The 55,665-nt window shown below is 67.9% G+C and carries 52 protein-coding genes (2 of these 52 running past the window's edge); 22 read left to right on the plus strand and 30 right to left on the minus strand.

Annotation, left to right across the window (positions count from 1 at the left end):
• From ACSFA2_RS05305 to ACSFA2_RS05325, 5 genes are all read left to right on the plus strand, one after another.
• Positions 1-638: the 3' portion of a cell division protein FtsQ/DivIB gene (locus ACSFA2_RS05305; RefSeq protein WP_435454272.1), read on the plus strand. Its footprint begins 145 nt before the window's first position; the window shows 638 of its 783 coding nt (coding positions 146-783); its start codon lies off the left edge, out of view; it ends in the stop codon at positions 636-638.
• A 20-nt stretch (positions 639-658) separates the two neighbouring features.
• Positions 659-1,888, plus strand: a complete 1,230-nt coding sequence (ftsA, locus tag ACSFA2_RS05310) for a cell division protein FtsA (protein WP_262077509.1) — start codon at positions 659-661, stop codon at positions 1,886-1,888.
• 161 nt (positions 1,889-2,049) lie between these two features.
• Complete coding sequence (gene ftsZ / locus ACSFA2_RS05315) at positions 2,050-3,258, plus strand: cell division protein FtsZ (RefSeq protein WP_435454273.1); 1,209 nt, start codon at positions 2,050-2,052, stop codon at positions 3,256-3,258.
• 76 nt (positions 3,259-3,334) lie between these two features.
• Positions 3,335-4,258 carry a UDP-3-O-acyl-N-acetylglucosamine deacetylase gene (gene lpxC, locus ACSFA2_RS05320; RefSeq protein WP_435454274.1) on the plus strand — a complete coding sequence of 308 codons (924 nt, stop codon included), beginning with the start codon at positions 3,335-3,337 and terminating at the stop codon, positions 4,256-4,258.
• A 17-nt stretch (positions 4,259-4,275) separates the two neighbouring features.
• Positions 4,276-4,452, plus strand: coding sequence for a hypothetical protein (locus tag ACSFA2_RS05325; protein WP_435454275.1), 177 nt, complete (start codon positions 4,276-4,278; stop codon positions 4,450-4,452).
• 4 nt (positions 4,453-4,456) lie between these two features.
• On the opposite strand, the gene ruvC is transcribed toward ACSFA2_RS05325, so the two are convergent.
• Together ruvC and ACSFA2_RS05335 are read right to left on the minus strand one after the other, a co-directional pair.
• Positions 4,457-5,005 carry a crossover junction endodeoxyribonuclease RuvC gene (gene ruvC, locus ACSFA2_RS05330; protein ID WP_435454276.1) on the minus strand — a complete coding sequence of 183 codons (549 nt, stop codon included), beginning with the start codon at positions 5,003-5,005 and terminating at the stop codon, positions 4,457-4,459.
• Positions 5,006-5,096: 91 nt separating this feature from the next.
• Positions 5,097-6,185, minus strand: coding sequence for a porin (locus ACSFA2_RS05335; RefSeq protein ID WP_435454277.1), 1,089 nt, complete (start codon positions 6,183-6,185; stop codon positions 5,097-5,099).
• 433 nt (positions 6,186-6,618) lie between these two features.
• On the opposite strand from ACSFA2_RS05335, the gene ACSFA2_RS05340 reads away from it, so the two are divergent.
• Together ACSFA2_RS05340 and ACSFA2_RS05345 are read left to right on the plus strand one after the other, a co-directional pair.
• Complete coding sequence (locus ACSFA2_RS05340) at positions 6,619-7,017, plus strand: hypothetical protein (protein WP_435454278.1); 399 nt, start codon at positions 6,619-6,621, stop codon at positions 7,015-7,017.
• Between the two features lie 87 nt (positions 7,018-7,104).
• Complete coding sequence (locus tag ACSFA2_RS05345) at positions 7,105-7,374, plus strand: hypothetical protein (protein WP_435454279.1); 270 nt, start codon at positions 7,105-7,107, stop codon at positions 7,372-7,374.
• Positions 7,375-7,596: 222 nt separating this feature from the next.
• On the opposite strand, the gene ACSFA2_RS05350 is transcribed toward ACSFA2_RS05345, so the two are convergent.
• Both ACSFA2_RS05350 and ACSFA2_RS05355 read right to left on the minus strand, forming a co-directional pair.
• Positions 7,597-8,646: a phosphatidate cytidylyltransferase gene (locus ACSFA2_RS05350; RefSeq protein ID WP_435454280.1), complete on the minus strand. Its 1,050-nt coding sequence runs from the start codon at positions 8,644-8,646 to the stop codon at positions 7,597-7,599.
• Positions 8,643-9,290: a lysophospholipid acyltransferase family protein gene (locus ACSFA2_RS05355; RefSeq protein WP_435454281.1), complete on the minus strand. Its 648-nt coding sequence runs from the start codon at positions 9,288-9,290 to the stop codon at positions 8,643-8,645. The genes ACSFA2_RS05350 and ACSFA2_RS05355 overlap by 4 nt, the downstream gene beginning before the upstream one ends.
• 20 nt (positions 9,291-9,310) lie before the next feature.
• On the opposite strand from ACSFA2_RS05355, the gene ACSFA2_RS05360 reads away from it, so the two are divergent.
• The gene (locus ACSFA2_RS05360; protein ID WP_435454282.1) at positions 9,311-9,715 is read left to right on the plus strand and encodes a ribosomal maturation YjgA family protein; all 405 of its coding nucleotides are present in this window, start codon (positions 9,311-9,313) and stop codon (positions 9,713-9,715) included.
• Positions 9,712-10,239: a GNAT family N-acetyltransferase gene (locus ACSFA2_RS05365; RefSeq protein WP_435454283.1), complete on the plus strand. Its 528-nt coding sequence runs from the start codon at positions 9,712-9,714 to the stop codon at positions 10,237-10,239. The genes ACSFA2_RS05360 and ACSFA2_RS05365 overlap by 4 nt, the downstream gene beginning before the upstream one ends.
• Here ACSFA2_RS05365 and ACSFA2_RS05370 read toward each other — a convergent pair.
• The 6 genes from ACSFA2_RS05370 to ACSFA2_RS05395 all read right to left on the minus strand — a co-directional run bounded on the left by ACSFA2_RS05370 (position 10,236) and on the right by ACSFA2_RS05395 (position 17,610).
• Positions 10,236-10,997, minus strand: coding sequence for a transglycosylase domain-containing protein (locus ACSFA2_RS05370; RefSeq protein ID WP_435454284.1), 762 nt, complete (start codon positions 10,995-10,997; stop codon positions 10,236-10,238). The two genes, ACSFA2_RS05365 and ACSFA2_RS05370, sit on opposite strands and share 4 nt — an antisense overlap.
• A 4-nt stretch (positions 10,998-11,001) precedes the next feature.
• Positions 11,002-11,841, minus strand: a complete 840-nt coding sequence (aroE, locus tag ACSFA2_RS05375) for a shikimate dehydrogenase (RefSeq protein WP_435454285.1) — start codon at positions 11,839-11,841, stop codon at positions 11,002-11,004.
• Positions 11,842-11,846: 5 nt separating this feature from the next.
• Positions 11,847-12,707 carry an energy transducer TonB gene (locus ACSFA2_RS05380; RefSeq protein WP_435454286.1) on the minus strand — a complete coding sequence of 287 codons (861 nt, stop codon included), beginning with the start codon at positions 12,705-12,707 and terminating at the stop codon, positions 11,847-11,849.
• A 22-nt stretch (positions 12,708-12,729) separates the two neighbouring features.
• Positions 12,730-14,790, minus strand: a complete 2,061-nt coding sequence (locus ACSFA2_RS05385; RefSeq protein WP_435454287.1) for a ribonuclease catalytic domain-containing protein — start codon at positions 14,788-14,790, stop codon at positions 12,730-12,732.
• A 51-nt stretch (positions 14,791-14,841) separates the two neighbouring features.
• On the minus strand, positions 14,842-15,429 hold the full coding sequence (locus tag ACSFA2_RS05390) for a YqiA/YcfP family alpha/beta fold hydrolase (protein ID WP_435454288.1): 588 nt from the start codon (positions 15,427-15,429) through the stop codon (positions 14,842-14,844).
• 78 nt (positions 15,430-15,507) lie between these two features.
• Positions 15,508-17,610 carry a carboxypeptidase regulatory-like domain-containing protein gene (locus tag ACSFA2_RS05395; protein ID WP_435454289.1) on the minus strand — a complete coding sequence of 701 codons (2,103 nt, stop codon included), beginning with the start codon at positions 17,608-17,610 and terminating at the stop codon, positions 15,508-15,510.
• A 132-nt stretch (positions 17,611-17,742) separates the two neighbouring features.
• Here ACSFA2_RS05395 and ACSFA2_RS05400 point away from each other — a divergent pair, with 132 nt between their 5' ends.
• From ACSFA2_RS05400 to ACSFA2_RS05420, 5 genes are all read left to right on the plus strand, one after another.
• Positions 17,743-18,498: a response regulator gene (locus tag ACSFA2_RS05400; protein ID WP_435454290.1), complete on the plus strand. Its 756-nt coding sequence runs from the start codon at positions 17,743-17,745 to the stop codon at positions 18,496-18,498.
• A gap of 20 nt (positions 18,499-18,518) precedes the next feature.
• The gene (locus ACSFA2_RS05405; protein ID WP_435454291.1) at positions 18,519-20,342 is read left to right on the plus strand and encodes a sensor histidine kinase; all 1,824 of its coding nucleotides are present in this window, start codon (positions 18,519-18,521) and stop codon (positions 20,340-20,342) included.
• A gap of 32 nt (positions 20,343-20,374) precedes the next feature.
• A complete protein-coding gene (gene rodA / locus ACSFA2_RS05410) occupies positions 20,375-21,529 on the plus strand; it encodes a rod shape-determining protein RodA (RefSeq protein ID WP_435454292.1) in 1,155 nt (384 codons plus the stop codon).
• 77 nt (positions 21,530-21,606) lie between these two features.
• On the plus strand, positions 21,607-23,067 hold the full coding sequence (gene tldD / locus ACSFA2_RS05415; RefSeq protein ID WP_435454293.1) for a metalloprotease TldD: 1,461 nt from the start codon (positions 21,607-21,609) through the stop codon (positions 23,065-23,067).
• Positions 23,068-23,288: 221 nt separating this feature from the next.
• Positions 23,289-24,407 (plus strand): 3-deoxy-7-phosphoheptulonate synthase, encoded by a 1,119-nt coding sequence (locus ACSFA2_RS05420; RefSeq protein WP_435454294.1) that lies wholly within the window; start codon positions 23,289-23,291, stop codon positions 24,405-24,407.
• Positions 24,408-24,431: 24 nt separating this feature from the next.
• On the opposite strand, the gene ACSFA2_RS05425 is transcribed toward ACSFA2_RS05420, so the two are convergent.
• Together ACSFA2_RS05425 and mpl are read right to left on the minus strand one after the other, a co-directional pair.
• The gene (locus ACSFA2_RS05425) at positions 24,432-24,935 is read right to left on the minus strand and encodes a cupin domain-containing protein (protein WP_435454295.1); all 504 of its coding nucleotides are present in this window, start codon (positions 24,933-24,935) and stop codon (positions 24,432-24,434) included.
• Positions 24,936-24,937: 2 nt separating this feature from the next.
• On the minus strand, positions 24,938-26,344 hold the full coding sequence (gene mpl, locus ACSFA2_RS05430; RefSeq protein WP_435454296.1) for a UDP-N-acetylmuramate:L-alanyl-gamma-D-glutamyl-meso-diaminopimelate ligase: 1,407 nt from the start codon (positions 26,342-26,344) through the stop codon (positions 24,938-24,940).
• A 68-nt stretch (positions 26,345-26,412) separates the two neighbouring features.
• Here mpl and ACSFA2_RS05435 point away from each other — a divergent pair, with 68 nt between their 5' ends.
• The 7 genes from ACSFA2_RS05435 (at position 26,413) to ACSFA2_RS05465 (ending at position 32,625) form a co-directional block, all read left to right on the plus strand.
• The gene (locus ACSFA2_RS05435; protein ID WP_435454297.1) at positions 26,413-27,006 is read left to right on the plus strand and encodes a hypothetical protein; all 594 of its coding nucleotides are present in this window, start codon (positions 26,413-26,415) and stop codon (positions 27,004-27,006) included.
• Complete coding sequence (locus ACSFA2_RS05440; protein ID WP_435454298.1) at positions 27,003-27,551, plus strand: TlpA family protein disulfide reductase; 549 nt, start codon at positions 27,003-27,005, stop codon at positions 27,549-27,551. The genes ACSFA2_RS05435 and ACSFA2_RS05440 overlap by 4 nt, the downstream gene beginning before the upstream one ends.
• Before the next feature lie 104 nt (positions 27,552-27,655).
• Positions 27,656-28,111 (plus strand): acetyl-CoA carboxylase biotin carboxyl carrier protein, encoded by a 456-nt coding sequence (gene accB, locus ACSFA2_RS05445; RefSeq protein WP_435454299.1) that lies wholly within the window; start codon positions 27,656-27,658, stop codon positions 28,109-28,111.
• 2 nt (positions 28,112-28,113) lie between these two features.
• Entirely contained in the window at positions 28,114-29,463 is a 1,350-nt protein-coding gene (gene accC, locus ACSFA2_RS05450; RefSeq protein ID WP_435454300.1) for an acetyl-CoA carboxylase biotin carboxylase subunit, read from the plus strand.
• 6 nt (positions 29,464-29,469) lie between these two features.
• The gene (gene prmA, locus ACSFA2_RS05455) at positions 29,470-30,354 is read left to right on the plus strand and encodes a 50S ribosomal protein L11 methyltransferase (protein WP_435454301.1); all 885 of its coding nucleotides are present in this window, start codon (positions 29,470-29,472) and stop codon (positions 30,352-30,354) included.
• Positions 30,355-30,405: 51 nt separating this feature from the next.
• Entirely contained in the window at positions 30,406-31,665 is a 1,260-nt protein-coding gene (locus ACSFA2_RS05460) for a zinc-ribbon and DUF3426 domain-containing protein (protein WP_435454302.1), read from the plus strand.
• A gap of 57 nt (positions 31,666-31,722) precedes the next feature.
• Positions 31,723-32,625: a carbohydrate kinase family protein gene (locus ACSFA2_RS05465; RefSeq protein ID WP_435454303.1), complete on the plus strand. Its 903-nt coding sequence runs from the start codon at positions 31,723-31,725 to the stop codon at positions 32,623-32,625.
• A gap of 87 nt (positions 32,626-32,712) precedes the next feature.
• Here the strand turns inward: ACSFA2_RS05465 and ACSFA2_RS05470 are convergent, their stop codons facing one another.
• From ACSFA2_RS05470 to ACSFA2_RS05505, 8 genes are all read right to left on the minus strand, one after another.
• Positions 32,713-33,195, minus strand: coding sequence for a histone H1-like DNA-binding protein (locus tag ACSFA2_RS05470; protein WP_286648415.1), 483 nt, complete (start codon positions 33,193-33,195; stop codon positions 32,713-32,715).
• Positions 33,196-33,391: 196 nt separating this feature from the next.
• Positions 33,392-34,621, minus strand: coding sequence for a ribonucleotide-diphosphate reductase subunit beta (locus ACSFA2_RS05475; protein ID WP_435454304.1), 1,230 nt, complete (start codon positions 34,619-34,621; stop codon positions 33,392-33,394).
• A gap of 150 nt (positions 34,622-34,771) precedes the next feature.
• A complete protein-coding gene (locus tag ACSFA2_RS05480; protein WP_435454305.1) occupies positions 34,772-37,729 on the minus strand; it encodes a ribonucleoside-diphosphate reductase subunit alpha in 2,958 nt (985 codons plus the stop codon).
• Between the two features lie 354 nt (positions 37,730-38,083).
• A complete protein-coding gene (gene ampD / locus ACSFA2_RS05485; protein WP_435454306.1) occupies positions 38,084-38,683 on the minus strand; it encodes a 1,6-anhydro-N-acetylmuramyl-L-alanine amidase AmpD in 600 nt (199 codons plus the stop codon).
• Positions 38,676-40,238 carry a sigma-54-dependent transcriptional regulator gene (locus ACSFA2_RS05490; RefSeq protein ID WP_435454307.1) on the minus strand — a complete coding sequence of 521 codons (1,563 nt, stop codon included), beginning with the start codon at positions 40,236-40,238 and terminating at the stop codon, positions 38,676-38,678. The genes ampD and ACSFA2_RS05490 overlap by 8 nt, the downstream gene beginning before the upstream one ends.
• 4 nt (positions 40,239-40,242) lie before the next feature.
• Positions 40,243-41,931 carry a two-component system sensor histidine kinase NtrB gene (locus tag ACSFA2_RS05495; protein WP_435454308.1) on the minus strand — a complete coding sequence of 563 codons (1,689 nt, stop codon included), beginning with the start codon at positions 41,929-41,931 and terminating at the stop codon, positions 40,243-40,245.
• A gap of 9 nt (positions 41,932-41,940) precedes the next feature.
• Complete coding sequence (locus ACSFA2_RS05500; protein WP_435454309.1) at positions 41,941-42,186, minus strand: PP0621 family protein; 246 nt, start codon at positions 42,184-42,186, stop codon at positions 41,941-41,943.
• On the minus strand, positions 42,183-42,992 hold the full coding sequence (locus ACSFA2_RS05505; RefSeq protein ID WP_435454310.1) for a cytochrome C assembly family protein: 810 nt from the start codon (positions 42,990-42,992) through the stop codon (positions 42,183-42,185). The genes ACSFA2_RS05500 and ACSFA2_RS05505 overlap by 4 nt, the downstream gene beginning before the upstream one ends.
• Positions 42,993-43,102: 110 nt before the next feature.
• On the opposite strand from ACSFA2_RS05505, the gene ffh reads away from it, so the two are divergent.
• Positions 43,103-44,491 (plus strand): signal recognition particle protein, encoded by a 1,389-nt coding sequence (gene ffh, locus ACSFA2_RS05510; RefSeq protein WP_435454311.1) that lies wholly within the window; start codon positions 43,103-43,105, stop codon positions 44,489-44,491.
• A gap of 75 nt (positions 44,492-44,566) precedes the next feature.
• Here ffh and mdoH read toward each other — a convergent pair whose 3' ends face one another.
• The 10 genes from mdoH to ACSFA2_RS05560 form a co-directional block, all read right to left on the minus strand.
• Positions 44,567-46,579 (minus strand): glucans biosynthesis glucosyltransferase MdoH, encoded by a 2,013-nt coding sequence (mdoH, locus tag ACSFA2_RS05515; protein ID WP_435454312.1) that lies wholly within the window; start codon positions 46,577-46,579, stop codon positions 44,567-44,569.
• A 395-nt stretch (positions 46,580-46,974) separates the two neighbouring features.
• The gene (locus tag ACSFA2_RS05520; RefSeq protein WP_435454313.1) at positions 46,975-48,399 is read right to left on the minus strand and encodes a sigma 54-interacting transcriptional regulator; all 1,425 of its coding nucleotides are present in this window, start codon (positions 48,397-48,399) and stop codon (positions 46,975-46,977) included.
• Between the two features lie 21 nt (positions 48,400-48,420).
• Positions 48,421-49,083: a hypothetical protein gene (locus ACSFA2_RS05525; protein WP_435454314.1), complete on the minus strand. Its 663-nt coding sequence runs from the start codon at positions 49,081-49,083 to the stop codon at positions 48,421-48,423.
• 63 nt (positions 49,084-49,146) lie between these two features.
• A complete protein-coding gene (locus tag ACSFA2_RS05530; protein WP_435454315.1) occupies positions 49,147-50,574 on the minus strand; it encodes a sensor histidine kinase in 1,428 nt (475 codons plus the stop codon).
• Entirely contained in the window at positions 50,574-51,947 is a 1,374-nt protein-coding gene (gene miaB, locus ACSFA2_RS05535; protein ID WP_435454316.1) for a tRNA (N6-isopentenyl adenosine(37)-C2)-methylthiotransferase MiaB, read from the minus strand. The genes ACSFA2_RS05530 and miaB overlap by 1 nt, the downstream gene beginning before the upstream one ends.
• Positions 51,948-52,040: 93 nt before the next feature.
• On the minus strand, positions 52,041-52,532 hold the full coding sequence (locus ACSFA2_RS05540) for a hypothetical protein (protein WP_435454317.1): 492 nt from the start codon (positions 52,530-52,532) through the stop codon (positions 52,041-52,043).
• Positions 52,533-52,624: 92 nt separating this feature from the next.
• Entirely contained in the window at positions 52,625-53,623 is a 999-nt protein-coding gene (locus ACSFA2_RS05545) for a serine aminopeptidase domain-containing protein (RefSeq protein ID WP_435454318.1), read from the minus strand.
• On the minus strand, positions 53,616-54,425 hold the full coding sequence (locus tag ACSFA2_RS05550; protein WP_435454319.1) for an alpha/beta fold hydrolase: 810 nt from the start codon (positions 54,423-54,425) through the stop codon (positions 53,616-53,618). The genes ACSFA2_RS05545 and ACSFA2_RS05550 overlap by 8 nt, the downstream gene beginning before the upstream one ends.
• Entirely contained in the window at positions 54,422-55,156 is a 735-nt protein-coding gene (locus ACSFA2_RS05555) for a 4'-phosphopantetheinyl transferase family protein (protein ID WP_435454320.1), read from the minus strand. Before ACSFA2_RS05555 ends, ACSFA2_RS05550 begins: the two co-directional genes overlap by 4 nt.
• An 11-nt stretch (positions 55,157-55,167) precedes the next feature.
• Positions 55,168-55,665: the final stretch of an amino acid adenylation domain-containing protein gene (locus tag ACSFA2_RS05560; RefSeq protein ID WP_435454321.1), read on the minus strand. 4,506 nt of this gene lie beyond the right edge of the window; the window shows 498 of its 5,004 coding nt (coding positions 4,507-5,004); its start codon lies off the right edge, out of view; its stop codon occupies positions 55,168-55,170.

Genomic DNA, 55,665 nt, shown 5'->3' on the forward strand with positions numbered 1-55,665 from the left:
AGGTCGACGGCGAGGTGACGCACAACAACGCGGTCACGCTGCGCGCCAACGTGGCGCCGCAGCTGGCGGGCAATTTCTTCACCGTCGACCTGGCGCGTGCGCGCACGGCTTTCGAGTCGGTGCCCTGGGTGCGCAAGGCGGTGGTGCGGCGCGAGTTTCCGAACAAGCTGCGCGCCACGCTGACCGAGCACGTGCCGGTCGCGCACTGGGGCGACGAAGCGGGCTCGAAGCTGGTCAACGGTTTCGGCGAGGTCTTCGAGGCCAACGTGGCAGAGGTCGACGACCAGCTCCCGCGGCTGGACGGCCCGCTCGAGCAGGCCGGGCAGGTGCTGGGCATGTACCGCCTGCTGGCGCCGCTGTTCCAGCCCTACGAGCTCGACGTGGTCGAGCTCGGCCTGTCGAGCCGCGGCAGCTGGCACGTGCTGCTCGACAGCGGTGCGCTCGTCGAGCTGGGCCGCGGCCGCAGCGAAGAAGTCGTGGCCCGCACCGAGCGCTTCCTGCGCACCGTGTCGCAGGTGGCTGCGCAGTACGGCCGCACCGTCGCCTCCGTGGAAGGCGCCGACCTGCGGCACAACGAAGGCTATGCGCTGCGAATGCGCGGCGTCACCACGGTCGTCAACGACCCCAAGAAGAAATAAGCGAACACCGAGGACATTCCATGCCCAAAGAATACAAAGACCTGGTCGTCGGACTCGACATCGGCACCGCCAAGGTGATGGTGGTGGTGGCCGAGGTCCTGCCCAACGGCGAACTCAAGCTCGCCGGCCTCGGCGTGGCGCCGAGCAACGGCCTCAAGCGCGGCGTGGTGGTCAACATCGACGCCACGGTGCAGAGCATCCAGCAGGCACTGAAGGAGGCCGAGCTGATGGCCGACTGCAAGATCGGCCGCGTCTACACCGGCATCACCGGCAGCCACATCCGCGGCATCAACTCCAGCGGCATGGTGGCGGTGAAGGACAAGGAAGTGACGCCGGCCGACGTGGCCCGCGTGGTGGAGACGGCACGCGCCATCAACATCTCGAGCGACCAGCGGCTGCTGCTGGTGGAGCCGCAGGAGTTCGTGATCGACGGCCAGGATGTGAAGGAGCCGATCGGCATGAGCGGCATGCGGCTGGAGGCCAAGGTGCACATCGTGACGGGTGCCCAGAGCGCGGCCGAGAACATCATCAAGTGCGTGCGCCGCTGCGGCCTGGAAGTCGACCAGTTGATGCTGAACCCGCTGGCCTCGAGCCAGGCGGTGCTGACCGAGGACGAGCGCGAGCTGGGCGTGTGCCTGGTCGACATCGGCGCGGGCACGACCGACGTGGCGATCTTCACCAATGGCGCGATCCGCCACACGGCCGTGATCCCGATCGCGGGCGACCTGATCACCAGCGACATCGCGATGGCGCTGCGCACGCCGACCAAGGACGCCGAGGACATCAAGGTCGAGAACGGCTACGCCAAGCAGCTGCTGGCCGACCCTGACACGCAGGTCGAGGTGCCGGGCCTGGGCGACCGCGGCCCGCGCATGTTGAGCAAGCAGGCGCTGGCCGGCGTGATCGAGCCGCGCGTCGAGGAGATCTTCTCGCTGGTGCAGCAGGTGGTGCGCGAGTCAGGCTACGAGGAAGTGCTGTCGTCCGGCATCGTGCTGACCGGCGGCAGCGCGGTGATGCCGGGCATGGTCGAACTCGGCGAGGACATCTTCCTCAAGCCGGTGCGCCGCGGCATCCCGAAGTATTCGAGCGCGTTGTCCGACATGGTGGCCCAGCCCCGTGCGGCTACCGTCATGGGGCTGCTCGAAGAAGCACGTTTTGCACGCATGCGCGGCTACAAGGTCGCGCAGAAGAACGGATCGGTCAAAACCGCATTCGGACGCTTCAAGGACTTCATCGTCGGGAACTTCTGACATGAAGCACTACCCCCTCTGGCTGGCCCGCGGCAGTCCGCCCCGGCACTTCAACGAGCGATGGCGGCGGACCGGTCCGCCATCCCCACGAGCTACCGGTCCGCGCACAGAAAAATAGTTCAGAAACACACGGCAACTGCAAGCAATCTAGGAGTCACCAAATGGCCATCGAAATGATCGAAATGGAAGAGTTCAACCAAGGCACGCAAATCAAGGTGATCGGCGTGGGCGGCGGCGGCGGCAACGCGGTCGCGCACATGATCGAGCGTGGCGTGCAGGGCGTTCAGTTCTCCTGCGCGAACACCGACGCGCAAGCGCTGTCGCGCAGCAACGCACCCAAGCTGATCCAGCTGGGCAACAACGGCCTGGGCGCCGGCGGCAAGCCCGACAAGGGTCGCGAGGCGGCCGAACTGGCAGTCGACGAGATCCGCGCGGCCATCGACGGCGCGCACATGCTCTTCATCACCGCCGGCATGGGCGGCGGCACCGGCACCGGCGCGGCACCGGTGATCGCGCGCATCGCCAAGGAGATGGGCATCCTCACCGTCGGCGTGGTCACCAAGCCCTTCGACTGGGAAGGCGGCAAGCGCATGAACAACGCCGACAGCGGCCTGGCCGAACTGGAAGCCAACGTTGACTCGCTGATCGTCATCCTGAACGAGAAGCTGCTCGAAGTGCTGGGCGAGGACGTGACGCAGGCCGAGGCCTTCGCGCATGCCAACGACGTGCTGAAGAATGCCGTTGGCGGCATCTCGGAAATCATCAACGAGTACGGCGGCGTGAACGTCGACTTCGAAGACGTGCGCACCGTGATGGGCGAACCCGGCAAGGCCATGATGGGCACGGCCGCGGCCAGCGGCCCCGACCGCGCCCGCATCGCCGCCGAGCAGGCCGTGGCCTGCCCGCTGCTCGAAGGCATCGACCTGTCGGGCGCCAAGGGCGTGCTGGTGCTGGTGACGGCCTCGAAGGGCTCGCTGAAGCTGTCGGAATCGAAGCTGGCGATGAACACCATCCGTGCCTACGCATCGCCGGACGCGCACGTGATCTACGGTGCCGCCTACGACGAGAACCTCGGCGACGAGATGCGCGTGACGGTGGTCGCCACCGGCCTGTCGCGCCCCGACGCACGCCGCCAGGCCCCGACGCTGGAGGTCATCCGCACCGGCACCGACAACATCGCCTTCACCGTGCCGACCCTGGGCGGCGTGGGCCATGCCGGCGCGCACGGCCAGCCGAACTACGAAGGCATGGCCGTGCCGAGCGTGTGGCGCACCAACCGCACGATGGCGGCGGCCAAGGTCGACGCGCTGTCCTCGGGCGGCATGGACGACTTCGAGATCCCCGCCTTTTTGCGTCGGCAGGCTGATTGAGGTCGACCGTGTGACTATGGAGGCCATAGCGAGCCGTGCGTTCCGGCGCAAGACTCGCGCTCCTAAAATCACGGCCGTGCTGCAACAACGAACGCTCAAGTCCATCACCCGCGCCGTCGGCGTGGGTCTGCACAGCGGGCAGCGGGTGGAGCTCACGCTGCGCCCGGCGGCGCCGGACACGGGCATCGTGTTCCGACGCGTCGACCTGCCCGAGCCGGTGGACATCCCGATGACGGCCGAGGCCGTCACCGACACGCGCCTGGCGTCGACCGTCTCGAACGGCGGCGCCAAGGTGCAGACCGTCGAACACCTGATGTCGGCCTGTGCCGGCCTGGGCATCGACAACCTGGTCATCGACATCACGGCCGATGAAGTGCCGATCCTCGACGGGTCGGCATCGTCGTTCGTCTTTCTTCTCCAAAGCGCGGGCATCGTGCTGCAGCAGGCACCGCGCCGCTTCATCCGGGTGGTGAAGCCCGTCGAGGTGCGTGAGGGCGACGGTGCCAACGCCAAGTGGGCGCGGCTGGAGCCCTACCACGGCTTCAAGCTGAGCTTCGAGATCGACTTCGACCACCGCGTGGTCGATTCGACCGGCCAGCGCGTGGAGTTCGACCTGGGCAGCGGCTCGTACAGCCGCGACATCGCGCGGGCGCGCACCTTCGGCTTCACCAAGGAAGTCGAGTACATGCGCAGCAAGGGCCTGGCGCTGGGTGGCGGGCTCGACAACGCGATCGTCATGGACGACACCAAGGTGCTGAACGTCGGCGGCTTGCGCTACGACGACGAATTCGTGAAGCACAAGATCCTCGACGCAATGGGCGACCTGTACGTGATCGGCCGCCCGCTGCTGGCCGCCTACAGCGCCTTCCGTTCGGGCCACGCCATGAACAACCAGCTGCTGCGCGAACTGCTGCGGCACGAGGACGCCTACGAGATCGTCACCTTCGACGACGAGAAGCTCGCCCCTGCAGGCTTCGCCGAAGTGGCGCGCGCCTGGTAGCGCCGGCGTACCGACCGATGCTGCTGTTCCGCTGGGCCATCCTTCTGCTGCTGCTCGTGGCCGGCGTGTCGTTCGCGTTCTATGCGGGCACGGGCCAAGTGAAGTACTGGCGCTTCGGCTGGATTGTGCTCAAGTGGACGATGCTGGCGGCGTTCGGATTCTTCGCAGTGCTGATCGCCGAACGCGTGGCTTGAAGCTTCAGCGCGTGCGACCCTTGCGGTACATGCCGCTCGTGCTGCGTGACAGATCCGCCGCCTCGCCGAGGCGCGCCATCGAACTGCCGACGTGCGCATGCGTGATCGCGATGCCCAATGCGTCGGCGGCGTCGCTGCCGGGCAGGCCGGGCAGGTCGAGCAGGCGCTTGACCATCTCCTGCACCTGCGCCTTCGCGGCCTGGCCGTGGCCTGCGACCGCACGCTTCATCTGCAGCGCGGTGTACTCGGCGACCGGTAGGTTGCGCGACACCAGCGCCGTGAGGCAGGCCCCGCGCGCCTGGCCGAGCAGCAGGGTGGACTGCGGATTGACGTTGACGAAGACGATCTCGACCGCTGCCGTGTCGGGCTGGTAGCGCGCCACGATCTCGCCGATGCCGTCGAACAGCACCTTGAGCCGCTCGGGCAGGTTCCCGCGCTCGAGGTGCCTGGTGCTGATCGTGCCGCTGGCGACGTAGCGCAGCGCATGGCCGTCCAGGTCAACGACGCCGAAACCGGTGGTTTGCAGGCCGGGGTCGATACCGAGGATGCGCATGTCGAAGGCGGAACAGCGCCGACGGCGGGCCGTCGGCAGCGGGGTGATGGGCTTTCGACTGTAGCCGACCGCCCCCCGCCGTCGCGTGCGATCAGAACCGGTGGCGTACGCCGACGGTGTAGCCGTTGCGGCTCTTCGGCCCGCCCGAGGTCGTCGTGCCGTTGAGGTTGGCTTCGCCCTTCAGGCGCGTGGTGTCGAGTTCCGCATAGATGTCGGTGCGACGCGACAGTGCGTAGTCGGCCGCGAAGACGAAGAAGTCTGCCCGTGCGTCACCGGCGACCGTGGGGCCCGACTGCTTGGTGCGGTAGTAGTGCGCGCCGAGATTGAGCAGCGGCGTGATCTGGTAGCCCAGGCCGATGGTCGCGAGGTCGCGTTGGTTGGCCGCCAGGAAGGCCGGTCCGCCGAAGTTGCCGTTGGCGACCGAGGTGCCGCTCCACAGGCTCGACAGCACGGCCAGGTCGACCGGTGCGGTCAGCGGGCCGCCGTCGAGCTTGTTGCGGCCGTAGCCCAGGTTGATGTACCACTTGTCGATGCGGTAGGAACCACCCAGTGTCCAGGCGTCGAGCTTGCGGCCCGACCCGAACTCGTAGTTCTGGAAAGCGCCGCCCACGGCCAGGCCACCGGTGGCATAGCGCAGGTAGGCGCCGACCGTCCGGCCCCCGGTGGGTGCGTCTTCGTCGAAGGAGTACTGCAGGCCGCCCCGGAAGTCGCTGTACTCGGCGACGTACTTGATCATGTTGCTGGCACGCGCGCCCAGCGAAAAGCCGATCTCCGGCTTGAACGCATCGAAATACGGCGAGTAGGGAAACGACGCATAGGTGCTGGTCACCACGTCGAACAGCACGTTGTACTGGCGGCCGAGCATTACGCGGCCGAAGCTGCTGCTCTGCAGGCCGACCCAGGACTGCTGGAAGTAGTTGGTCGTCGCCTGCGTACCGGTGTCCGTGTTGAAGCGGTTTTCCAGGTTGGCCAGCGCGCGCAGCCCGCCGCCCATGTCCTCGGTCACGTTGATGCCCCAACGGCTCTGCGACATGCCGCCACCGATCATCTGCGTCAGGCGCCCGTCACCCGCCGGGCCTTCGTTGGTCGTGTGCCGGACAGCGGCGTCGACGATGCCGTAGATCTGTACGCTGGACTGGGACCAGGCCAGGGGGGCGGCGGCGAGCAGGGCACTGGCCATCGAAGCTTTCCTGAGCATTCTGCGTCTCCTCGTTGTGGTGCCCGCTACTCTAGGGTAGGACCACGCAGTTGCGACGAAGTGTTTCCTGCTCGATTTCCCCTATGGGTGAACGCGGCACAACTTGCTACCAATCGGTAGCAAGTTGAAGACAAAAGGTTTGCTGAGGAGTGGTTCGGGGCGAGCAGAGTACGGCAAGTGTTCAGGGCTCGACGACCTTCTCACGCAATGAATGAAGCACAGGCGAACAGCGGGGTGGCCCCGCCCGGTCCCGCGTGCTCGAACTGCAGCCCAGTCTGCCGCAGCGACGGCGTCCCGCCATAGAATCGCCCCAAAAAAAGGGGGGTCTCATGTTCGCATCGACGGATACGGCGTCGCCGTTGCGCCTGGGGTGCGCGCACTCCACCGACACGCGTCGCGTGCATTAGGCGGCTGCATGCTTGTCAAGATCGTGATCACGCTCGTCGGCGCGGGCCTCGGCGTGCTCTGCGGGATGTACGCCGTGCTGCTGGGCGGCGCGGGCCACGGATGGACGTCCGCCTGGCCCTATGGCGGCATGTCTCTCATCCTTTTCCCGTTGGCCTTCTACAACCTGTCGAACTACCGGAAGTCGCCGCCGGCGTTCAGCGTGGCCATGCTGGTCGTGGCGATCGTGCTCGACCTTTTCCTGTATTCGTCGACCGTGTCTCAGGGTGTCTTGCATTTCGAACGCACGGGTTCCGCTGCATGGGCCTGGATCGCGCTTTGGTCGGTTTGGCAAGTCGCTTTCGCTGCAGCCTTGTTTCTCGCGCCGACGCGCGTCGCGGAGCCCGCTTCACGCACGCCACGATCGTGAACACCGGCGAAGGGCCGAGGTGGGAAGGAAGTGACGGCGCCGCGCGCACGCCAGGTCGCTGTGGGGCTACTGCACAGGGAGATGGACATGAATGTGATCGAGTCGTCGGCACAGCAGAAGCTCGAAGAGGCCGAAGCCGTTTTGCAACGCATTGGGACTGTCAACGATCCGAGTCCCGAAGAACATCTTGGCGCCGCCTGGCTGCACAAGGCGCAGGCGCTCGCGGTGCTGGGCCGCCATGCGGAAGTCGTCGAAACCTGCGATGCCCTGGTGGCGCACTGCGCTGCCGATGCGGGCAGCGCGCCCGCTGGGTCGCGGAAGCACTCACCACGAAGGGGCTCCCCCTTCGCGTGCTGAACGACCGCGAGGCCGCACCCACCGCCTATGCCGCCGTGGGCCATCAGTTCGGCGATGCGCGTACCGCCGAGGTGCGCGAATGGGTCGCCAGAGCCGCGTTCGAATACAACGCACGGAAGGCAAGCTTGCGGTCCTCGCGCCAACGACAGGCAACGCGGCGCGAACGTTTCTCGGCCGCCTGCTGCGCGGGCGAAAGTAGCGCCCGCGTGGCACCCGGCGCTGTCAGACGCCGAAGTACCAGCGCACCGAGTGGAAGAAGATGGGCGCAGCGAAGCACAGTGCATCGACGCGGTCCAGGAGGCCGTTGGCACCGGTCACGCCGACGCCTTTCTGGCCCCAGTTCGGAATGCCCCGGTCACGCTTGAGCGCCTTCATCACCAGGTGGCCCATCGAGCCTGCGACGCAGGCGATGAGCGCCATGGCCAGCGCCTGGCCGAACTTGAAGGGCGTGATGAAGGACATCGCCGCGCCGACCACGCTGGCGATCGCCATGCCCAGGCCCCAGCTGGCCCAGTTGAAGCTGCGGCTCACGTGGGGTGCGAAAGGCTCGCGCGCCAGCCAGCGCCCGACGATGCTGCGCCGCGCGACATCGGCTTCGTCCGGCGGCAGGTAGGCGAAGCGGCGCGCGATCAGGTGCTGCACCACCATGCAGGTCTGCACCACGAAGACCAGGAAGAACACGAGGAAGGCGCTCTTGCCTTCGTAGTCGGGGAAGGACAGCAACAGCAGCGCCGGCACGTGGCTCAAGCCGTAGACGCACACCATGATGCCCCACTGCAGCTTCGCGTTGCGCTCCAGAAACTGGCTGGGGTCGTTCGCCAGTGCGCTTACCACCGGAATGGCGATGAACACGTAGACCGGGATGAAGACGGTGAAAAGGTCGAAGCGCGCGGTCCCCACCAGGATGAACTGGATCGGCAGCACCACGAAGAAGGCCAGGATCAGGCTGCGGTGGTCGCCGCGCCGCGTCGGCGACAGCGTGATGAACTCGCGCAGCGCGAAGAAGGCGATGAAGGCGAACAGCAGCGTGGCCACACCCGGCCCGAGCGCCCAGCCGATCCAGAACACCACCGCCATGAACCAGGTGGTGCGCAGCAGCGCGCGGAAATCCGCGAACTCGCGCAGCCAGGCGTCGCCATGGGCCGCGTTGCGCCGCTCGCGCAGGCTGACGAGCAGCGTGGCGATGCTCACCAACGTGAGCACGCCGAAGACGATCAGGAACAGGGCCGCGACCTGGTGGGTCGGCGAGAGGTTTCGCAGGAAGGCGTTCATACGTGTCGCAGTGCCATCACGGCATCGCGCGCGCGGTCGAGAAAGGCGCGGCGTTCTTCGCCAGGCGCCAGCACGATCGGGGCGCCGAAGGTCACCGAGCAGAGGATCGGCACCGGCACGATCTCGCCCTTGGGCATGACGCGCTGCACATTGTCGATCCAGGCCGGCACCAGCACCACGTCCGGGAACATCTGCGCCAGCGTGAAGAGGCCCGACTTGAACTTCTGCGGTTCACCGGTGTGGCCGCGCGTGCCTTCGGGAAAGATGATGATCGAGTCGCCGCTTTTCAGCGCCTCGACAAGCGGCTGCAGCGGCGCCATCGGGTCGGGCGGCGGTGCGCCTTCTTCGGCCGGGGCGGGCGTGCCGCCGCGTTCCACATAGATCGCGTTGAACACCTCGGTGGTGATCCAGCGCTTCATCGGCGTGTTGGCCCAGTAGTCGCGCGCGGCGATCGGCCGCGTGATGCTGCGCAGTTCTTCGGGCAGTGCGGCCCAGATCATCACCAGGTCGAGGTGGCTCTGGTGGTTGGCGAAGTAGATGCGTTGCTCGGCCTTCGGCGGGCAGCCCCACCATCGCGCCTGCGCGCCGGTGAGCAAACGCACCAGGCCCAGCAGCATCCACCCCAGCAACTTCGCAGCAAGCATGGCGGCGATGATACGGGGCCATGACGACACCTCCTGCCCTTGCCGGGCGCTTCGATGCGCGTGCCTTCGCCACCGCGCTGGTGCTCTTCGTCCTTCTTGTGTTGCTGGCCACCTTCGGCGCGCGCGCCGGTTGGCTGCGCGGCTTCTTCGGTGATGTGCTGGCCGTGGTCTGGCTGTACTTCGTGTTCAAGACGGTGGTGGCGGCGCGGCCGATGCTGCTCGCGCTGGCCGCCTTCGGCGTGGGCTCTGCGCTGGAACTCGGCCAGTATCTCGCTCAGCTGGGGCATTGGCAGATCGCGAACCCGCTGTTGCGCGTCGTCATCGGCAGCACGCCGGACTGGCTGGACGTGCTGGCCTACGCCATCGGTGCCGTGGCGGTCGTCTCGGTCGAGCAGCGCGGGAAGCACCGTAGAGTCGCAGCATGACGACGCAACGATTGCTGCCTGCCCGCGCCGAGGACATCCTGGCGCTCATCGACCTGATCCTCACGCATGGTCCCAACCCGTGGAACTGGCTGCCGCCCGATGACGTGGCGCGGCATGTGGCACAGATCGCGACAGGGGAGGTCGGCGCGGTGGTCGCTTGGGAAGGCGATGCCGTGCAAGGCGTCGTCACCTTTTGCCAGACGCAGCACTTCGCGCGCTACCAGCCGGCCGGGCACACCGCACAGCCGCAGGGCTATGTGTGCGAAGCGGTCGTGCACCGTGATGCCGTCGGGCAAGGGCTGGGCGCCCGCCTGTTGCGAGCGGCGCTCGATGCGTTGAAGGCGCAGGGCCTGAACGCGGTCTACATCGACCGCCATGAAGAGAACGCCGCCTCGGCCGGGATGATGCGCAAGGCCGGGTTCACGGTGATCGATACCTTCGACGAGCCTGCGAAGCGACCGAACGGCTCGGGCCGCACCACCGTCTGCCGCATCGTTTTCGATGACGGCACTCCGTCTGTCTAGGGCAACTCGGCCGCCGACATCCGCGCCATGATGGTCGACGCGCGTCCGCTCACGTAGGGCGAGCCAGGGCGCTTCTCGAAGAACTTGGGGCTCGGCAGCATCACGGCGAGGCGCGCCGCCTCGTTGGCGTTCAGGCGCGCCGCCGGCTTGTTGAAGTAGTGCTGCGCCGCGGCCTCGGCGCCGAACACGCCTTCGCCCCACTCGACGTTGTTGAGGTAGATCTCGAGGATGCGGCGCTTGCTCAGCAGCAGCTCGAGCGCGGTCGCGAGCACCAGCTCCTGGCCCTTGCGCAGCAGCGTGCGTTCGCCTGACAGCAGCAGGTTCTTCGCCAGTTGCTGCGTGATGGTCGAGCCGCCGCGGATCTTCGCGGGCGCCGGCTCCTTGCCGCGGGCGCGGGCCTGCGCGGCACGACGCGCCGCGATCTCCTCGGCCTTGGCGTTGCGCTGGCGGGCCCGCTCGATGGCCTCCCATTCGATGCCGCCGTGGTAGATGAACTCGGCGTCCTCGCTGGCGATCACCGCGCGTTTGAGCGTGTCGGCGATGCGCTCGTAGGGCACCCATTCCTGCTGCCAGCCGGGCGACTCGCCGCGCTTCGCGTTCGCCCGCCCGTTCGTCGCGATCTGCCACGCCTCCGATCGCTGGAAGGCGGTCGATTCCGGTGCGACCACCGCCATGAACGCGATGCGCCCGAGGAAGAAAAGTTGAAGGGCCAGGCCCGCCACCACCAGGCAGAACAGCCAGCGCGCGATCTGTCGCATGCGCCTAGCCGTCGACCCGGGCGCGCAGCTCGGCCAGCACCTGCGCCGCCGGCGGGCGAACGCCGCGCCAGATCGCGAAGGCTTCCGCCGCCTGCTCGACCAGCATGCCAAGGCCGTCGCGCGGCACCGCGCGATGCGTGCGGGCCCAGTCGAGGAAGCCCGCGGCGGCCGGCCCGTACATCATGTCGATCGCCAGCGTGCCGGGCTTGAGCACCGACGCTGCGACCGGCACCGCGCCGCCCGACAGGCTCGACGCGCTGGCGTTGACCAGGATGTCGAAGTTGCCGTCCACGGTGTGCAGTTCCTGCGCCTCGATGCTGGCGTGGTGTTCCAGCGCCAGCGCGGCGTGGCGCTGCACCAGCGTGATGGCCTTCGCCAGCGTCCGGTTGGCGACCACCACGCGCCGCGCGCCGGACGCCAGCAGCGGGCCGAGCACGCCCGAGGCCCCGCCGCCGGCACCGATCAGCAGCACGTCGCGCCCGGCGATCGGCACGCCGGCGTTGCGCTGGATGTCGTTGACCAGGCCCACGCCGTCGGTGTTGTCGCCGTGCACGCCATCGTCGCGAAAGCTCAGCGTGTTCACGGCCTCGGCCAGTGCGGCGCGTTCGCTCAGGTGCTGGGCGACGGCGCGTGCATCGAACTTGAAGGGCACGGTGACGTTGCAGCCACGTGCGGTGCCGGCCGGGTCGGCGCGAAAAGCAGCCAGGCCTTCGGCGAAACCACCGAGTTCGATGCGGCGCCGGCCGTAGTCCAGGGCCTCGCCGGTCAGTTCGGCGAAGCGGGCGTGGATCCAGGGCGAGCGGCTGTGCTCGACCGGGTTTCCCATGACACAGTACAGGTCCATGGTGCTCAGTTCGGCCGTGACGACAGCTGCGTTTCGAGCGTCTCGTCGCGCGTGAAGCGAAAGCGCGAGGGCAGCACGATCTGGTCGGCCTGGCGCCGCATCGCGTCGCTGAAGCGGCCGAAGTTGCCGATGCTGCGCACGATCGCCTGCGCCCGGCGGTCGAGCGCGAGGTTGCCGGACGTTTCGACCACTTCGGTGGCCAGCAGGCTGCCGTCGAAGTTGACGGTGACCAGCATGGTGAGCTCGCCATACAGCTTCTTGCCCGCGACTTCGGGGAAGTTCTCGGTGCCGCGCGATTCGATGCGTCGGCGCAGCGCGTCGACGTACACCGCATAGGCGGCCTCGCGCGTCGAGGGGCTGATGTAGCGCTTCTTGGGGCGGGCGTTCTCTTCGTTGACCCGGCGCTCGATCTCAGCCAGCAGGTTGATCAATTGCCGGCGCTTTTCCTCTTGCGCCTTGGCCTCGCTCGGGTTGCCCTGCTGGCGCGGGTCCGGCATCGGCATCGCGGCGAGCTGCTGCTTGATCTGGGCCAGCAGCAACTGCTGCTGCGCCTGCATCGCCTCGACCTTGCGTTCGGCTTCCTCCATCGAATCGCCGATGGTGGTGAAGGTGGAGGGCGGCAGCGGGCTGGTGGCACGGCCGCGGTCGAGGTCGCCGCCGCCGGCCATCGACTTCTGCGCGATCGCCATCGCCTTGTCGGGCACCTCGTTGGTCGACGCGTTGACCAGGATGATCTCGAGCGGCGTGTCCTGGAACACGCGGTTGAACGTCTGCGGATCAACGAAGCGCACCGCCAGCAGCGCGGCGTGCACCACCACCGACAGGCCGAGGGCGATCTGCAGGGTGCTCAGGTCTTTGAGGTTCATGGCGCTCTCGGCGGGCCGGTGCTCAGGCCGGCGTGTTCTCCGCGGGCGTCTCGCTGTCGTTGAGGTCCACGGCGATGGCGATCGGGCCGGCCACTTCTTCCTCTTCGTCGGCACCGCCCTCGTCGAGCGCGGCCGCATCGGCCGGTGCGTCGAGGCGTTCGAGCACCGTGCCGTGCACGTCGAGCGCGATCTCGTCGATCTCGCCCAGCTTCACGCGCACGTGGGCGCCACGTTCCTGCTGGCCGGCCACCGGGAACACCAGCGGCAGCGTGTCGGCGCGCACCAGCGCACCGTTCGGGATGTCCTTGATCACCGTCGCGGTCAGTTCGCCGATGCCCTCCTGCTGCAGGTACTTCAGCGTCCAGAAGCGCTCCATGCCGCCCTGGTAGGCGTTGTAGGTCGCATAGGCCGCGTCGAAGCCCGAGAGGATGGAGAACAGGTCGGCGTCCTTCGGCTTGAAGGGCGCGGCCAGCGCGGCGGTCTTGCCGTGGCGGGCTGCCGCGATGATCTGCCACTGGTTCACCAGGTCGGTGTAGCGGCGCAGCGGCGAGGTGCTCCAGGCGTAGCTCTTCACGCCCAGGCCGGCGTGCGGCAGCGCGCGGGTGCCCATGCGCACCTTGATGCCGGGCGCCAGGCTGGCCTGGCTGCGGTAGAGGCCCGGCACGCCGAGCTCGCCCAGCCAGCCGCCCCAGCCACTGTTGGCCAGGATCATCGCTTCGGAGACGATCAGGTCGAGCGGTGCGCCACGCTGGCGCGTGCTGATCTGCACCTGCTCGTGGCCTTCGGGTTCACCGTCGTTGCCGACCAGACGGAAGTTGTAGTCGGGCCGGTTGAAGTTCTCCGGCTTGCCGCGCACGACTTCGCGCTGCGCCTTCAACTGCTTGGCCAGGCGAAACAGGAAGCTCAGCGGCGCGCGCAGCGTGCTCACGATGTCAGGCGTGTCGGCGCTGATCACTGCAGCGTCTTCCAGCCAGGCCTGCGTGATGACACCGTCGAGCCGGTCGTGCCGCAGGTTGGCGACGATCGGCACCCGCTCGATCTTCGTCTCGGTGCCCTGCAGTTCCAGCGTGGCTTCGTCGAAGCGCGCGTAGAGCGACACGGCCGGGCGGTCTCCGCCTTCGAGCAGCGTGTAGCTCTGCACCACCGCGTCGGGCAGCATGGTGATCTTGTAGCCCGGCATGTAGACGGTGGACATGCGCGCACGCGCCACCTGGTCGAGCGGGCTGCCGGGTGCGAAGGCCAGGCCGGGTGCGGCGATGTGCACGCCGACCGTGACTGTGCCCGTGCCCAGGCCCTGCACCGACAGCGCATCGTCGATCTCGGTGGTCTGCGAATCGTCGATCGAGAAGGCCTCGACGCCGTCGGCGCGCGGCAGGTCGTCCGCAATGGCCGGCGCGCTGAGCGCAGGCGGGAAGGCCGTGCCCTTGGGGAAGTTCTCGAACAGGAAGCGCTTCCAGTGGAACTGGTAGGCCGAATCGATGGCGCCGGCGCGCTCCAGCAGGTCGAGCGGCGCGCGCTGTGCGGTGCGCGAGGCCTCGACCACCGCCTTGTACTCCGGCGCGTTCTTGTCGGGCTTGAAGAGGATCTTGTAGAGCTGCTCGCGCACGGGGGCCGGGCATTCGCCCGCCACCAGCTGTGCCGCCCAGTCGGCAATCTGCGCCAGCACCTGCTTCTTCTTCTCGATCGCGACCAGCGCCTGCTGGATGATCTCGGCCGGGGCTTTCTTGAACCGGCCCTTGCCGGCGCGGCGGAAGTAGTGCGGCGCCTCGAACAGCGCATACAGCGCTGCGGCCTGCTGCACCAGCGAGGGGTTGGCCTGGAAATACTCGGTCGCCAGGTCGGCGAAGGCGAATTCGCCCTCGGGCGCGAATTCCCAGGCCAGGTCGAGGTCCATGCCGGCGGCGAGCGCGCGGGCTTGGGCGATCAGCTCGGCCGGGGCCGGCTTCTCGAAGCGCAGCACGATGTGCGCACTTTTGACCTTGACCCGCTTCCCGGTGTCGAGCTCGACCTGCGCCGATGCTTCGGCCTCCGACAACACGCGGCCGCCGAGGTACTTGCCGGCTTCTTCGAACAATACAAACATGGGCGCGATTGTCCCATGGGCCACCCGGCACCGGCGCCGGCGGCCCCGGCGTCAGACCGGATCGATGAAGCGCAGGACGGCGTCGAGGTGCTTCGACTCGAAGTCGGACAGCGCATGGTCGCCGCCCTCCAGGAGCCGTACCCGGCTGCCCGGGTAGCGGGCCGACATCTCGCGCCAGTCCAGCACCTCGTCGCCCTTGGCGACGATGGCGAAGATGCGCTCGGGCCGGGTGACCGTGCCGACTTCCAGCGTACGAAGCTCTTCGATGAACTCGGGCCGGAAGTAGAAGTGTTGCGCGGGGTCGTGCCAGGCGGTCTGGTCGCCGATGTAGCGGGCCAGGTCGCGCGCCGGGTCGACGGCCGGGTTGAGCAGCACCGCCGGGCAGCGCGTCATGGCCGCAACGTAGGTCGCGTAGAAGCCACCCAGCGACGAGCCGATGACGGCCATGCTGTCGCGTGGCCAGGGGTCGATGCCGCGCATGACCATGTCCATCGCTTCGCGCGGCGAGGGCGGCAACGGCGGGCACCACCAGTGCACGCCCGGGTGGTGCCGCGCCACGCGTTCGGCCACCAGACGGGCCTTCATCGACCGCGGCGACGAGCGGAAGCCGTGCAGATAGAGGAGATGGGTGGTGGGCATCGGACGCTTGTGGTGATGGCTGGTGGATTCTGGCAATAAAAAAGCCCCGCGGGTGCGGGGCTGCTGTGGCATCGAATGCTACTGGAGTTTGTAGAGCGCGAGTTTCTTGCTCACCTCGACCTGCCGCGAATTGCGCGCCCACAGTTCAAGCAGGTTGAACGAGCTGCCCTCCGCATACTGGCTGGTGAGGGTGGGGTCGCAATGCACATCGGAGCCGCCCTGCTTGGAGCAATAGATGATGCCCTTGCGCTGTGTGCTCGTGAGGCTCGTGCTGTCGTTGAACGACGCGTTGGTGGGGCCCCGGCCGATCACGCTGAACGATGTGGGCGCCAGCGCACCTGCCGGCAGCAACCACGCGTCGAGGTCGCCTTCACTGCTGAAGTCGATGATGTTCGGGTCGCCCACGCTCGGAACGCCGAAGGTATAGCGTCCCGTAGCGCTCGTTCCTGCGATCAGTTCCGCCTTCTGCACGGGCGTGGCCTGAACGAAGGCGAGCTGCCGGATCTCGCCGATCGTCTGCGCCCGCGAGACGGTGCGGTAGGTCTGGACCACGGAAGGGCCGCTCGTCGGGAAAAATTCCAGCTGCCAGACGCTTTGGTTCTGTATCGCGCTGAGCTGTGCCTCGGTGTAGTTGGGCGACACGAAATAGATGCCGGTCTCTGCGGCGCTCACCGAACCCGTGTTGGCCTTGTCCTGGAACTCGCCAGCCAGGCGGACGATGCTGGTCGAGAGGAGCTGGCCCGATGCGTTCGTGCCGTCCTTGCTCAAGGCCAGGAAGGAAAGTCCCGACTGCGGATAAAAGACCATCTTCGTTGCGCTGAACGGCGAGGTGACTTCGACCTTCGTGAAGACCGATGCGTTGGACACCGTCTTGTTGTCGATGGAGATGTTGTAGCCCGTCGTGTACGAGCTGAAGTTGGGCGCGTTGACCAGTTCACGGTCTTCCGAGTAAGGCCGTACCGAGGCGCGGTAGTCGTAGTTGTTGCCGACCAGCTTGAGCACGCCATCCACGTTGCGCGCGATGATCGTGTCGTTGTCGGTGCCGCCGAAGCGGTCGGTCGTACGGTAGCTCAGCACGAAGTCGCCTGAGCTGCGCACGAACTCGAAATTGCCGCGGTCGAACTTCACGCCGGTCGCGCCCTGGCGGAAGACGCCTGCGAACGAGCCGTTGTTGTTCGCGTCGCGGCCGACGTAGTAGCCGTTGCTGTAGAACGTGGCCGGGTCATCGCCGAGGAACAGTGTCTTGCAGGCCGGCGCGATCACGTTGACCGCGGTCCCGATCGCGTTGGTCGTGTCGTTGACCGCACCGCCCCCCTGCGCGGTGGCACCGGAGCCGCCCACGCGCTGCGACAGCGGCAGGGCGTAGCAGGCGGTCAGCCGATCGAACAGCGCAGCGACCACGGCCGGCGTCGGCGTACGCGCGACGGCCGCTGTAGTGATGGGAGGCAAGGTCGGCGTGGTGGCGTCGGCGGTGTTGAATGCGATGGATATCGGCGCGGCGCCGTCGCTGGCCGGAATCGTCTTGACGGTGATTTCGATGTTGGCCGACGTGCCGTTCGGCAGCACGCTCACCGAGATGGTGTCGAGCAGCTTGTCCTGACCGGTGCCGTCGGCGACGAAGGCGCCGGACATCGGATCGATCGTCATGTTCAGCGCGGTCAACAGCGGCTGCAGCGCGGCGATGAGTTCGCTCACCTGGGCCTGGATCGTCGTGGAAGTGACGGTTTCCGGTTGGGTGGTGATCGCGCCGGCCAGGCTGGCCGGATTGCCGTCGGGCGACAGTTGCGAGACGACGATGGTCGTCAGCGGCGTGACGTTGGCCGTGCCACTGCCGGCGCTGGCCGTCGTGCTGTAGAAGCTCAGCTCGTCGCGGCTGGCCTTGATGACCAGCGGCGCCTTGGTGCTGAGGGGAAGGGTGCAGCTGTAGGCGCCCTTGTCGTCGGTCTGGGTCGCGCAGACCGTGGCGCCGGTCTGGTCCGTGACGGTGACGGTGGCGCCCGCGAAGGCCGCGCCGGTGGCGGCCACGCCGCCCAGCGTGGCCTGGGTCGCGACCGGCTCGGTCACCGGGGGCGTGGTCCCCGTGCCGGGTCCGGCACTGGATCCGCCATCTCCTCCTCCACCGCATGCGGCCAGTGACAGCAGCAGCGCGGCTGCCAGACCCGCACGGGTTCTCGTGTTCATTGTCATGTCGATCCTCAGATTGATTTGTTGCAGGGCTGTTACATGCAGCCGGCGCCAGTGTCTGTGCCATGAGCCGATGGCACATCCCATGAATCAGTGAGTAACGAAAGATTTCCAAGTGTTTCGCGACCTATGCTCTCGCCGATGAATACCGCGGTATCAACGGGCCTGGGGAGGCCGTTCCAAGTGCTGGTCGTGGAGGACGACATGCGGGCGCGCGGCTTTTTCGAGCAGAGCGTGCGCGCGAGCGACCGTCTTCGGTGGATGGCCGGCCTCGGCACAGTGCGCGAGGCGCTGGAATGGCTGGCCGCGTCGGTCGAAGCGCCGGATGTTCTGCTGGCTGATCTGGGACTGCCCGACGGCAGCGGGCTTGAGGTGATCCGTGCGACGGTGGCCCGCTTCCCCCAGTGCGAGCCGCTCGTGATCTCGGTTTTCGGCGACGAGGACAACGTGCTGGCGAGCATCGAGGCCGGCGCCGTCGGCTACCTGCACAAGGACGCACCGCCCGAGGACATCGCCCAGACCATCCTCGACATGAAGGCCGGTGCGTCGCCCATCTCGCCCATGATCGCGCGCCGTGTGCTGGCCAAGTACCGCCTTCTGCATTCGGCGGCCAGCGCCGGGGCACAGGCCGAGGTGGCGGCGGCCGTCGCCCCGCCGGCCGTGCCGAGGGCCGACGCACCGGCGCTGCTGTCGACACGCGAACAGGAGGTGTTGACCCTCATCGCCCGCGGTTTCTCCTACGCGGAAATCGCGCGGCTCAAGTCGCTGAGCGTGCACACGGTGCAGACGCACATCAAGAACCTCTACGGAAAGCTGGCGGTGCATTCGAAGAACGAGGCGGTGTTCGAAGCGACGCGGCTCGGGTTGCTGCGCCACCCGGGCTGAGCGTGGGCCGGATGCGGGCGATGTGGCGTTTCGTCCTGCTGGTGCTCGCCGCCGTTGGGGCCAGCGCTGCCGCCGCGGACGGGTCGAGCGCGCCGTTGCACACGCTGCGCAGCGGCACCGTCGTGAGCAGCGTCGATGGCCGCACGCAAGAAGCCGCGGTCACGCTGCCCTACCACTGGGACCGCATGCACCAGGGCCGGCCGGGCGAGGCGCGCTTCACGCTGCCCTTCCGTGTGGCGGAGACACCGGCCGAGCCGTGGGGCCTGTTCATTCCGCGCGTGGGCAGCGCCTTCGACGTCGCGTTGAACGGCCACGTGCTGCAAACCTACGGCGACCTCGCGCGTCCGCACGGCGCCGACTACGCCAAGGCGCCGATCTACCTGCCAATACCGGCCCACCTGCTTCTGCCGGGCGACAACGTGCTGCAGATCCATATCCGCGCCGACTCCGGCCGCCGCGCCGGGCTGTCGGTGCCCACGATCGGGCCGGCCGTGCCGATCCGCGGTACCTTGTTCGCATCCGCGTACGCGTGGCGCTTCACGGGCTCCGTGCTGTTGTCGGCATTCAGCGTCGTGGTCGGCGCCATTTCGCTGGCGCTGTGGTTCACGCAGGCCGATACGACCGGCACAGGCCGGCCGCGACGCGAGCCCTTGTACCTGTGGGCGGCGCTGGCGGAATTCTGCTGGGCGCTGCGGGTGGCCGACGGCGCCATCCGCGAGCCACCCCTGCCGTGGGTCGCCTGGGGCGTGCTGATGACGGCGTGCTATTCCGGCTGGGCCGGTTCCTGCGTCATGTTCTGCCAGCATCTCGCCGGCTGGCAGGACCGGCCCGGCATGCAGTGGCTGCGACGCGCGGTGGCTGTCGTCTTCACCGTTCCCGTTCTTGCCTGCTATGTGGCCCTGACACGGGCCGAGCCCTTCTGGCTGACCGGCTGGCTGGCGCTGGAGATCGCCGCGGTCACGGCCTACGTCCTCTTCTTCCTGGGGGCGACCGTCAGGCGGCCGACGGCCGCACGGGTGCTGGTGGCGTCGGCGCTGGCCCTCACCCTGGTGGTGGCGGTGCGCGACTGGGTCGTCATCCGCGTCAGCGACGCCTATGGCGACACGACCTGGGTGCGCTACACCTCGCTGTTCTTCGGCATGGCGTTGCTGGGCGTGGTGCTGATGCGCTTTCGCGACGCCAGCGCCCAGTCGCGCGACCTGTTGCGCACGCTCGCCGTTCGCGTGGCCGACCGCGAGCGCGAACTGGCGTCGGTCTATGGCCACCTGGAACGCGCCGCGCGCGAACAGGAGCGCACACGCGAGCGCGAGCGCATCCTGCGCGACATGCACGACGGCGTCGGCTCGCACATCAGCTCGGCGATTCGCCAGCTGCAGTCCGGCCATGCCAGTCATCCCGAGGTGCTGCGCACGCTGCGCGATTCGCTGGACCAGTTGAAGCTGTCCATCGACTCGATCCAGTTGCCGCCGGGCGATGTGCAGGCACTGCTGGCCGGCCTGCGCTACCGGCTCGAGCCCCGCTTCGCCAGTTCGGGCATCGCGCTCGAATGGGCCGTGGATGAACTGCCGTTGCTGCCGCGCCTGGACGCGCCCTTGATGCGGCAGCTGCAATTCCTGCTCTTCGAAGCCGTGTCGAACGTGCTGCAGCACGCGCAGGCCGGCGTGCTGCGGATCGAGGCGGCGACGGCTGATGCCGCGGTGCGCATCCGCGTCATCGACGACGGCGTCGGCTTCGACGCGACGAAGGTTCCGCGCGCGCTCGCCCAACGGGCCGCGGCGATCGGCGCGACGATCGCCGTGCAAAGCCGACCCGGCCGCACGGTCGTCCAGGTCGATTTCGCCTGAGAAAGCGGCGCGGGCGTCGATAATTCGCGCCCATGTCGGCCGTCTTCAACCAACCCTCGTTCGCGCGCCGCATCGCGCCCATCTTCCAGGGCTTCGACGGTTTCCTCGCGTTCGCGGTGTTCCTGCTGGCCTGTGCCGGGCTGCTGACCATGTATTCGTCGGGCTACGACCACGGTTCGCGCTTCATGGACCACGGCCGCAACATGCTGCTGGCGGGCTTCATCATGTTCGTGGTGGCGCAGGTGCCGCCGCAGCGGCTGATGCATTTCGCGGTGCCGCTCTACACCGTGGGCGTGGCGTTGCTGATCGCGGTGGCGATCTTCGGCATCACCAAAAAAGGCGCCAGGCGCTGGATCAACGTCGGCATGGTGATCCAGCCGAGCGAGATCCTCAAAATCGCCATGCCGCTGATGCTGGCCTGGTGGTTCCAGCGGCGCGAGGGCCAGTTGCGGCCGCTCGACTTCGTGGTGGCGACGGTGCTCCTGGCGGTGCCGATCGGCCTCATCATGAAACAGCCCGACCTCGGTACCTCGCTGCTGGTGCTGGCGGCTGGGCTGTCGGTGATCTTCTTCGCCGGCCTGAGCTGGAAGCTGATCGTGCCGCCGGTGCTGATCGGCGTGCTGGCGGTCACCCTGATCGTCGGCTTCGAGTCGAAGCTGTGCGCCGACGGCGTCGACTGGCGGGTGCTGCACGACTACCAGAAACAGCGCGTGTGCACGCTGCTCGACCCCACCAAGGACCCGCTGGGCAAGGGCTTCCACATCATCCAGGGGATGATCGCCATCGGCTCCGGTGGCGTGGGCGGCAAGGGCTTCATGCAGGGCACGCAGACGCACCTGGAATTCATCCCGGAGCGCACCACCGACTTCATCTTCGCGGCCTATTCCGAGGAGTTCGGCCTGGCGGGCAACCTGTTCCTGATCAGCGCCTTCATCTTCCTGATCTTCCGTGGCCTGGCGATTGCCATGGACGCGCCCACGCTGTTTTCGCGCCTGCTGGCCGGGGCGGTGACCATGATCTTCTTCACCTACGCCTTCGTGAACATGGGCATGGTCAGCGGCATCCTGCCGGTGGTGGGCGTGCCGCTGCCCTTCATCAGCTACGGCGGCACGGCGATGGTCACGCTGGGGCTGGCGCTGGGCATCCTGATGTCGATCTCGCGCGCCAGGAAGCTGGCGCAGAGCTGAGGCCATTGCCCCGGCGAGGGGCAGGCGAAGCAGGCGTGTCCCTGCCGCGCAGCCTGGGGGCGAGCAATAATGCTTTCATGATCTCCCGCGAACCCACCATCGAACGCCTCGCCATTGCGCAGCAGCTGCTGCTCACGCCCTTCGGGCTCGACGAGTCCCACCTCGGGAAGGCGCTCGCCGAGATCAAGGCGCATCAGGTCGACGACGCCGACCTCTACTTCCAGTACACCCGCAGCGAAGGCTGGAGCCTGGAAGAAGGCATCGTCAAGACCGGCAGCTTCAGCATCGACCAGGGCGTCGGCGTGCGGGCGGTGAGCGGCGAGAAGACGGCCTTCGCCTATTCCGACGACATCTCCGAGGCGTCGCTGCTCGACGCGGCGCGCACGGTGCGCGCCATCTCGTCGGCCACGCGCAGCGGCCGGGCCAAGGTGCCGACGCGCAAGATCGCGGGCAGCCGCTCGCTCTACAACGGGGTCGACCCGATCTCCACGCTCGACAGCACCGCCAAGGTGAAGCTGCTCGAAAAGGTGGAGCAGCTGGCCCGCAGCCGCGATCCGCGCGTCGCGCAGGTCATGGCCGGCCTCGCCAGCGAATACGACGTGGTGCTGGTGGCGCGCGCCGACGGGACGCTGGCTGCCGACGTGCGTCCGCTGGTGCGCCTGTCCGTGACGGTGATCGCGGAGCAGAACGGCCGTCGCGAGATCGGCTCCGGTGGCGGTGGTGGCCGATTCGGCCTGGCCTACTTTGACGATGAGCACATCGCCGAGTATGTCGACCACGCGGTCAAGGCCGCGCTGACCAACCTCGAGGCGCGTCCTGCACCCGCCGGCGAGATGACCGTCGTGCTCGGTTCCGGCTGGCCCGGCATCCTGCTGCACGAAGCCATCGGCCATGGGTTGGAGGGCGACTTCAACCGCAAGGGTTCCAGCGCCTTCTCGGGCCGCATCGGCCAGCGCGTGGCGGCCAAGGGCGTGACCGTGCTCGACGACGGCACCATCGCCGACCGCCGCGGCTCGCTCAACGTCGACGACGAAGGCAACGCCAGCCAGCGCAACGTGCTGATCGAGGACGGCATCCTCAAGGGCTACATCCAGGATTCGATGAACGCCCGCCTGATGGGCGTGAAGCCCACCGGCAATGGCCGCCGCGAAAGCTACGCCCACGTGCCGATGCCCCGCATGACCAACACCTACATGCTGGGCGGCGACAAGGACCCGAAGGAAATCGTCGCCAGCATCAAGAAGGGCCTGTACGCCACCAACTTCGGCGGCGGCCAGGTCGACATCACCAGCGGCAAGTTCGTCTTCTCGGCGAGCGAGGCCTACTGGGTCGAGAACGGCAAGATCCAGTACCCGGTGAAGGGCGCGACCATCGTCGGCAACGGCCCCGATGCGCTCACGCGCGTGACCATGATCGGCAACGACATGGCGCTGGATTCGGGCGTCGGCACCTGCGGCAAGGAAGGCCAGAGCGTGCCGGTGGGCGTCGGCCAGCCGACGCTGCGCATCGACGGCCTCACGGTCGGCGGCACTGCTTGACGCCCCGACACAACGCGCATTCTCTGAAACCCGTGCTACATTCGCGCCCTATGTCGCAACGCGCCGCTTTCTATTTTTCGTACTTTTGGTTCCGGATCTCCGGCGGCCTAGAGGCGAGCGCGTAAGACAAACGTACACCCTCCAAAGACCGCCGGCGCTCACGCCCCGGCGGTTTTTTTATGCCCTTTTGATCCCCGAACCCTAGACCCAGGAGCCGCACGATGACCCATCCCTCCGCACCCACCAGCGACAGCTGGTATGCGCGCGTCGAAAAAACCAGCGAAACCGACGACGAACGCATCAAGGACATCAACGTGCTCCCCCCTCCTGAACATCTGATCCGCTTCTTCCCGATCCGCGGTACCGCGGTGGAAACGCTGATCACCGGCACCCGTCGCAACATCCACAACATCATGGCTGGCAGCGACGACCGGCTGCTGGTGGTGATGGGGCCGTGTTCGATCCACGACCCGGCCGCAGCGCTGGAGTACGCACGCCGCCTCAAGGTGCAGCGCGACAAGTACGCCGATTCACTGGAGATCGTGATGCGCGTGTACTTCGAGAAGCCGCGCACCACCGTCGGCTGGAAGGGGCTGATCAACGACCCGTACCTGGACGAGAGCTTCCGCATCGACGAAGGGCTGCGCATCGCGCGCCAGTTGCTCATCGACATCAACCGGATCGGCCTGCCGGCCGGCAGCGAGTTCCTGGACGTGATCTCGCCGCAGTACATCGGCGACCTGATCAGCTGGGGCGCGATCGGCGCGCGTACCACCGAAAGCCAGGTGCACCGCGAACTGGCGTCGGGCATCTCTGCACCCATCGGCTTCAAGAACGGCACCGACGGCAACATCCGCATCGCGACCGATGCCATCCAGGCGGCGGCGCGCGGCCACCATTTCCTGTCGGTCCACAAGAACGGCCAGGTCGCGATCGTGCAGACCAACGGCAACAAGGACTGCCACGTGATTCTGCGCGGCGGCAAGGCGCCCAACTACGACGCCGAGAGCGTCGCCGCCGCCTGCCGTGACCTCGCGGCGGCCCAGCTGCCGCCGACGCTGATGGTGGACTGCAGCCACGCCAACAGCTCCAAGCAGCACCAGAAGCAGATCGAGGTGGCGCAGGACATCGCGGATCAGATTGCCAGCGGCAGCCGCAACGTGTTCGGCGTGATGGTCGAAAGCCACCTGAGCGCCGGTGCCCAGAAGTTCACGCCGGGCAAGGATTCGATCGGCGGCCTGGCCTACGGCCAGAGCATCACCGACGCCTGCCTGGGCTGGGACGATTCGACCGCCGTGCTCGACACGCTGTCGCAAGCGGTGAAGCGCCGCCGCGGCTGATCGCGCTCTTGGCGCGACGCTCGCTCAGATCAGCCGGGCGAGTTCGGGCCAGTGGTGCTGCATGAGGGCGGCTTCCTCGCTGCCCTCGGGCATCAGCGAGAAGTCGGCGAAGTCGAAGCCCGGCCCGACCATGCAGGCCACGAGCACATAGTCGCCGGCGGTGTGGGTGGCGATCGGCTCGGCGGCCTGCCACTGGCCGGCGGGCACCACGTGCTGCGGACGCGTGCCGTGCGCATCGACCGGCCCGAGCCGCGTGTGTGCCGGCGCGGTGCGCAGCGCCGCATCGGCGGTCCACAGGGCGAGCGGCGCGCCTTCCAGATGCACCCACACCTCGTCGGACGTCACGCGGTGCCAGCGCGAATGCTGACCGGCCTCGAGCAGGAAATAGATGCTCGTCAAGGCCGACCGCGGCGGTCGCCCGTCAAACGGCGTCACGCTGGCCGCTGAACGAAAGACCTCGGCGTACCAGCCGCCTTCCGGATGCGGCTGCAGTTCGAGGGTCTCGATGAGTTGCCGTACCCGCGTCATGGTCAGTCCCGGGGGCGCAGCGCGGCCAGCAGCTTGTCGTGCACGCCGCCGAAGCCGCCGTTGCTCATGCAGACGATGTGATCGCCTGCCCGCGCTGCGGTCGCGACCTGCACCACCAGCGGCTCGATGGCGTCGACCACGCGCGCCCGGTCGCCCATCGGCGCGAGAGCCGATGCCGCATCCCAGCCCAGACCGCCGCTGTGGCAGAACGACAGGTCCGCCGCCGCCAGGCTCCACGGCAGTTGCGCGGCCATGGTGCCCAGCTTCATGGTGTTGCTGCGCGGCTCGAAGACCGCCAGGATGCGGTCGCCACGCCGTCCCTCGCCGTCCAGCTTGCGGCGCAGGCCGTCGAGCGTGGTGCGGATGGCGGTGGGGTGGTGCGCGAAGTCGTCGTACACGGTGATCGCGCCGCCGTCGCGCTCGACCGTGCCGCGCAGCTCCATGCGCCGGCGCACGTTGCGGAAGCTGCCCAGCGCGGTGGCCGCTTCGGTCGGCGACACGCCCACGTGGTCGGCGGCGGCGATGGCGGCCAGCGCGTTCATCTGGTTGTGCTCCCCCGACAGCGCCCAGTCGACCCGGCCGACCGGCTCGCCGTGGCGAAGTACGTCGAAGGCATCGTGCGCGCCACGGGCTTGCCATTCCGCGCTCGGGCCGCTCGTGCCGAAGCCGCTCACCGCGCTCCAGCAGCCCTGTGCCAACACGCGCTGCAGGCTGTCTTCGTTTGCATTCACGACCACGCGGCCGGTGCCGGGCACGGTGCGTACCAGGTGGTGGAACTGGCGTTCGATGGCCGCAAGGTCGTCGAAGATGTCCGCGTGGTCGAACTCGAGGTTGTTGAGGATGGCGGTGCGCGGCCGGTAGTGGACGAACTTGCTGCGCTTGTCGAAGAAGGCGGTGTCGTACTCGTCGGCCTCGATGACGAAGGCGGGCCCCTGGCCCAGCCGCGCCGACACGCCGAAATCGAGCGGAACGCCGCCGACCAGAAAGCCGGGCGCCCGGCCGGCGCGTTCAAGCACCCACGCCAGCATCGACGTGGTGGTCGTCTTGCCGTGCGTGCCCGCGACCGCCAGCACGTGCCGGCCCTGCAGCACATGCTCGGCCAGCCATTGCGGCCCGCTGGTGTAGGGCGCACCGGCATCGAGGATGGCTTCCATCAGCGGGAACTTCGGCGCGCCGTCGGGCAGGCGTGCGCGCGAGACGACGTTGCCGACGACGAACATGTCGGGCGCCAGCGCCATCTGGTCCGCACCGAAGCCTTCGATGAGGTCGATGCCGAGTGCGCGCAGCTGGTCGCTCATGGGCGGGTAGACGCCGGCGTCGCAGCCCGTCACCCGGTGGCCGGCTTCGCGCGCCAGTGCGGCGACGCCGCCCATGAAGGTGCCGCAGATGCCGAGGATGTGAATGTGCATCGGTCGATTCTAGGGATGCTCCCCCCGTGCACTTCCATGGAATGCTGCAGTGCGGGCAGAATGCCCGGATGGACACGTCGAAGCGCGAAATCGCTGCCACAGCCGCCCGCCTCGTGGTCGAGGAGGGGCTGGAGTACGGCCCGGCCAAGCGCCGCGCCCTGCGCGACCTGGGCCTGTCGGCGCGCACCGCGTTGCCGCACAACGACGAGGTCGAGGCGGAGGTGCGCGACTACATCGCCCTGTTCTGCGCCGACACCCAGCCCAAGGAACTGCACGCGCTGCGCCAGCTCGCGCTGGAATGGATGGAGCGCATGGCCTCCTTCCGCCCGCACGTGGGTGGCGCGGTGTGGCACGGCACCGCGACCCGGCTGTCGGACGTCTACATCCAGCTGTTCTGCGACGACTGCAAGTCGGCCGAGATCGCACTGATCGACCATCACGTCGATTACGAGCCGCGCATGGTGGTCGGCTTCCATGGTGAGCAGGTCGAGGCCTTGAGCGTCCATGCGATGAGCCGCGCGCTCGGCGAGGAAATCGGCGTGCACCTTCTGGTGTACGACCTCGACGATCTGCGCGGCGCGCTCAAGCCCGATGCACAAGGGCGCACGCCCCGTGGGGATCTGCAGGCACTGCGTCGCCTGATGGAAAAGGACCCCGCATGACGTCGTCATCGACACGGCGAAGCTGGATGTTGGGTGGCGTGGCCGCCGCGGCAGCCGTGGCGGGCGCTGGCGCAGCCTGGTGGCGCCACTCGGCGCCGACTGAAACCATGGGCGAGCAGTTGTCCGCCGGCTTCTGGGCGTCGCGCTTCGAGCAGCCCGACGGCCAGTCTCTACAGATGGCTTCGCTCAAGGGCAAGCCATTGCTGTTGAACTTCTGGGCAACCTGGTGCCCGCCCTGCATCGAGGAACTGCCGATGGTTGACCGCTTCTACCGCGATCAGCGGGCCAATGGCTGGCAAGTGGTAGGCTTGGCCATTGACCGGCCCGACGCGGTGAAGAAGTTCCTGGCGCGTACGCCCGTGTCTTTTCCCATCGGCATCACGGGGCTGGACGGCACCGAACTGGTTCGGGAACTGGGAAATACCGGCGGTGGCCTGCCTTTTACGCTGGTTTTAGCAGCCAATGGCAGCGTAGTGGCCCGCAAGATGGGCCAGTTGCTGCCTGCCGACCTGGATGCTTGGCAGCGCGCAGAACTTCACAGTTAGAATCTCGCCGATACAACCCGGCACTTGGCGTGTGAACGCCGAAATAAGCCGATTTTCAGGTGAGTTCAATCCGGAACGACCGGCACAGCCGGCAATGGAGTCCCATGGATCTGCGCAAGTTGAAGACACTGATCGATCTGGTGTCTGAGTCGAATATCTCCGAACTGGAAATCACCGAGGCCGAAGGCAAGGTCCGCATCGTCAAGGCCGGTGAAGCGGCACCGGTGCAATACGTTCAATCGGCGGCTGCGCCTGCGGTCGCCGCGCCGGCCGCAGTGGCTGCGACCGCTGCCGCGCCGGCGCCCGCCGCCGAACCGGTGCCGAGCGGCCACACGGTCAAGTCGCCGATGGTCGGCACCTTCTACCGGTCCTCCAGCCCCGGCTCGCCGGCCTTCGTGGAAATCGGCGCGCAGGTGAAAGAGGGCGACACGCTTTGCATCATCGAAGCCATGAAGATCCTCAACGAGATCGAGGCCGACAAGTCCGGCACCGTGATGCAGATCCTCGGCGAGAACGGCCAGGCGGTCGAATACGGCCAACCGCTGTTCATCATCGCGTGACCATGTTCAAGAAGATTCTGGTTGCCAATCGCGGCGAGATCGCACTTCGAATCCAACGGGCCTGCAGCGAACTCGGCATCAAGGCCGTGATGGTCTATTCGGAAGCCGACCGCGACGCCAAGTACGTCAAGCTGGCGCAGGAGGCGGTGTGCATCGGCCCGGCACCGTCAGCGCTGAGCTACCTCAACATGCCGGCGATCATCTCGGCCGCCGAGGTGACCGACGCCGAGGCGATCCATCCGGGCTACGGCTTCCTCAGCGAGAACGCGAACTTCGCCGAACGCGTCGAGCAGAGCGGGTTCCAGTTCATCGGCCCGAGCCCTGAATCGATCCGCATCATGGGCGACAAGGTGTCGGCCAAGCAGGCGATGATCAAGGCCGGTGTGCCCTGCGTCCCGGGCTCGGAAGGCGAACTGTCCGACGATGCCGCCACCAACAAGCGCATCGCGCGCGCCATCGGCTACCCGGTCATCATCAAGGCGGCGGGCGGCGGCGGTGGCCGCGGCATGCGCGTGGTCCACACCGAGGCGGCGCTGGTCAATGCGATCCAGATGACCAAGGCGGAAGCCGGTGCGGCCTTCAACAACCCGGCCGTGTACATGGAGAAGTTCCTCCAGAACCCGCGCCACATCGAGATCCAGATCCTCGCCGACAAGCACAAGAACGCGGTGTACCTGGGCGAGCGCGACTGCTCCATGCAGCGCCGCCACCAGAAGGTGATCGAGGAATCGCCGGCGCCGGGCATCGCCCGCAAGCTGATCGAGAAGATCGGCGAGCGTTGCGTCGCCGCCTGCAAGAAGATCGGCTACCGCGGTGCAGGCACCTTCGAGTTCCTCTACGAGAACGGCGAGTTCTATTTCATCGAGATGAACACCCGCGTGCAGGTCGAGCACCCGGTGACGGAATTCACCACCGGCATCGACATCGTGAAGACGCAGATCATGGTGGCCGCGGGCGAGAAGCTCCCGTTCACCCAGCGCCAGATCGAGATGCGCGGCCATTCGATCGAATGCCGCATCAACGCCGAAGACGCCTACAAGTTCACGCCGTCGCCGGGCCGCATCACGATGTGGCACCCGCCGGGCGGGCCGGGCGTGCGCGTGGATTCGCACGTGTACACCAACTACTTCGTGCCGCCGAACTACGACTCGATGATCGGCAAGATCATCGTGCACGGCGACACGCGCGAGCAGGCGATGGCGCGCATGCGCACCGCGCTCAACGAGACCGTGATCGAAGGCATCCAGACCAACATCCCGCTGCACCGCGAGCTGATGGTCGATGCGAAGTTCATGGCCGGCGGCACCAACATCCACTACCTCGAAGAGTGGCTTGCGGCGCGAGCCCGGTGACGCGCTGTGTTTGAGCTCCGCCTGCTGGCACCGGAAGAACGCGTCGAAGACCTGAGCGATGCGCTCGATGCCCTCGAGGCCTTGAGCGTGTCCGTCGAAGACGCCGACGCGCAGACCGACGCCGAGCAGGCGCTCTTCGGCGAGCCCGGCATGCCGCCGCCCAAAGACGGCTGGCAGCGTTCGCGCGTGATCGCGCTGTTCCCCGACGAAGCGGCAGCGCGCGAGGCGGCGACGCTCTTGACCGCGCAGGACTTCTTCACGGGCTGCGAAGTCATCGGCGTGGCCGACGTGCCGGAGCAGGACTGGGTGCGGCTGACGCAATCGCAGTTCGCGCCGGTCGATATCACGCCCGAGTTCTGGATCGTGCCGACCTGGCACGAGCCGCCGGCCCAGGCGCGGCAGACCATCCGCCTCGACCCGGGTCTGGCCTTCGGCACCGGCACGCATCCCACCACACGCATGTGCCTGCGCTGGATCGCGACGCGGCAGCCCGCCGCGCCGGCGCGCGTGCTCGACTACGGGTGCGGCTCGGGCATCCTGGCGATCGGCGCGGCGAAGTTCGGTGCGGTGGCGATCGATGCGGTCGACATCGACCCCGCGGCGGTCGAGGCCACGCGCCTCAATGCCGACGCCAACGCGGTCACGCTGAACGCGGGCCTGCCCGATGCGGCCCAGGGTCGCTACGACGTGGTGCTGGCCAACATCCTGGCCACACCGCTCAAGGTGCTTGCGCCGCTGCTGTGCGCGCACGTCGCGCCGGGCGGTTCGCTGGTGCTGGCCGGCATCCTCGAACGCCAGGCCGACGAGTTGAAGAGCGCTTACGCACCGTATGCCGCGCTCGAGGTGAGCGACACCGAGGACGGCTGGATCCTCATGACGGCGCGCCTGTAGCCTCACGGGCATGCGGACCGGGCCGAGGGCCGATCCTACAATCGACGCCTCATGAGTCTCGCCACCCGCTGCCCCGAATGCGGCACCACGTTCAAGGTGGTGCGGGATCAGCTTCGCATCTCCGACGGTTGGGTGCGCTGCGGTCGTTGCAGCCATGTGTTCGACGGCACAGAACATCTGCACGACACCGAGGCTGTGGCAACGGATGTGGTGCCGCCCGAGACGCCACCCGAGACGCCGCCCCCCGTGGCGGCGCCGACCCTGGCCGACATCGACTTCTTCAACGACACCCTGTTGCGCCTGCAGAGCGGCGCGCCGTCGTCCGACGAAGACGCACCGGCTCGGACATCGATGCCGACCGTCATCACCGACCACATTCCGCAACCGCCACGCACGCAGCCCGTGACGCTCGAGGCGCCCACGCTCGGCTGGCCGTCGTTCAGCGGCTACGCGTCGACCACCACCGTGCCGGTCATCGAGTTTCCCGCCGATGACGGGCCGACGTCGTGGCCTGTCGCGCCCCAAGCGATCGATACCTGGTCGCGACTGCCGTCCCTGCACCTGGGCGACGTGCCGCAGCGCGCAGAGGCCTCGGTGCCAGCGGCCGTGCCCGACACCGACGACGCCCAGTTTCAGAAGGCGTTGCGCCGTGCGCGCGTCAAGTCCGCCAAGATCGCCAGGTCGCGCGCCAAGGCCAAGGACAGCGAAGCGGCCGCCGTCGTGATGACGGCGAGCGAACCGGTGGAGCCATCGCCGGCTGCGCCGGAGACGCCGGTCGCTGCTGCGAGGCGACGTGTCTCGCGCGCGGGCGATGCGCCACGCCGCCGTGGTTTCCGTCCGGGCTGGCCTTGGCGCACGCTGTCGGTCGTTGCGCTGCTGTGCCTGGTGGCGCAGATGGTCTACCAGGAACGCAGTGCCATCGTGGCCCGCCAGCCGTCGTGGCGCCCCGCCTTCGCCAGCGCCTGTGAAGTGCTGGGTTGCCAGCTGGCGGCGCTGCAGCGCATCGCGGACATCACCATCGACGGGGCCTCCTTCGCGCGCGAGAAGGGCGGCGAGGGCTATCAACTGAGCTTCACGCTGCGCAATCGCGCCGATCTGCCGCTGGCCATGCCGGCGGTCGAGCTGTCGCTGATCGACCTGCAGGAGCGCACCGTCGTGCGCCGCGTGCTGAGGCCTGCCGACTACGGCGCGCCGGCGGTGATCGCCGCACGCGGAGAGCGCACCGCGCTGTTGCCGATGGCGCTCGTGGGCGGCGACGCTGCCGCGTTGCCGCGCGTGGCCGGTTTCCATCTCGATGCCTTCTACCCCTAGGCGCGTTCCGGCGCGTCTTCATCCCTTCTTCTCTTTCTCCCCAACAACGGTCCATCCATGGCAGCCCTGATTTGCGGTTCTCTCGCGTTCGACACCATCATGAATTTCGAAGGACGGTTCGCCGACCAGATTCTTCCGGACCAGGTGCACATCCTGAACGTGTCATTCCTCGTGCCCGGCCTGCGCCGTGACTTCGGCGGGTGCGCCGGCAACATCGCGTTCAGCCTGAACGCGCTGGGCGGCACGGCGCTGCCGATGGCCGCCGTCGGCAGCGACGGTGCCGACTACGTCGCGCGCCTGCAGGGCCTGGGCATCGGCACCGAATTCATCCGCGAAATCGATGACACCTACACGGCACAGTGCTTCATCACCACCGACCTGGCCAACAACCAGATCACGGCCTTTCACCCGGGTGCGATGCAGCAGGCGCACGTCACGCGCATCGCGGCGCGCGATGACATCCAGCTCGGGATCATCTCGCCAGACGGGCGCGACGCCATGCTGCAGCATGCCGAGCAGTTCAAACTGGCCGGCATCCCCTTCGTGTTCGACCCGGGCCAGGGTCTGCCGATGTTCAACGGCGACGAACTCGCGCGCTTCATCGAGCAGGCGGACTGGGTCACGGTCAACGACTACGAGGGCAAGATGCTCAGCGACCGCACGGGCTGGGACAACGCCGAGATCTCGCGCCGCGTGCGCGGACTGGTGGTGACACTGGGTGCCGACGGTTGCGATGTCTGGGTCGATGGCCAGTGCACGCATGTGCCGGCCGTCACACCGGAAGCCGTGGTCGACCCGACCGGCTGCGGCGACGCATGGCGCGGCGCGCTGCTCTTCGGTCTGGAGAAGGGCTGGTCGCTGGTGGATTGTGCGGCTCTGGGCAACCGCGTCGGCGCGATCAAGATCGCACAGCGCGGACCGCAAAACTACCAGCTCGATCGTCAGACGCTGGGCGTTTGAGTATCTTCTTCGCCTCTGGCCTGACGGCATGAAAAAAGCCCGGCACCTTGCGGTACCGGGCTTTTGCCTTCAAGGCCGCTGAGAAACTCAGGGCTTGCTGGCCGTCGGAAACGGCCAGGCTGCCTGGGGGTTCAGCGTCGTTTGCGCCGCAGGGGCAGGCGCTACGGCGGCAGCCTTGGCGGGCGCTTTCGCAGCCTTCTTGGCAGCGGGCTTCTTCGCAGCTTTCTTGGCAGCGGGCTTCTTGGCCGCCGCCTTTTTCGCGGGGGCCTTCTTCGCAGGCGCCTTCTTGGCAGCGGCCTTCTTGGCCGGCGCCTTCTTGGCTGCAGCCTTCTTCGCAGGCGCCTTCTTGGCGGCTACCTTCTTGGCAGCAACCTTCTTGGCCGGAGCCTTCTTGGCAGCGACCTTCTTCGCAGGCGCCTTCTTGGCGGCTACCTTCTTGGCAGCAACCTTCTTAGCCGGAGCCTTCTTCGCTGCGACCTTCTTTGCCGGTGCCTTCTTGGCCGCGACCTTCTTTGCCGGAGCCTTCTTTGCTGCGGCTTTCTTCGCCGGCGCTTTCTTTGCAGTTGCCATTTCTTTCTCCTTGGTCAAGTTGAAAAATCAACCTTTTGAAGCACTTCGCGCGCGCTGTTGCGCTTGAAGCGATCCATGGCGTTGGACATCAAATCCCAGCACCATGAACACCTGAGCCCTCTGCACCCCCGCGCTCTATGGCGCGGTCGATGTGGAGGGCAATTCCTGAATCCATCGATTGTTGTCGTTAAAAAGCTCAATCCCAGGAGAGCGCACCACCCGACTGGTATTCGATCACGCGGGTTTCGAAGAAATTGCGCTCTTTCTTCAGGTCAATCATTTCGCTCATCCACGGGAACGGGTTTTCTTCGTTCGGGAAGAGCGTCTCGAGGCCGATCTGCTGTGCACGCCGGTTGGCGATGTAGCGCAGGTAGCCCTTGAACATGGAGGCGTTCATGCCGAGCACACCGCGGGGCATGGTGTCTTCGGCGTATTGGTATTCGAGCTCGACGGCCTTCAGGAAGAGGGCCTTGATCTCCGCCTTGAACTCGGTGGTCCAAAGGTTGGGATTCTCGAGCTTGAGCTGGTTGATCAGGTCGATGCCGAAATTGCAGTGCATCGACTCGTCGCGCAGGATGTACTGGTACTGCTCGGCCGCGCCGGTCATCTTGTTCTGGCGGCCGAGCGCCAGGATCTGCGTGAAGCCGACGTAGAAGAACAGGCCTTCCATCAGGCAGGCGAACACGATCAGCGACTTGAGCAGAGTCTGGTCGGTTTCGTGCGTGCCGGTCTTGAAGTTCGGGTCGCTGATCGCTTCGATGAAAGGGATCAGGAACTCGTCCTTGTTGCGAATGGAGGCGACCTCGTTGTACGCGTTGAAGATCTCGCTCTCATCCAGGCCGAGCGATTCGACGATGTACTGGTAGGCGTGCGTGTGGATCGCTTCCTCGAAGGCCTGGCGCAGCAGGAACTGGCGGCACTCGGGCGCCGTGATGTGGCGGTAGGTGCCCAGCACGATGTTGTTGGCGGCCAGCGAATCGGCGGTCACGAAGAAGCCGAGGTTGCGCTTGACGATGCGGCGCTCGTCTTCGGTCAGGCCGTTCGGGTCTTTCCACAACGCGATGTCGCGCGTCATGTTCACTTCCTGCGGCATCCAGTGGTTGGCGCAGGTGGCGAGGTACTTTTCCCAGGCCCACTTGTACTTGAACGGCACCAACTGGTTGACGTCGGTCTGGCCGTTGATGATGCGCTTGTCGGCAGCGTTCACGCGGCGCGCGACGGGTGCCGGCGCAGCTGGGCGAACCGGTGCCGATGCGCCGTCATCGAGCGTCGTGCGAGGCAGAGGCGTGGCGGCGGAGGCTGTTTGCGGCGTCGGGAATTCCATCGAGCGGGCGACCGATGCGCCGCTTTGCGATGGTGAGTGCTGCAATCCTTGTGGCATGTCCTTTGGCAAGGATGGCTTGACTTCTTCGTCCCAGGTCAACATAGAAAAATCCAATGCTCAAATTATGTGAGCAACGATGCGAGTTGCAAAGTGCAGCCTCACATCGCGCCCGAATTATCTCTTGCTTATGTTGTTCGCATGCATCGCATTTTGTCGGGCGATGCCGCGAATCACATTCGCATCACGCTGACATCACTGGCACGCTTCGCACGTCGGATCGTCGACACCGCAGAAAGCGATGTCGGTGGCAGGCATCGCATTGAGCTGCGCTTGCGCTGCAGCAGCGGCGGCTTCGATCGCGCTCATCTTCGGCGCATCGTTGCTGCCGCCCGAGGACACGGCGTTGAGCCGGCCCGATTGCACGGTCGACTTCTCGGCGTGCGTCGCGCTCTGCGTGCGCAGGTAGTAGGTGGTCTTCAGACCGCGCAGCCAGGCGAGCTTGTAGGTGTCGTCCAGCTTCTTGCCCGAGGCACCCGCCATGTAGATGTTCAGCGACTGCGCCTGGTCGATCCACTTCTGGCGACGTGCGGCGGCTTCCACCAGCCAGGTCGTCTCGACTTCGAACGCGGTGGCGTAGAGCGCCTTCACGTCCTGCGGCACGCGGTCGATGGGGCGCAGCGAACCGTCGAAGTGCTTCAGGTCCATCACCATCACGTCGTCCCACAGGCCCAGGCGCTTGAGGTCGCGCACCAGGTAGTGGTTGATGACGGTGAACTCGCCTGACAGGTTCGACTTGACCGACAGGTTGCCGAAGCAGGGTTCGATCGAGGCGTCGACGCCGATGATGTTCGAGATGGTCGCCGTTGGTGCGATCGCCACGCAGTTGGAGTTGCGCATGCCCTGGGTCTTGATCTTCTGGCGCAGTGCGTCCCAGTCGAGCGTGGACGAGCGGTCGACCTCGACGTAGCCGCCGCGTGCCTTCTCGAGCAGGTCGAGCGTGTCGATCGGCAGGATGCCCTTGTCCCACAGCGAGCCCTTGTAGCTCGAGTACTTGCCGCGCTCACGGGCCAGGTCGGCCGATGCCGAGTAGGCGTGGTAGCAGATGGCTTCCATCGACTCGTCGGCGAACTGCACGGCTTCTTGCGAGGCGTAGGGAATGCGCAGTTCGTACAGCGCGTCCTGGAAGCCCATCAGGCCCAGGCCGACCGGACGGTGGCGCAGGTTCGAGTCGCGCGCCTTCTTGACCGCGTAGTAGTTGATGTCGATCACGTTGTCGAGCATGCGCATCGCGGTCGAGATCGTCTTCTTGAGCTTTTCCTGGTCGAGCACCTTGGAGGCGACGCCGTTGGCGTCGCGTGCGCCGTCCTTCAAGTGATTGATCAGGTTGACCGAGCCCAGGTTGCACACCGCGGTCTCGGTGTCGCTGGTGTTCAGCGTGATCTCGGTGCACAGGTTCGACGAGTGGACGACGCCAGCGTGCTGCTGCGGCGAGCGCACGTTGCAGGCGTCCTTGAACGTGATCCACGGGTGGCCGGTCTCGAACAGCATCGTGAGCATCTTGCGCCACAGGTCGGCCGCAGGCAGCGTGCGCGAAGGCTTGATCTCGCCGCGCAGCGCCTTCTCTTCGTAGGCGACGTAGGCCTTTTCGAAGTCGGCGCCGAAGAGGTCGTGCAGGTCGGGCACGTTGTTGGGCGAGAACAGCGTCCAGGTGCCCTTTTCCATCACGCGGCGCATGAAGAGGTCGGGAATCCAGTTGGCGGTGTTCATGTCGTGCGTGCGGCGGCGGTCGTCGCCGGTGTTCTTGCGCAGCTCCAGGAACTCCTCGATGTCGAGGTGCCAGGTTTCCAGGTACGTGCAGACGGCGCCCTTGCGCTTGCCGCCCTGGTTCACGGCCACGGCCGTGTCGTTCACGACCTTCAGGAACGGCACGACGCCTTGCGATTCGCCGTTGGTGCCCTTGATGTGGCTGCCGAGGGCGCGCACGCGGGTCCAGTCGTTGCCCAGACCGCCGGCGAACTTCGACAGCAGCGCGTTTTCCTTGATCGACTCGTAGATGCCATCGAGGTCGTCGGGCACGGTCGTGAGGTAGCAGCTCGACAGCTGCGAGCGCAGCGTGCCGGCGTTGAACAGCGTGGGCGTGCTCGACATGAAGTCGAAGGACGAGAGCACTTCGTAGAACTCGATGGCGCGCGCTTCGCGGTCGATCTCGCCCAGCGACAGGCCCATGGCCACGCGCATGAAGAAGGCCTGCGGCAATTCGATGCGCGCCTTGCGCACATGCAGGAAGTAACGGTCGTACAGGGTCTGCAGGCCGAGGTAGTCGAACTGGTTGTCGCGTTCGGCCTTCAGGGCGGCGCCCAGACGCGGCAGGTCGAACTGCAGCAGCTTCTCGTCGAGCAGGTCGTTGTCGACGCCCTTCTTGATGAACTGCGGGAAGTAGTCGACATAGGCTTGCGAGCGCTCGGCGGGCATCACTTCGCGGCCGATGATCTCCTTGAAGATCGTGTGCAGCAGCAGGCGCGCGGTCGCGAAGGTGTAGTCCGGATCTTTTTCGATCAGCGTGCGGGCAGCCAGGATCGAGGCCTTGTACACCTCGTCGAGCGGCACGCCGTCGTACAGGTTGCGCATCGTCTCGGCCTGGATCGGCGCGGCCGTGATGCTGTCGCCCAGACCTTCGCAGGCGGATTCGATCAGGCCTTTGAGCTCGTTCAGGTCGAGTGCCACGCGTTCGCCGCGGTCGAGCACATGCAGCGTGGGTGCGACGGGCGCGTCCTGCGCGCCTTGCTTGGAACGCTCCTGCGTGCGGCGCTCGCGGTACAGCACATACGCACGGGCGATCTCGTGGTGCCCTCCGCGCATCAGGCCGAGCTCGACCTGGTCCTGCACGTCTTCGATGTGGAAGGTGCCGCCGCCCGGACGCGAACGCACCATGGCGCGCACCACGGCCTGCGTCAGCGTGTCGACCGTCTCGCGCACGCTGGCCGATGCCGCGCCTTGCGTGCCGTGCACCGCGAGGAAGGCCTTCATCATCGCGATGGCGATCTTGTTGGGCTCGAAGGGCACCACGGCGCCGTTGCGGCGGATGATCTGGTAGTGCGCGAGCGCGCTGCCGGCAGGCGAGCCGGCGCTGTCGCGGGCCGCCGCGCTGGCGGTGGGCGAGGGGGTCGTTGTGCGAGAGGTGGTGGACGGGGTGTTCAGAGCTGTTTGCATTCGGTCCTCGGTTGGCAAATTCTTGTTGGGGGCGCGTGGCGGAAGCGGCGTCCGGCGCGGTCGACCGGGGTATATCGGTCGGGCAGCACACTATATCTAGTGTGTGAGGGGGTCACAATCACTAGATGTAGTGTTTTTCACGAAGATCAAGGTCCGTGAAAAATGTCACACAGGGCCCAGAGCCCAGCGCATGCCGCATGGTGACTGCGTTAGTCTGAACGAAGCCAGCAGCGACGCACTTTTCCAGCCTGTTTGGGCTTGAAAGCCGCATGGTTGCTGGGCGGCGGCCGGTGGCGCCGCGCCGCGCGCCGGTCGACCGGCTAGCCATCGGATGCCGTGCCTCGATTGAAATTTTTAGCGGCGCGCTGTCTGCGGCGGAAACATCGTGCTTGGCCACCCGGTGTCGGCCTGCAGGCGCGCCCATCGAAAGCCTGCGCCCGGGTCGTGCTTGCGTCCTGGCGCGATGTGCTCGTGGCCGGCGACGAAGCCGATGGGATAGCGCTGCGCGATCGCCGGACAAAGCGCGGCGAGGGTGGCGTACTGCGCCGCTTCGAACGTCTGGCCTTCCAGGCCTTCGAGTTCGATGCCGACAGAGTCGTCGTTGCAGTTGCCGCGGCCACGCCAGGCCGATGCGCCGGCGTGCCAGGCGCGCGCGTCGCAGCTCACGAACTGCCAGAGCGCGCCGTCGCGCCGCACATAGAAGTGCGAAGAGACTTCGGCACCGCGGATCTGCTGGAAGTACGGATGCGCATCCCAGTCGAGCTGGTTGGTGAAGAGTCGCTGCACCTCGTCGCCGCCATACCGGCCGGGCGGCAGGCTGATGGAATGCAACACGATCAGGTCGATGTGCGCGCCCGGCGGCCGCGGGCCGAAATTCGGTGAGGGCAGAAGGTTCGCGTTGCGCAGCCAGCCATCCTGCCAGAGGCCTGACGTCGCCTTGCCGGCGTCACTCATCGCCACCGGCATCGTCGTTGCCGTTGGGCGTGCCGATGCCCAGCCGCGCGATGCGGTAGCGGATCTGCCGCAGGCTCAGGCCGAGCCGCGCGGCCGCGGCGGTGCGGTTGAAGCCGCTCTCGCGCAGGGCACGCACGAGGATCTCGCGCTCCTGCTGGTCGAGGTAGGTCTGCAGGTCGGCGGGCACGGCCTGTGGCGCGTCCACGCTCACGGGCATGGGGGCGGCTGCCAAGGGCGCGGCTGGTGGCGGCGGTGGGGCCGGGGGCGGCACAGCGATCGACATCGGCGCGAAGTCGGATATGCCGGACAGGCGCTCGAGCGGCGCGATGTTGCTCGGCTCGAAGTCCAGGTGCAGTTCGTCGCCGTCGTTGAGCGCCACCGCGCGGTGCAACAGGTTCTCGAGCTCGCGCACATTGCCCTGCAGCGGGTGGGCGGCCAGGCTGTCGATCACTGCCGGCGACAGCACCGGCACGTCCATGCCGGCGTCGTGCGCGATGCGCGCGAGCAGCGCGGCACACAGCGCGGGCAGGTCTTCGCGCCGGTCGCGCAGGGCCGGCACGGCGATCTCGATCACGTTGAGCCGGTAGAACAGATCCTGGCGGAAGCGGCCTGCCTGCACCTCGGCCTGCAGATCCTTGTGGGTGGCGCTGACGATCCGCACGTCGACCGCGTCTTCCTGCGTCGAGCCGATCGGCCGCACGCTGCGTTCCTGGATGGCGCGCAGCAGCTTCGATTGCATCGCCAGCGGCAGGTCGCCGATCTCGTCGAGGAACAGCGTGCCGCCGCGGGCTGCCTGGAAATAGCCGTCGCGGTCCGCCGCCGAGCCGGTGTACGAGCCCTTGCGCGCGCCGAAGAACTCGGCCTCGAGCAGGTTCTCCGGAATGGCGCCGCAGTTGACGGCGATGAAAGGGCCGTCGCTGCGCTGGCTGCAGGCATGCACCGCGCGCGCGACCAGTTCCTTGCCGGTGCCCGATTCGCCGCGCACCAGCACCGGCGCCATGCCGCGCGCCACCTTGGCGATGCGCGACTTGACCAGGCGCATCGGCTCGGAGTCGCCGACCAGCCGGGCCAGTGCAGCGTTGCCGTTGCCGCCGACGGTCGATTCGATGCCGCGTGTGGGATCGACGGTGCCGGTGGACGGCACATGGGGGCGTGCCGACGCGAGCTGCGCTTGCACCGCCGACGCCACGACCCCGCGGAACTGCTTCAGGTCGACTGGCTTGGTGAGGTAGTCGAAGGCACCGGCCTTCAGCGCCTCGACCGCGTTCTCGGCGGAGCCATAGGCGGTCATCACGATGCAGCGCTCGCTGCGCTGCTCGCGGTGAATGCGCTGGAGGATCTCCATGCCGAGCCCGTCGGGCAGGCGCATGTCGGTGATGACCACGTCGAAGCGTTCGGCCTGCAGGTGCTTTTCCGCATCGGCCACGCTGCCGGCGGCTTCGACACGGTAGCCCTCGCGCAGCAGCGTCAGTTCGTACAGGGTGCGCAGGTCGGGCTCGTCGTCGACGACCAGGATCTGTGCAATGCGCGGTGCGGACGGGTTGGGAGTGCTCACGGCGTTATTGTGTCAGCCGGCCTTCTGCGGCCGCGAAGTGGACGAAGAAGGCGTTGCCTTCCGGGCTGCCGCGCGCGACGAGGCAGCGCTCGTAGCCCATGGTGGCGCCGTGCCGCTCGCAGAGTTCGCGGCACAGGAAGAGACCGAGGCCGCTCGAGCGGCTTTCCGACGAGAAGAAGGGCTCGAACAGGTGCCGCTGCACCGCGGGGTCGAGCGGTGCGCCGTCGCTCCACACCTGCAGGCTGGCGCGCCCGGCCGTGCCGCTGCGCGTGTGGACCTGGATGGCGCCATCGCGTGCGCTGGCGTAGCGTGCCGCGTTGTCCAGCAGGTTCACCAGGATGCGGCGCAGGTGCTCGACGTCGAAGCGCACGTCGACCGCGCCGGCTTCCAGCACCACCTGCACGCCGCGGCGCGTCTGCTGCACCCATTCGTCGACCAGCGTGCGCACCGTCGGGTCGAGCGACAACTGCTCGTCCAGCGGCAGCACGCGCTGCTGGCGCGCACGGGCCACGTCGAGCACGTCATCGACGATGCGCGCCAGCCGTAGCGCGTTCTGCTCGACCATCGCGGTGAGCTGGCGGTGCGCCGGGTCGGTCAGGTCTTCGCTGAGCAGCGCACTGGCCTGCGTGATCGCCGCCAGCGGGTTGCGGATCTCGTGCGCCACCGCCGCCGACATGCGGCCCATCGCCGCCAGCTTCTCGGTGCGGATGCGGGCCTCGAGCTCGCGCAGGTCCTGCAGGAACATCACGCACAGGCTGTCGTTGCGCCGGTCGCTGGACGGCGTGAGGCGCGTGCGCACCCGCACCTCGCGTGCCGGCCCCTGGGCCTGCGCCACGGGCAGTTCGCGCGATTGCGCGGCACGTCGCGAGAAGGTGCGCCCCGCGAGCGCGGCCAGCGGGCGCCAGGCCGGCTGCGACGCCAGCACGAAGGGCGGCGTCATCGACGCCAGGCCGTGCCCGAGGATCACGTCGGCCGCCGGGTTGGCGGCATGCACCCGGCCGTCGGCGTCGATCACCAGCACGCCTTCGCTCAGCGTCTCGATCACCAGGTCGTTGACCTGCGCATGCATCTGCGCCGCACTGCGTCCGCGCTGCGCCAGCGCCTCTTCGCGCGCCAGGCGCCGCGCGAGTTCGTGCGCCAGCAGCGCCACCACGAACAGGCCGGTGCCGGTGAGCGCCGCCTGCACGAAGCGCGCGCTGGCGTCGCCCGACGAATCGATCCAGCGCCAGCTCGCGTCGGCCAGCAGCAGCAGCGTGACGGCCGCGCTGGTGCCCAGGCCCACGGTGACCGTGCCCAGCACCGCGCCCATCAGCACCGGCAGCGCGAACAGCGGCGTGTAGTTGATGCTGCCGACCTGCAGCACCTGCAGGGCGGTGAAGGTGGCCAGGTCGATGCCGATGGTCACGGCCCAGGCAGTGCCGAAGCCGCGGATCGGCGGCCGGAAGGGCGCGAAGCGCGCGCCCAGCAGCGCGGCGATCAGGTAGCCGGACGAGAGGCCGACCGCGACCCAGTGCACCGACTGGCCGATGGCATAGGTCACGAACTGCAGCAGCAGCAGCACGGCGGCCACGAAGCAGCGCGCCGTCATGAAGCCGCGCCACAGACGCTGCAGCGCGGTGTCGCGTTCGGTGCGGCTGTCGAGCGCGGCCCAGTCGGTCAGGGGGTCGCCGCGTGACCAGAGCAGGGAGGCCATGGCGGCGGTTCAGCCTTCGGCCGCGCGCCGATGCGCCGCGCTGCAATACAGCGCACCGCCCGGTCCCGGCAGGGCGTCGGTCGCCGGCAGATGCAGGCCGCAGTGGGCGCAGCGTGCCATCGCCTGCGGCGCGCCGACCGCGGGGGGCGCCGGGCGTTGGGGCGGCGCCGTCCGTTCACGCATTTCCTCGCGCCGATTCTTGCGCCAGAGCCAGATACCGACCGCCACCACGAAGAGGACCAGCAGGTACTTCATGCGGCGCCTCGTGCCAGCAGCACTTCGAGCACGAAGCGCGAGCCGACGTAAGCCAGCAGCAGCAACGCGGCGCCCGCGTACAGCACGCGCCGCGCGGTGCGGCCGCGCCAGCCGAAACGGGCACGGCCGATCAGCAGCACCGCGAAGGTCAGCCAGGCCAGTACCGAGAACAGTGTCTTGTGGTCCCATTTCCAGACCTGGCCGGCGGCGCCATAGAGCGTCTCGCTGAAGAGCAGGCCGGCCAGCAGCGTGGCCGACAGCAGCACGAAGCCGGCGCTCACGAAGCGGAAGGTCAGGCGCTCCAGGGTGAGCAGCGGCACGCTGGCCTCCGGCTCGGTCGCCAGGCGGATCTGCTTTTCGGCGCGGGTCGTGAGCCAGGCATGCACCACCGCCGCGCCGAACAGGCCGTACGACGCGATACCTAGCGCCAGGTGCAGCGGCAGCCAGGGCGAGGCCGACACGTGCAGCGGCGTGCCCGGGAACAGCACGGCCAGCAGCACGGCCAGCGCGCCCAGCCCGGCCAGGGTGCGACGCACGGTGAGCTGCGGGAACATGCGGCTTTCGACCGCATACACCGTGAGCACCAGCCACGCCATGACCGACAGCGCCGGCGCGAAGCCGAAGCGCGGCATGGCGCTGATCAGCCCGACGCCGAGCGCCATCGCATGAAGCAGCCAGGCCAGGCCCAGCGCGGACTGGGTGGCTTGGCGGTTCAATCGGGGGGCCGCGGCGGCCGTCAAGGCATAGGCACCGGCAGTGGCGATGCCCAGTGCCACGCCGAGTGGGGAGGGGCTCGCTAAAATCATGCGGCGATGATAAGGGCTGGCCCACAAAGCCCGTCGCACGTCACAACGCCGCCCCGGCGTTTCGCCCCCCATTCAAAGCGCCCGCACCTGCGGGCCACAAGGCACCTTCCATGGCCACCGCGCTCACCGAAAAATTCTCCCGGCTCGTCAAGACGATGAGCGGGCAGGCCCGCATCACCGAAGACAACGTGCAGGACATGCTGCGCGAGGTGCGGATGGCGCTGCTCGAAGCCGACGTGGCCCTGCCCGTGGTGCGCGATTTTGTCGCGCGCGTGAAGGAGAAGGCGCTCGGCCAGGAAGTGCTCGGTTCGCTCAAGCCCGGCCAGGCGCTGGTCGGCATCGTCAACCGGGAGCTCGCCGCCACCATGGGCGAGGGCGTTTCCGACATCAACCTGGCAGCGCAGCCGCCGGCCGTCATCCTGATGGCTGGCCTGCAGGGCGCCGGCAAGACCACGACCACGGCCAAGCTGGCCAAGCACCTGATCGAGAAGCGCAAGAAGAAGGTGCTCACCGTGTCGGGCGACGTCTACCGCCCGGCCGCCATCGAGCAGCTCAAGACGGTGACCAAGCAGGCCGGCGCCGAGTGGTTTCCCAGCAGCGCCGACCAGAAGCCGATCGACATCGTGCGCGCCGCCATCGACCATGCGCGCCGCCATTTCTTCGACGTGCTGCTGGTCGATACCGCCGGCCGCCTGGCCATCGACGAGGTGCTGATGGCCGAGATCAAGGCGCTGCATGCCGAACTGAATCCGGTCGAGACGCTGTTCGTGGTCGACGCCATGCAGGGCCAGGATGCGGTGAATACTGCCAAGGCCTTCAAGGACGCGCTGCCGCTCACCGGCATCATCCTGACCAAGACCGACGGCGACTCGCGCGGCGGTGCGGCCCTGTCGGTGCGGCAGGTCACCGGTGTGCCGATCAAGTTCGCGGGCACCAGCGAGAAGATCGACGGGCTCGAAGTGTTCGACGCCGAGCGCCACGCCGGCCGCATCCTGGGCATGGGCGACATCGTCGCGCTGGTCGAGCAGGTCACGGCGGGTGTCGACGTCGCCGCCGCCCAGAAGCTCGCGGCCAAGGTCAAGAGCGGCGCCGGCTTCGACCTCAACGACTTTCTCGGCCAGTTGCAGCAGATGAAGCAGATGGGCGGCCTCTCCAGCCTGATGGACAAGCTGCCACAGCAGATGGCCGCCAAGGCGACCGAGGCCGACATGACCCGTGCCGAGCGCGACATCCGCCGCAAGGAAGGGATCATCCAGAGCATGACCCCGCTGGAACGCCGCAAGCCCGAACTGCTCAAGGCCACCCGCAAGCGCCGCATCGCCGCCGGCGCCGGCGTGCAGGTTCAGGAGGTCAACCGCATGCTCAACGAGTTCGAGCAGATGCAGACCATGATGAAGAAGATGAAGGGCGGCGGCCTCATGAAGATGATGAAGAAGATGGGCGGCATGAAGGGGATGCCCCCGATGGGCGGCGGTGGCGGCGGCATGCCGCGCTTCTGACGCGCCCCGTTTTCTCGATTCCCCAAAGAAAAAGCCCGCGATTGCGGGCTTTTTCTTGGGTCGGATGAAACCGGGTCAGGCAGTCGCCAGCGCCGGACGCGCCAGCTTCAGCGCATGCATCCAGGCGCGGCGCAGGACGGCCGGCGAACGCGATTCCTCGGGGATCAGCAACCAGCCGCGGTCGCGCAGCGTGGTGCCCAGCGCGATCTGGCTGGTCAGCACGGTCAGCGGGATCGCCAGCAGCAGCGGCAGGCCCACGGGCATCAGCCAGATCAGCGCGCTCGGGTCGATCAGCGCGATGCCGACGGCCAGCAGGGCGACGATCGCGGTCATCGGGGCGAGCTGCGACAGGGCGATGCGCCACGGCACGGCAGCGGCTTCGCGCGGAGGCGACTTCCAGTTCAGCTTGACGCCGGTGAGGGCGACCACGACAAACAGCGAGTGCGCCAGCATGCGAACCGGGGCTTGCACGATCGCCAGGGCGCTTTCCAGCACCGAGCTCTTGAGCAGGCCGCCCAGGCCGCCGAACTGGCGTTGCTCGCCGCGCATCAGCACGGCGGCGATGCCCAGCACGCGCGGCAGGAACAGCAGGCTCAGCGTCCAGGCCCACAGGGCGGCCAGTTCACCGGGCAGCACATGCCAGCTCGAGATCAGGCTCGAACCCGACAGCCACAGGGCGGTGCCCAGCGTCAGGAAGGCCAGCCACAGCGGGGCGGAAACGTAGGCCATCGTGCCGGTCACGAACATCGCGCGGTGCACCGGGTGGATGCCGGGCTCGGCCATCAGGCGGGCGTTCTGCAGGTTGCCCTGGCACCAGCGGCGGTCGCGCTGCAGTTCGGACAGCAGGTCCGGCGGTTGCTGCTCGTAGCTGCCGACCAGGTCGGACACCAGCCACACGTGGTAGCCGGCACGGCGCATCAGCGCGGCTTCGACGAAGTCATGCGACATGATGCCGCCCGACATGCCGCCGGTGCCGGCGATCGGTGCCAGCGCGCAATGGTCCATGAAGGGCTTGACGCGGATGATGGCGTTGTGGCCCCAGTAGTGCGATTCGCCCAGTTGCCAGAACTGCATGCCCAGCGTGAACAGGCGGCCCGTCACGCGGGAAGCGAATTGTTGGGCACGGGCGTGCAGCGTGACGTGGCCGATGGCCTGCGTCGCGGTCTGGATCACGCCGGCCGTCGGGTTGGCTTCCATCAGCTTGACCATGGCGGTCAGGCAGTCGCCGCTCATCACCGAATCGGCGTCGAGCACGACCATGTACTTGTAGTCGTTGCCCCAGCGGCGGCAGAAGTCGGCCACGTTGCCGGCCTTGCGGTGCGTGCGGCGGGTGCGCAGCCGGTAATACACCTCGACCTGCGGCTGGTTGGGGCTCTCGGCCAGCGCGGCGCGCAGGTCTTCCCAGGCGGCGCGTTCGGCCTTGGCGGTCTCGGCGTCGTAGCTGTCGGACAGCACGAACACGTCGAACTGCTTCGAATGGCCGGTGGCGGCCACCGATTCGCAGGTGGCGCGCAGACCGGCGAACACCGTGGCCACGTCCTCGTTGCAGATCGGCATGATGATCGCGGTGCATGTTTCCGGGTTCATCGGATGGTCGGCGACCTGCTTGACGGACAGCGCGTGCTTGTCACCGCGCACGGAGACATAGAAGCCCATCAGTGCCGTCACGAAGCCGGTCACGACCCAGCCGGACAGCAGGCCGTACAGGCCGATCTGGCCGTATTCGAGCCAGACGTTGTCGTAGTCGGGTTGCACGCCGGCAAACAGGATCGACGCGATCACGGTGCTGAACAGGGCCAGCAGCATGAAGGCCAGGCGACGCTGCTTGGCGGCACGTTGCCACGGTTGTTCCGGGCCGAGTTCGACGGCTTGCTCGCGGGCGGCCTTGCCGCCGGCGCCGAGCTTCACCAGCATGGCGGTGCCAATGCTGTTCCAGAAACCGCGCCAGGGGCGGGGCGCCATGGAACCGCGATTGACCGGCGGCGCGGTCAGGGCGTTCGGGTGGCGGTCCTCGCGAAACACGCTGCGCTTCGGCGCGAGGTCGGCCGGGGTCAAAACCTTCATCTGGGAAAAATCGTTTGGTTTCATGGGCGGCTCACCAACGTTGCTTTTGAAGGGAAGAAGGGGTGTCGCCAATCGCTGGAAAGCGCTTGACGACGCAGTCGGGGTAGGCCCCGCCCAATCCGTCGGACCCAGCGGCCAGGGAGTTGGCAGCACGGGGACGTGAGAGGAGAACCTGCGTGGAACGCAGGCCATCGCGCTGCGGGCGCAGTGCGAAAGAGGGGCTGAAAGAGGCGGTCATGCCTCTACTAGGGCAATCGCCGTGCCAGCGCTGAAAAGCGCTTTTAAATCAAAGGCTTAGGCGAAAATTTCGCCCAAAAATCCCGGTGAAGTGTCGGGAGGGGCGGGAAAACCCCTGTTTTTGTCGCCGAACCCCGACAGCCTCGCTGGCTGTGCGGGCCAAACCCAATGAAATCAACGACTTACTTGCGTCGCTCCTCAGCGACAGCTTCGCCGGATGGTGACGACGGGCCCTCGGCCTTGAAGTGGCCGGGGGTCAGTTCGTGCTTCTGCAACAGCCGATAGAACTCGGTCCGGTTGCGGTCGGCCAGGCGCGCGGCGTCGGCCACGTTGCCGTCGGTCAGCTTGAGCAGGCCGACCAGGTAGTCGCGTTCGAAGCGCTGCTTGGCATCGGCGTAGGTCTGCACCTCGACGCTCGGCACGCGCAGCGCCCGCTGCACCAGCGCCAGCGGGATCAGGGGTGAACTCGACAGCGCGCAGACCTGCTCGACGACGTTGAACAACTGTCGCACGTTGCCCGGCCAGGAGGCCGTGGTGAGCGCCTTGATCGCCTCCGGCGCGAAGCCGGACAGCCGCTTGCCGTACTTGGTCGACAGGCGCTGCAGGAAGTGGTTGGCCAGCAGCGGGATGTCCTCGCGCCGGGCCGACAGCGGCGGCAGCGTGAGCGTCACCACGTTGAGGCGGTAGTACAGGTCTTCTCGGAACTGGCCCGCTTCCATGGCAGCGTCCAGGTCGCGGTGGGTGGCCGAGACGATGCGCACGTCGACCGCGATCGACTGGGCAGCGCCGACCGGCCGCACCGCGCGCTCCTGCAGCACGCGCAAGAGCTTGACCTGCAGGGCGGGTGGCATGTCGCCGATCTCGTCGAGCAGCAGCGTGCCGCCGTCGGCCTGCTGGAACAGGCCCTTGTGGTTGGCGTGGGCGTCGGTGAAGGCGCCCTTCATGTGGCCGAACAGTTCTGATTCGAGCAGCGCCTCGGGGATGGCGCCGCAGTTGACCGCCACGAAGGGCTTCTCGGCCCGCGCGCTCGCCTTGTGGATGGCGCGGGCCAGCAGTTCCTTGCCGGCACCGCTGTCGCCGCGCAGCAGCACCGACGCGTCGGACTTGGCGACCATGCGCGCTTCGGCCAGCAATTCGGCCATGCGGCTGCTGCGGCTGACGATCTCGGAGCGCCAGCTTTCGTCGCTGCCCGTGCTGGGTGTGGTGACGGGCGAGCCCATGGCCAGTGCCTGGCTGATCTTCTCGAGCAGCTCGCGCGCGTCGTAGGGCTTGGTCAGGTAGGTGAAGACGCCGCGTGCCGTCGCCTCGACCGCGTCGGGGATGGTGCCGTGCGCGGTGAGCAGGATCACCGGCAGCGTCGGGTGGTCCTTGCGGATCTCGTCGAACAGCGCGAGCCCGTCGCGGCCGGGCAGGCGCACGTCGCTCAGCACCAGTTGCGGGTGCTCGATCTCGAGCTGGGTCAGCGCCGATTCGGCCGAGGTCACGGCCGTCACCTGGTAGCCGGCCGAGTTCAGCCGCATCGACAGCAGGCGCAGCATGTCGGGGTCGTCGTCGACCACCAACAGGCGGGCGCCGGTGGCTTTGGCGGAAGGGGGGGCTTCACTCATGGACGGTCCTTCGTGCGCCGCTCAGGGCGTGGCAGGTTTGCTGCCGTTGCTGGGTGCGGGCGCGTTGGGCCGGGCGAAGCTGCGTTCGATGGCGCGCAGCGCTTCGATCCGGTCGTTCAGCTGGTCGATGCGGCGCTGTGCGTCGCGCGCCTGCTGGGCCTGGCGGTCGCGGTCGTCCTCGACCTTGCGTTGTTCAAGAAAGCGCGCGGCCAAGAGGCGCGCCAGTGGCTGCAGCGGCTGCGCATCGGCCGTCGGGTTCGACGCCACGCGCTGCAGCAGCCCCAGGGAACGCGCCAGGTCGGCCGGTGCCCGCGTCTGCGCCAGCACCAGGGCCACCTGCATCTGGACCAATGGCGCGTCGCCCGGGTCGCCCAGCCGCGCCAGCTCGGCGGCCAGCTCATTGGCACCGAGCGAGCGCAGGCGGTCGGCGTAGGTGAGGACGGCTTCGGCCGGCGTGGCGCCGCGCAGCGAGAAGGCCAGCGCCGGCTGGGTCGCCAGGGCGATCGGCTCGGCCTCGACCGGGGTCACGCGCACCACGGGCGGCGGGGGCGGTGCCGGCACGGGCGCCGGGGCCGGCGGCGGTGTCGGCGCGGGCGGCGGCGTGGTGCACGCGCCCAGCAAGGTCAGCGACGACAGGGCGAGCGCCGAGGCAAGGGCCGGACAGCGGGCGAACGAAAAAGACATGATGCGAGACAACGTGGGACGCGAGGTGTTCGGGGCGGGGATGGGACGGAGCGTGTGAGCGGCTCAGGCGGAGCGCGGGAGCTCGATGCGGAATCGCGCCCCGGGGCCGTCGGGCAGCAGCGCGACGTGGCCACCATGTGCAGCAATGTACTCCTGCACGATCGACAGGCCGATGCCTGTGCCTTTGACCGCGTGCTCCGGTTGGCGTTCCCCACGGAAGAAGGGCTCGAAGACGCGATCGCGGTCGCCCTCGGCGATGCCGGGGCCGGCGTCGGAGATGTCGATGCGCGCGGTATCGGCGGTGCCGGAGACATCGAAGCGGATGACGCCGCCGCGCTCGGAGAAGCGGATGGCGTTCGACAGCAGGTTGGCCAGCGCCGTGCCCAGCTTGGCCGGGTCGACCGTGATCGACAGCGGCTCGCCCTCGACCTGCACCTGCAGCCCGTGCGCCTGCCATTGCAGGCGCTGCGCCTCGACCTGCTCCTCGATCAACGGCAGCAGGGCCGTGCGCTGGCGATGCAGGTCGCGTGCTTCGAAGGCGGCGGCGTTGAAGCGCAGCAGCGCCTCGATCTGGCTCTGCAGCGAGATGGCGTTCTGCTGCAGGATCTGCGCGACCTCGCGCTGCGCCGGGTTGAGCGCGCCGGTCACGCCGTCTTCCAGCAGCGAGATGCCCTCGCGCAGGGCCGCCAGCGGCGTCTTGAGTTCATGCGACACGTGACGCAGGAAGCGTGCCTTGTCGGCATCCAGTTCCGTCAGACGAAGCCGCAACCATTCGAGCTGCTGCGACACGCGCCGCACGTCGGCCGGGCCGCGGATGTCGATCGGCTCGTCGAGCCGGTTCTCGCCCAGGCCGACGATGGCGCGCTGCAGCCGCTTGAAGGGCCGCGCCAGCCACACGCCGAAGGCCAGCGCCAGCGCCACCGCCAGCGCGCTGGCGGCCAGCACCTCGCGCATCAGCCGTGTGCGGGCGTCTTCCAGGCGGGTCGAAAGCGCGGTGTTCTGCGCCTCGATCTGCGTCTGCGCCTGCTGGGCGATGTCGGTGTTCACGGCGTCGAGGTCGCGGAACTGCATCGCGAGCGTGGTCTCGCGCGCGAGGGCCGTGTCGGCGGGGCCGACCAGCAGCCGCTCCATCGCATCGAGCTGCATCCGCCAGGCGTCGATGGAGGTGCGCTGCACGCCGTTGTCGGCCAGCCGGGTCAGCACGTTCTGCGCATCGCGGGCAGCGTCGTCGAAGCGCCGGCGCAGCACCGCGTCGTTGAGCACCAGCGACTGGCGGCCGGCCCGTTCCATCGCGGCGCTGCGCTCGGCCAGCGACTGCGCCGCGCCCGAGAGCGTGAGCGCGCGGGTGGCCGCGTCGCGGCTCTGCGTCATCAGCGCGTCGTACTGGAACACCGCGCGCAGGGCCACACCCACCAGCAGGGCGGTGATCAGGAGGAAGGCGAAAAGCAGCAGTTGCTGAAAAGAGCCGCGCGCCGTCGTGAGCTTCGCCATCAGACGGCGAGCGCGGCGGTGGCCGGCGCGGCGTCTGGGGCGTCGACGTCGCGCAGGGGCACTTCGCCGCGCAGCGTGTAGGCCAGCGAACGGGTGATCCGCAGGTCGATCATCTGGCCAACCAGGCGCGCGTCGCCTTCGAAATTGACGACGCGGTTGCAGGCAGTGCGGCCCATCAGCTCGCTCGCGTTCTTGCGCGACGCACCTTCGACCAGCACGCGCTGCGTGGTGTCGACCAGCGCCTGGCCGAAGTGCTTGACGTTGACGTCGATCGCGGCCTGCACCTGCTGCAGGCGCGCCAGCTTCACCGCGTGCGGCGTGTCGTCGTGCAGCGCGGCGGCGGGCGTGCCGGGGCGCGGGCTGAAGATGAAGCTGAAGCTCGAATCGAAGCGGCAGTCGTCGATCAGCTTCATCATCTTGGCGAAGTCTTCGTCGGTTTCGCCGGGGAAGCCGACGATGAAGTCGCTGCTCAAGGCCAGTTCGGGCCGGATGGCGCGCAGCTTGCGCACCGTGCTCTTGTATTCCATGGCGGTGTAGCCGCGCTTCATCGCCATCAGGATGCGGTCGCTGCCGTGCTGCACCGGCAGGTGCAGGTGGCTCACCAGTTTCGGCACCCTGGCATAGGCCTCGATCAGGCGCTGCGTGAACTCGTTCGGGTGGCTGGTGGTGTAGCGGATGCGCTCGATGCCCGGGATCTCGGCGATGTACTCGATCAAGAGCGCAAAGTCGGCGATCTCGCTCGTGCCGCCCATCGCGCCGCGGTAGGCGTTCACGTTCTGCCCGAGCAGCGTGACCTCGCGCACGCCCTGGGCGGCCAGGCCAGCGACCTCGACCAGCACGTCGTCGAGCGGGCGGTTGACTTCCTCGCCGCGGGTATAGGGCACCACGCAGTAGCTGCAGTACTTGGAGCAGCCTTCCATGATCGAGACGAAAGCGGTCGCACCGTCGACGCGGGCCGGCGGCAGGTGGTCGAACTTTTCGATCTCGGGGAAGCTGATGTCGACCTGCGGGCGGCCCTGCACGTCCCGCTGCGTGAGCATCTCGGGCAGGCGGTGCAACGTTTGCGGTCCGAACACCACGTCGACGTAGGGTGCGCGCGCGATGATCGCCGCGCCTTCCTGGCTCGCCACGCAGCCGCCCACGCCGATCTTCACGCCGCGGGCCTTGAGGTGCTTGATGCGGCCGAGGTCGCTGAAGACCTTTTCCTGCGCCTTCTCGCGCACCGAGCAGGTGTTGAAGAGGATGAGGTCTGCTTCCTCGACGTCCTGCGTGGGCTCGTAGCCCTGGGCGGCGTTCAGCACGTCGGCCATCTTGTCCGAGTCGTACTCGTTCATCTGGCAGCCGAAGGTTTTGATGAAGACTTTTTTGCGCATGGCGTGGGGCGAGGATGAGTAAGCGAGCGGAAAGGACGGCGCCGGCCGCCCGAGATGGCGTGGAGGCGCGAGAGGCGGCAGTCGCCGCCAGCGTCACTGCCCGAAGGCGGGCAACTGGTTGAACGGCGTCTTGCCGTCGTCGGTCGCGCCGCTGGTGACCACGAAGGGCCAGAAGTTGAGGAAGGGCCGACCGACCGAGGCGCGCTTCACGCTCGCCTCGGTCGCCGTGAGGATCCAGATCTCGCGCACCAGGCCGGCCGGGTCGCGCGTGTAGTTGACCAGCAGGTTCTGGCCGGTGATGGCGCCTGTCGTCACCACCATGTTCTCCGCGCTGCGGATGCGCGCGCCGGGCGACAGGCGATCGGCCCGGCCGTCGAGCACGATCTCGGGCGCTGCGACCACCATGAACTGCCCGCGCAGCGTGCCTTCGGGGAAATTGCGGCCGCCGACCGCCGCCTCGTTCTGCACCGGCGCCTCCAGCGTCTGGGCCGACAAGGGCGGCGCCCAGGCGAAGGCCGCCACCAAGGCGACCAGGGAGAAGAAGGCGAACAGGGCGGGGGCGGCGATGCGGTGGCAGCGGTTCATGGGGTATATCCAGAGGCTGTGGAGCGACCGATTTTAGCGGCCGGCCCCATCGGGCCTGATCGCACCGGAGCCCATGGGCTGCGCCGCGCCGCTCAGGCCGTGACCGATGCCTGGCCGGCGGGCTGGCGGGCCGTTGCCGTGTTCGTGCCCACGCCGGCCCCGGGCAGGGGCGGGCGGGTGCTCGTCCCGAAGGCGGCGATGCGTGCCCATTCCTCCACGGCGTCGAGCAGCTTGGCCTGCATGACCCGGGTGGTCGCCGTGTGGTCGATGTCGGGCCAGAAGCGGTACGTCACCCGCTCGAACAGGCGCGAGCCGCGCAGCTGGCTCAGCATGCCGTGGTTGCGGTCGGTCGAGTTGTAGGTCACCGAATACATCAGGGACACCTCCACGCCGCGATCGACCAGCGACAGCAGGCGGCGTTCATGCTCAGCGGCATCGACCACCGGTGCCTCGGCGCTGCCGAAGATGCTGCCCTGCTCGACGGCCGGCGTGCGGCTCGGCCGCAGCGAGGCCACGCGTGCCATCGTCCGTTCACGGGCGGCGGCGTCGCCCGCGCCCAGCCAGTCGGTCAGGTCGCGCCACCAGAAGTAGCTCGCACGCACCGCGGCGTTGAAGGGGAAGGCGGCCAGCCGGCGCAGCTTGCGTTCGAGGCGCACGCCGGGCGTGAGATACATCTCGCCGTCGAAGGCCAGCATGCCGGTGATGCGCGGGTCGGCCAGCGCCACCGCCATGGCGTTCTCGGCGCCCGAGCAGATGCCAAACACCAGGAAGCGGCGCACGCCGTAGCGCTCGCCCAGGAAATCCATGGCGGCCTTCATGTCTTCCACGGCTTGCGCGCGGAAGGCGTTGCGGCTCTGTGCGGCCACGCTGTCGCCGATGCCGGAGAGGTCGAAGCGCAGCGTCGGGATGCCGGCGCTGGCGAGGCGGCGCGCCGTCTTCACGTTGATGCGGTGCGGCCCGATGCGGTGGTTCACGCCGGTGTTGAGCACCAGGCATGCCACGTCGGTGCGGCCGGCCTGAGGCTGGCTGAGCATGCCGAACAGACCCTCGTCGGGGCCGAACAGAACGGGTGTCTCGCTGTAGTCATTCATGGATTTCTGCCATCACGCGTTGCAACGCCTCTGCAGGCACCATCTCATTATTGGGGTGGGGATTGCTCGTCCATATCATGGTATGCGGCAATAGCACATGGCGTGCACTGCGGTCTTGCGTCTGCGCCGTGACCCACTGGCGCGTGGTCGTGTCGTCGGGTTTGGCGATCACCACGAGTTCGGTGCCGGTGCCCAGCTGGAGGCTGTCGGGCGTGAGCGCCGCGACCTGGCGGCGCAGCAGTTCGGAGATGCCGAAGCCGAAGGCCTCGCCGCTGAAGGCCTCGGGGTCCTTGCGCAGGCTGCGGCGCCATCCGGCGTCGGGAATCGAGTGGCTCAATTCGAGTTCGGCCACGTGTTTTTCGCGCAGGTCCTGCAGGTAGCTGCGGCCTTCCAGCACCGGTTCCCACAGCACCAGCCGGGCGATGCGCGGGCTGGCAGAGGCGGCGGCCTGCAGCGCCAGCGTGGCACCGATGCGTGCGCCGAACCACACGACGCGCGCTGCGCCGGAACGGGCGATCAGTTCGCGGTGGGCCTCGCCGATGTCGCGGCGCCAGCCCTCCAGGTCGCCGTCCTCGTCGTCGCCGGGGGAATCGCCCGTGCCGTAGGGGTCGAAGCGCAGCACCGGTACGCCGCGGCGCGACAGGCGCAGCGCGAGCAGGCGGTAGAAGCGGTGGCTGCGCAGGGCCTCATGGCCCATGGGCGGGCACAGCAGCACGGCCGTGTCGCTCGCACGCGCACCTTCCGCCGCGTGAAAAAGACCGAAGAGCCGCCGCGAGGGCGGGCCGAACATCAGGGGGGTCATGCGATGAATTCCAGGGGCGCGGCGGCGTTCGCACTGACGTCGTCCGTCGTGTGCGGTACGCAGCGCGGCAGGCGCAGTGCCAGGGCGCCGATCGTGTCGTCGCCGTCCTCGAAGGAGTGCAGGCGCAACTGCTCGACGCCGTCGGGCGTGGTGAGGGTGACGGTCTGGGCGACCGGCGCGATGCCGACGTCGAAGCCGTTGGTGGCCAGGTCCAGCCCGATGCCGACCGCCTTGAGGCAGGCTTCCTTGCGGGTCCAGCAGACGAAGAAGGCGCGATCGCGCTGTGCCGCCGGGCAGGCCGCCAGCGCCGCCTGCTCGGCGGGTGAGAAATAGGCCGCGGCCAACGCGAGCGCGTCGGGCATCGGCCGAAGAACCTCGACGTCCACGCCCAGTTCGTCGTGGGTCGACAGCGCGACCAGGCCGGTGTCGTGGCTGTGACTGAGGTTGAAGTGCAGGTCGGCCGACGCCAGCGCCGGCTTGCCGAAGCGGCCGGCCACGAAACGCAGCCGTTCGCCGGCCTGGCCGCTGTGGTGGCCCAGCAGCTGCCGCAGCGCGGCATGGGCAGCGATGAAGCGGTGCCGGTCGCGCTCGAAGACGAAGCGGCGCGCTCGCGCCGCTTCGTCGGCCGAGAGCTTGGCCAGGGCGGCGGCGGGGACGTGCTGGTCCAGGTCGATGCGCCACAGTTCGCAGTGGGGCGCATCGACGGGGAGGACGAGCGGCGAGACGTTCATGCGCACCCCGATCAGCCCTTGCGACCCCAGCCGGAGAACACCCGCCCGAGCAAGCCGGGGCGCGCCGACGACGGCGCCTCGGCCGGTGTCAGCGGCGCGGGCGATGTCACCTGCGACGCTGCGAGCTGCGCCAGGCTTTCGAACATGTAGCGGCGTGCTTCGATGCGCTGGCCGAAGCTTTGCTCGGACTGCTGCACCACGCGCATCGCCAGCAGCGAGTCGCCGCCCAGGTCGAAGAAGTTGTCGCTGGCGCGGATGTCGTTCACGTCGATGTTGAGCACGCCGGCCCAGATCTGCGCGAGCTGCGCCTGCTCGGGTTGCAGCAGCGACGCGGGGTTGCCGTTGGATGCGGCGGCCTTCTCGCGTGCGGCCACCGTCAGCGGCGGCGACTCGGCGCTCGACGCCAGGCGCGTCAGGATGCGCGCGCTGGCCGAATCCGTCGGTGCCAGCAACTCGGCCACCGGCACGTCGGGCCGATCAGCCAGCGTGCGCAGGATCTCGACGAAGCG

This window comes from Variovorax cryoconiti (assembly GCF_051216395.1).
Taxonomy (GTDB): Bacteria; Pseudomonadota; Gammaproteobacteria; order Burkholderiales; family Burkholderiaceae_C; genus Variovorax.

Excerpts from the sequence above, each read along its gene's own strand:
- ftsA (WP_262077509.1), top strand. The coding sequence starts at position 659 with ATGCCCAAAGAATACAAAGACCTGGTCGTCGGACTCGACATCGGCACC.
- ftsZ (WP_435454273.1), top strand. The coding sequence starts at position 2,050 with ATGGCCATCGAAATGATCGAAATGGAAGAGTTCAACCAAGGCACGCAA.
- ACSFA2_RS05325 (WP_435454275.1), top strand. The coding sequence starts at position 4,276 with ATGCTGCTGTTCCGCTGGGCCATCCTTCTGCTGCTGCTCGTGGCCGGC.
- ruvC (WP_435454276.1), bottom strand. The coding sequence starts at position 5,005 with ATGCGCATCCTCGGTATCGACCCCGGCCTGCAAACCACCGGTTTCGGC.
- ACSFA2_RS05335 (WP_435454277.1), bottom strand. The coding sequence starts at position 6,185 with ATGGCCAGTGCCCTGCTCGCCGCCGCCCCCCTGGCCTGGTCCCAGTCC.
- ACSFA2_RS05340 (WP_435454278.1), top strand. The coding sequence starts at position 6,619 with ATGCTTGTCAAGATCGTGATCACGCTCGTCGGCGCGGGCCTCGGCGTG.
- ACSFA2_RS05345 (WP_435454279.1), top strand. The coding sequence starts at position 7,105 with ATGAATGTGATCGAGTCGTCGGCACAGCAGAAGCTCGAAGAGGCCGAA.
- ACSFA2_RS05350 (WP_435454280.1), bottom strand. The coding sequence starts at position 8,646 with ATGAACGCCTTCCTGCGAAACCTCTCGCCGACCCACCAGGTCGCGGCC.
- ACSFA2_RS05355 (WP_435454281.1), bottom strand. The coding sequence starts at position 9,290 with ATGCTTGCTGCGAAGTTGCTGGGGTGGATGCTGCTGGGCCTGGTGCGT.
- ACSFA2_RS05360 (WP_435454282.1), top strand. The coding sequence starts at position 9,311 with ATGACGACACCTCCTGCCCTTGCCGGGCGCTTCGATGCGCGTGCCTTC.
- ACSFA2_RS05365 (WP_435454283.1), top strand. The coding sequence starts at position 9,712 with ATGACGACGCAACGATTGCTGCCTGCCCGCGCCGAGGACATCCTGGCG.
- ACSFA2_RS05370 (WP_435454284.1), bottom strand. The coding sequence starts at position 10,997 with ATGCGACAGATCGCGCGCTGGCTGTTCTGCCTGGTGGTGGCGGGCCTG.
- aroE (WP_435454285.1), bottom strand. The coding sequence starts at position 11,841 with ATGGACCTGTACTGTGTCATGGGAAACCCGGTCGAGCACAGCCGCTCG.
- ACSFA2_RS05380 (WP_435454286.1), bottom strand. The coding sequence starts at position 12,707 with ATGAACCTCAAAGACCTGAGCACCCTGCAGATCGCCCTCGGCCTGTCG.
- ACSFA2_RS05385 (WP_435454287.1), bottom strand. The coding sequence starts at position 14,790 with ATGTTTGTATTGTTCGAAGAAGCCGGCAAGTACCTCGGCGGCCGCGTG.
- ACSFA2_RS05390 (WP_435454288.1), bottom strand. The coding sequence starts at position 15,429 with ATGCCCACCACCCATCTCCTCTATCTGCACGGCTTCCGCTCGTCGCCG.
- ACSFA2_RS05395 (WP_435454289.1), bottom strand. The coding sequence starts at position 17,610 with ATGAACACGAGAACCCGTGCGGGTCTGGCAGCCGCGCTGCTGCTGTCA.
- ACSFA2_RS05400 (WP_435454290.1), top strand. The coding sequence starts at position 17,743 with ATGCTCTCGCCGATGAATACCGCGGTATCAACGGGCCTGGGGAGGCCG.
- ACSFA2_RS05405 (WP_435454291.1), top strand. The coding sequence starts at position 18,519 with ATGTGGCGTTTCGTCCTGCTGGTGCTCGCCGCCGTTGGGGCCAGCGCT.
- rodA (WP_435454292.1), top strand. The coding sequence starts at position 20,375 with ATGTCGGCCGTCTTCAACCAACCCTCGTTCGCGCGCCGCATCGCGCCC.
- tldD (WP_435454293.1), top strand. The coding sequence starts at position 21,607 with ATGATCTCCCGCGAACCCACCATCGAACGCCTCGCCATTGCGCAGCAG.
- ACSFA2_RS05420 (WP_435454294.1), top strand. The coding sequence starts at position 23,289 with ATGACCCATCCCTCCGCACCCACCAGCGACAGCTGGTATGCGCGCGTC.
- ACSFA2_RS05425 (WP_435454295.1), bottom strand. The coding sequence starts at position 24,935 with ATGACGCGGGTACGGCAACTCATCGAGACCCTCGAACTGCAGCCGCAT.
- mpl (WP_435454296.1), bottom strand. The coding sequence starts at position 26,344 with ATGCACATTCACATCCTCGGCATCTGCGGCACCTTCATGGGCGGCGTC.
- ACSFA2_RS05435 (WP_435454297.1), top strand. The coding sequence starts at position 26,413 with ATGGACACGTCGAAGCGCGAAATCGCTGCCACAGCCGCCCGCCTCGTG.
- ACSFA2_RS05440 (WP_435454298.1), top strand. The coding sequence starts at position 27,003 with ATGACGTCGTCATCGACACGGCGAAGCTGGATGTTGGGTGGCGTGGCC.
- accB (WP_435454299.1), top strand. The coding sequence starts at position 27,656 with ATGGATCTGCGCAAGTTGAAGACACTGATCGATCTGGTGTCTGAGTCG.
- accC (WP_435454300.1), top strand. The coding sequence starts at position 28,114 with ATGTTCAAGAAGATTCTGGTTGCCAATCGCGGCGAGATCGCACTTCGA.
- ACSFA2_RS05460 (WP_435454302.1), top strand. The coding sequence starts at position 30,406 with ATGAGTCTCGCCACCCGCTGCCCCGAATGCGGCACCACGTTCAAGGTG.
- ACSFA2_RS05465 (WP_435454303.1), top strand. The coding sequence starts at position 31,723 with ATGGCAGCCCTGATTTGCGGTTCTCTCGCGTTCGACACCATCATGAAT.
- ACSFA2_RS05470 (WP_286648415.1), bottom strand. The coding sequence starts at position 33,195 with ATGGCAACTGCAAAGAAAGCGCCGGCGAAGAAAGCCGCAGCAAAGAAG.
- ACSFA2_RS05475 (WP_435454304.1), bottom strand. The coding sequence starts at position 34,621 with ATGTTGACCTGGGACGAAGAAGTCAAGCCATCCTTGCCAAAGGACATG.
- ACSFA2_RS05480 (WP_435454305.1), bottom strand. The coding sequence starts at position 37,729 with ATGCAAACAGCTCTGAACACCCCGTCCACCACCTCTCGCACAACGACC.
- ampD (WP_435454306.1), bottom strand. The coding sequence starts at position 38,683 with ATGAGTGACGCCGGCAAGGCGACGTCAGGCCTCTGGCAGGATGGCTGG.
- ACSFA2_RS05495 (WP_435454308.1), bottom strand. The coding sequence starts at position 41,931 with ATGGCCTCCCTGCTCTGGTCACGCGGCGACCCCCTGACCGACTGGGCC.
- ACSFA2_RS05500 (WP_435454309.1), bottom strand. The coding sequence starts at position 42,186 with ATGAAGTACCTGCTGGTCCTCTTCGTGGTGGCGGTCGGTATCTGGCTC.
- ACSFA2_RS05505 (WP_435454310.1), bottom strand. The coding sequence starts at position 42,992 with ATGATTTTAGCGAGCCCCTCCCCACTCGGCGTGGCACTGGGCATCGCC.
- ffh (WP_435454311.1), top strand. The coding sequence starts at position 43,103 with ATGGCCACCGCGCTCACCGAAAAATTCTCCCGGCTCGTCAAGACGATG.
- mdoH (WP_435454312.1), bottom strand. The coding sequence starts at position 46,579 with ATGAAACCAAACGATTTTTCCCAGATGAAGGTTTTGACCCCGGCCGAC.
- ACSFA2_RS05520 (WP_435454313.1), bottom strand. The coding sequence starts at position 48,399 with ATGAGTGAAGCCCCCCCTTCCGCCAAAGCCACCGGCGCCCGCCTGTTG.
- ACSFA2_RS05525 (WP_435454314.1), bottom strand. The coding sequence starts at position 49,083 with ATGTCTTTTTCGTTCGCCCGCTGTCCGGCCCTTGCCTCGGCGCTCGCC.
- ACSFA2_RS05530 (WP_435454315.1), bottom strand. The coding sequence starts at position 50,574 with ATGGCGAAGCTCACGACGGCGCGCGGCTCTTTTCAGCAACTGCTGCTT.
- miaB (WP_435454316.1), bottom strand. The coding sequence starts at position 51,947 with ATGCGCAAAAAAGTCTTCATCAAAACCTTCGGCTGCCAGATGAACGAG.
- ACSFA2_RS05540 (WP_435454317.1), bottom strand. The coding sequence starts at position 52,532 with ATGAACCGCTGCCACCGCATCGCCGCCCCCGCCCTGTTCGCCTTCTTC.
- ACSFA2_RS05545 (WP_435454318.1), bottom strand. The coding sequence starts at position 53,623 with ATGAATGACTACAGCGAGACACCCGTTCTGTTCGGCCCCGACGAGGGT.
- ACSFA2_RS05550 (WP_435454319.1), bottom strand. The coding sequence starts at position 54,425 with ATGACCCCCCTGATGTTCGGCCCGCCCTCGCGGCGGCTCTTCGGTCTT.
- ACSFA2_RS05555 (WP_435454320.1), bottom strand. The coding sequence starts at position 55,156 with ATGAACGTCTCGCCGCTCGTCCTCCCCGTCGATGCGCCCCACTGCGAA.